Here is a 57,671-nt window from a genome sequence, read left to right on the forward strand (position 1 = left end):
GCCCGCGTCAATTGCGCTTTTGGCCATGAGCTTTGTATCTCCACAGCTTTTGATGCCCTTCGCGGAATCCGTTTTCTTTCATGCGCTCAGCGAGAACACATCAAGCCTGATCGACCGGTCCAGTCAGACGTGGGTGTTGTACCCTGAAGTTGTGACCCATGTTCAAACAGGACTGCAAGTTCTTCTGGCCGCATACACAGCTGTTGTCGGCTTGAGCCTGCTTTCCACGGGGTTGCAACCCCCTTGGCGCAGGCGCGTTCTTTTGGGGCTGGAATGCCTTACAGGTGCGGTTTTGTTCTATCTGATGTTCATGGCCCACTGGCAGTTCGCGACGGGTGTTGCCATTACGTTTCGCGCAGCCATCTTCGCCTATATCTTCTCGGCCATTCTGGGCTTGATCTGGGTGGGGCTGCAATCGTTCAAACCACGGGCGCGCACCACGATTCTGTATGGTTCCATCAGCCTGTCATTGCTTGGGATATCAGCCTTTTTCTTCATGCAGCCGCAGGTCAGTTACGTTCTGGTTGGAAGCACCGAAGGGCGCATCGCCATTGTGCGCGGCACGCCACAGGCGCAGGCTGACATCATCCGGTTTGGAGAGTTCGACGGTGCCGGCGAACAACAATACCGCATACGCAGCGCCACTGATGCAGCGGCCGCCCTGGAGCAGATTGAAACCGTAGACAGCGTTTCCGGAGCGTTTGTTCCCGTGGACGTTCATTCACAAGGCTATCCGGTTCTGTGGCAGACCAGTTTCTTGCCTGATAAATATCGAAATCCCGCACTGGCTTTTGCTGTATTCGGCTTTCTGCTGCTGACGCTGACCATTGGTGGCGCACAGCACAAGCTGCATCCCTTGGCGGTCGGGGCCGAATTTTTCGTGGACACGATACGCGGCATTCCGATGTTGGTGATCATTCTTTACATCGGCCTGCCCTTGGCGGGCGCGGTCAAGGATGCCACGGGGGGCGGCATTGATATGACCAACATGACACGCGGGATCATCGCGATTTCGGTCGGGTATTCGGCCTATATGGCCGAAATATTCCGCTCTGGGATCGAGGCCATCCCGAAAGGGCAGCTGGAAGCGGGCAGTTCGCTGGGCTTGTCGCGCTGGCAGACGGCGCGGCTGATCGTTCTGCCACAAGCCCTGAGGATCGTCACCCCGCCATTGGGCAACGAATTTATCGCGATGATCAAGGATACCTCGTTGCTGTCCATCCTGTCCGTCCGCGACATGACCCAAAGGATGCGAGAGTTTCAGGCAGCTAGCTTTCTGCCCTTTGCGCCGTTCAATACGGCAGCAATTCTGTATGTGGTACTCACCCTCTGTTGCGCAAGCTTCCTGAAATGGATCGAACGGCGCACGGCAAAGGACAACCGATGAGCAAACTGGAGCTTGGGGTTTGCTACTACCCCGAACAATGGGACCCGTCCCAGTGGCGCAGTGACGTCGCACGGATGGCCGGGATGGGTTTGGATTGGGTTCGGATCGCCGAGTTCACCTGGGGTCTGATTGAACCGGAACGCGGCCGGTTTCACTGGGACTGGTTGGATGACGTCATCGAGATTCTGGGGCGGGCCGGCCTGCGGGTCATGATGTCGACTCCAACGGCTGCGCCACCCAAATGGCTGATTGATGAGCACCCCGAAATTCTGCCGGTTGGCCCGGACGGTCGGGTCAGGGGTTATGGTTCCCGCAGACATTATTGTTTTTCCAGTGACGTGTACCTGGCCGAGGCGCAAAGGATCGCCACGGAATATGCCGCCAGGTATGGCCAGAACCCTCATGTCCATGCCTGGCAGATCGATAATGAGTACAATGACCACGACACCGTTCTCAGCTATTCCGATGCCGCACGGGCGGGATTTCGGCGCTGGCTGGCACAACGATACGGCACAATTAACGCATTGAACGAGGCCTGGGGGACTGTGTTCTGGGGGAGCCTCTATTCCGGCTTTGACCAGATTGAACTGCCCAATGGTTTGGTTGCCACACCCAACCCCACCCATGCCCTTGATTTCAGGCGCTATTCTTCGGACCGGGTGCGGTTGTTCAACAAGACACAGGTGGACGTGCTGCGCGAACTTGCGCCGGGTCGAGATATCACGCACAACTTCATGGCCGGTAGTTTCGAATTCGATCACCACGCAGTGGCCGCCGATCTGGATATCGTCGGCTTTGACAGCTACCCGCTGGGTAATCTGATGGGCTCAACCCTGTCAGAGAAGGAAAAGCGCCGTTATCTGCGAACCGGCGCGCCAGATTATCAGGGATTTCATTGCGACTTGTATCGCAGTCAGGGGCGGGGGCGGGTATGGGTGTTGGAACAACAGCCGGGGCCGGTGGACTGGGCGGCACAGAACCCTTCCCCAGCCGAAGGGATGGTTCGGCTTTGGACCTGGGCCGCATATGCACACGGCGCGCAAGCTGTGATGTTTTTTCGATGGCGCCAGGCAAAGTTCGCGCAGGAACAATACCATACAGCTTTGCTGCGCTCGGATGACAGTCTGGATCAAGCCGCGCTCGAACTGGCTCAGATTGTGAAGGATCGCGAAAACCTGCCGTCAACGACGCGCGTTAAAGCCTCGGTGGCGATGATGCTGGATTACGCTTCGATCTGGGCGGCCGATATTCTGCCGCATGATGATGACTTCCCCAATTCCCATATCTTCCGCGAATGGTACACCGCCTTGCGCTGTCTGGGGGTGGACATTGATTTTGTGGGTCCCGAGGATGGTTTGGAAGGTTACGCCCTGATCGTGCTGCCGCAAAGCATGATAGTGACCCCGGATCTGGCCACAAGACTTGAGGTTTCGGGGGCAAAGCTTTTGATTGGTGCCCGATCCGGCAGCAAGACAACTCAAATGCAGACCCCTTCGAATCTGGCGCCGGGTGCGTTGGCGGATCTGACCGGCGTCCGTGTCGCCCGTGTCGAATCGCTGCCGGATATTGCAAGGGAATCCGTGCAGTTGCAGAACGGTCAGCTTTTTGACTTTGCTGGTTGGCGCGAAATCGTCGAGACCGAGGCAAATGTCCTGGCGCGCTTCAAAAGTGCCTATTGCGACGCCAGCCCAGCGGTCGTCCGGTCGGATCGTGCGACATATCTGGCCATGGTACCCGGCGGTGCGCTCGTGCACGAGATTATGCGCGATGTCTTGGAATGGGCAGGGCTGAAGCCTCTGGACTGCGATCCAGACCTACGCGTAACCCGACTCGGTACGTTGCATTTTGCTTTCAATTTTGGTGACATGTCCAAACCCCTGCCTGGTGGTGGATCACGACGAATTTTGATCGGCTCGGATCCGGTTGGCGCGCGCGATTTTACCGTATGGCAGGTAAACTAACGCTCTGAAATTCAACCGAAACGTGTCAAGAACAAAAACTGGACATAAGAATTCCGTAAACTGTCACTTTTGGACTGACGAACGGGCACAGAAAGTCCTATGAATAAAAATACAAAAACAAACTCATCCAACAATGGGAGATCACCTATGGCTAAACATTCTTCATTTTCGAGACGCTCTGTGTTGAAAGGCGCAGGTGCCGCGGCACTTGCGGCACCCCTTTACAGCAAGAGCGCTCTGGCTTCGTCGGGCGAAATCAACATTCTGATGTGGTCGGACTACCTGCCGCCCAGCTTCATCGAAGAGTTTGAGACGCTTACTGGAATCAAGGTGAACTATACCGGTATCGGCTCGAACGAAGAGATCATCAACAAGATGAAGGCCACCAAGGGCCAGGGTTTTGATATCGTTTCACCGACCAACAACCGGTCGTTGCAGTGGGAACCGCTGGAGCTGCTCCAGCCCTTCGACATGAACAAGGTTCCGATCGATCTGGTGAACCCTGCCATGGCCAAGATTGGTACTGATGCGTGGAACTTTGGCGATTCAGGTGCGCACTGGCTGCCGCATATCTGGGGTACAGAAGGAATCGCTTACCGTACTGACCTGTGGCTACCGGATGGTGATGCGCCGTCCTATGGCGACGTGTGGTCGGAAGCGAACGCCGGGAAAACCATGGGCCGCGCGCATTCCATGATGCTGGGCGCCGGCCTTTATATGGAACGCGCTGGCGAGATGGAGCCGGGTTCGGTCTGGGCGGCATATGGTGATGAAGACACCATGCGTAAGGTTTGGGGCCAGATCACCGATTGGTGCGTTGCACGCAAGGACCGCATCAAACTGATCTGGAACGACGCCGACACACAGAAGAACGGTCTTCTGAACGAAGGCGTTATTGTTGGCCAAACCTGGGACGGCCCACCCCTTGCACTGAAATCCGCAGGCGAGCCGGTGCACTATCAGGCGCCTGTCGAAGGTGCGATGGCTTGGGTGGATGGTATGTCCATGCCAACTGGTGCCGCGAATATCGATCAGGTTTACGCTTTCATCGACTTTGCCTATCAGGCCAAGCCGGCCGGTGTTGCCATTGACAGTCACGGCTACAACTCGCCGGTATTGGGCGCCGACCAGTATTCCGGCGACACTTACAAGAAGAACTTTGCCGAGGCCTATCCGGGCGACTCGCTGGCCAATCTCAATCCGTGGCCTGCAGAAGCGCCGTGGTATGCTGAAACCCGGACCGAGTTCGTCAACAAGTTCAAGAGCGCTTAAGCGTTCCGAACCTTCGCCCTCCGCATCCTGCGGGGGGCACCCATCTGCGCGCCGTCCCGGCGTGGCGGACACTAATACTGTGTGGTGACAACACGCACCTCAGGGAGAAACCAAAAATGAGTGCAGGGGTCGGAGTCGATCTGGAAAACCTGTGGATCCGTTTCGGCGACTTTGTCGCCGTGCGCGATGCAAACGTCAACATCAACGGGGGCGATTTCTTTTCTTTCCTCGGGCCATCGGGCTGCGGAAAAACAACCATTCTGAGGGCAGTGTCCGGCTTTCTTGAACCAAGCGAAGGCAACGTCCTCATTGGTGGCAACAATATGCGTGGCATCGGGCCCAACAAGCGTCCGACGGCGCTGATCTTTCAGAACCTCGCATTGTTCCCGCTGATGAAGGTCTGGGAAAACATCACGTTTTCCATGGAAATCAAAGGGGCCAGTGCTGCCGAACGCCGCAGGCGCGCCGATGAGCTTCTGGACATGATTGCGTTACCGGGGCAGGGGGACAAGCTGCCAAGCGAATTGTCAGGCGGTCAACGTCAGCGTGTTGCGATTGCCCGGGCACTCTGCGCCGAACCGGACGTGCTGTTGCTGGACGAGCCCCTTTCGGCACTTGACCTGAAACTGCGCCAGCACATGCGGACCGAGTTGCGTGAAATTCAGCAGCGCGTGGGCATTACCTTCATCTACATCACGCACGACCAGGGCGAAGCGCTGACCATGTCGGACAATATCGCTGTCATGCGTGCCGGTGTGATTGATCAAATCGCCGACGGGAAGACGATTTACAACGATCCCAACACGGCTTTCGCGGCTTCATTCGTCGGCGAAAACAATGTTTTCCGCGGTAAAATCAAGCAAGTGATGGGCAAGGAAGCTTTGATCGCGACCAACCGTTCGGGTGATCTGGTGGCAAGGATTTCGACGGCCAATCAGGGCAAAATGAAAGAAGGTGATGACGCGATGATGTTCATCCGTCCCGAGGCCTTTGCGATTGCCCCAGATGGCGCAACGGGCGATCACTTCGTCACCGCCCGGGTCAATCATGAAGAGTTCGAGGGCAACGTCTTTAACATCTTCACAGAAGGTGAAGGCGGAAAAGAAATCAAGGTCTCGATCCCCAACCATGGGCAATCTTTTGAGGACCACACCGGACAGAACATCACGCTGGAATACGAGACGCATAACGCGGTCATCGTTCCTGCCGGTGAACTGGCAGCGGAATAGGGGGACGATCTCATGCCCCGATTCCTGAAAGAATTCTTCAATCGCAACGGCACCGGTATGGGCTTGGCGATCCTGGGTCTGGTTCTGTTCTGGACCATCGGCCTTATCATCCTGCCGCAGCTGTCGATGCTGGATTTCTCGTTCCGTCCAAATCTCCCGCCTCCAGAGATTGGCGGGCCGAAGGACGTCTATACGCTGGAGAACTACAAGTACCTGATATACGGCCCTGAAGGCGGCAGTCAGGATTACAACACGGTTGACCTGCGGGTGTTCTTCCGCACCCTCGTTGCGGCCGTTTGCGTCACGATTTTCAACCTGATCATCTGCTATCCGATCGCCTACTATCTGGGGCAGTCCGAAGGCAGCCATATCCGCATCTTCGCGATCATGCTGATCATCCCTTACTGGATCAACGAAATCCTGCGCGCCTTTGCTTTGCGCATTATCTTCGGTGAAACCGGTGTTCTGAACACGTTGTTCGTGGGACTGGGGGTTTGGGATACGCCGTTCGACTTCATCCGGAACGATATCGCGCTCTATGCCGGGCTGGGTTATGCCTATATCCTGCTGATGATCTTCCCAATGTATAACGTCATAGAAAGCCTGGATAAAAATCAGATCGAAGCCGCGCGCGACCTTGGTGCGCCGTGGTGGCGGATACATTGGCGTGTGGTCATTCCTTATGCCAAACCAGGGATCAGTTCGGGCTGTACGATGGTGTTCATGCTGTCTGCGGGCGCACTAGCGGCACCGCAAATCCTGGGCGGGCCTTCGTCGCTGTGGTTCACACAGCTGATCTATCAGCAGTTCAACGATAACAACGACTGGCCGCAAGGGGCTGCTTACGCGATCGTCCTGCTGGTGACCTGTATCCTGTTTGTGCTGGCCATGATGCGCCTGTTCAAAGTGAACATGGGGGATATCGGGAAATGAACAATTCCTTTCTCCGCATAAGCATCTGGGTCTATCTGGCGATCTTCTTCCTTTATCTGCTGGGACCGCTTGTGATCATGTCGATCACCGCGTTCAACTCGTCCGGCTTCCCACGGATGAGCCCGTGGGAATGTCTGACCTTCCAGTGGTTTGGCGAGCTGTTTCAGGATCAGCGCATCCTGAACGGTATCAAGAACTCACTGATCATCGGGATCGGCACGGTCATCCTGTCAGTGGCCATGGGTCTGGCGGGTGCACTGATGCTGACCCAGATCTGGCCAAAACTTCGGGCGACTTACTATACGATCATTATCGCTCCGATCCTGATCCCGGGTGTTGTTCTGGGTATCTCGACGCTGGTGTTCTGGGATCGTATCAACCGGATGCTGGGACTGGGGGCGGACAGCTTCCTGTCAAATGGCATTTTTCTGACGGTGATCGGCCAATCAACCTTTATCGCCAGCTACTGCATGCTGGTGTTGGTGGCACGCTTGCAGCGATACGACGTGGCCTTGACCGAGGCTGCGCTGGACCTTGGTGCCAGCCACGCACAGGCCTTCCGCAAGATCCTGTTGCCGTTCATGCGCCCGGCGATTGCATCGGCAGCGGTGTTGGCGTTCCTCGCATCGTTCGAAAACTACAACACCACCACCTTTACCTTCGGTGAATACCCGACGTTGACGATCGAACTGGCCCAAAAGGTCCGTTATGGCATCACACCCGCGATCTCGGCGCTGGCCTTCATCATCGTGGCGCTGACAGTGTTCTTCGCTCTGCTGAACGAAGCCAAGCTGAAACGTCAGGAACTGGTGGCAGCGGCGCGCAAGAACGCGACGGTTGAAGAGCTGGCCGGCAAGATCAAACTGCCCAGCTTCTTTTCCGGCAACATGGCAGCGGTTCTGTTGGTTGTATTTGCCGTCGCAACGATCACAGTTGTCGGCACTGCGGCCACCTACAATCCGGCGCAGTGTATCGCCGATGTCCGCGAGCAGAAGAAGCTGGAAGCGGAACAGCGTATTCAGGAGTTGCGCAAACAGCGTGAAGAACGCCTCAAGCAACGCGAAGCTGAAGAAGCGGAACAGGGCGGTGCGCAATCCACCCCGAAACCGTCGAACAACAGCGGCTTTGGCAATGTTTTTGCACCGAACTCTTTAGGGGGTGACGAAAACGAAGGCGCAGATGGTGGGTCTGACTCCGAAAGCGCTCCGTCCAACAACAGTGGTTTCGGCAGGGTGTTTGACCCCAATAGCCTGCAAAGCGACGAATAGCAGCGCAGCTTCGTAACCTCGGCACCCGCCCGGACTGACCTCAGGTCAGTTCGGGCGGATTGCGTTTCAGGATTTTGACGTCACAACCTTCGACGGTGAGCCCGTTCCAATTCACCGGCCCTGCGTTGTAGTTGATCAGGAAGTCATGATTGGCCGTCTCGCGCAGTCGCAGGCCTTGCGGCATCCTGCGCAATGTCAATTCGGCTTCTTCCGCCGCCATGGCTATCACGCGGTCCCAAAGGTCTGCATCGGGAAAGCCTGCCAAGTACCATATTCCGTCCCCTGCCTTGAGAGCAGGTGTTCCGTCTTCGAAACTCAGCAGGTCTTTGGCCGTTCCTGACAATCGGTCGATCCAATGCCGCGCCGCGCCGCCACCCTTGACCGTGCGTTCAACCGTGGGCGGCAGAGTTTCGACCAGATCGACATCGCAATCGATCCTGCTCAGACCGGGTCTGCCCTTTTCAGGAATTTGAAAATCGCGGGTGATCGCGCCGCTGCGCGGTCCCAGAATGGCAAGATCGCATCTTTCTGCCAGGCGTTGTTCCAAATCAGGATCCATTGTGGCCAAACCGGGGGCAAAGATCACCGAGTAATCGGCAGGAATGTCCTTTGCCGAAACAAAGTCTACCGACAAACCGGCCCGTCGCAGCGCGCGATAAGCCGAAAAAACCAATCGGAAATAGTCAAATCCCGCGCATTGTGGTTGTGTGGTCCACGCCCAGTCCGAGGCGTAATCAAACAGAATGGCCACTTTGGCCTGTATCTGTTGCACCGCACCCAACGAGTTCAGGTCATCTGCGGTCTGACGGGCTTCTGCCAGTGCAGCAGCAGGGTGATTGTTCGACGTCAGCAAGCCGGCATGCATTTGCTCTTGCGCAAACGGGGCTTGCCGCCATCGGAAATAACTCACCACCTCGGCGCCATGAGCAACCGCCTCCAATGACCAAAGCCGCACCATTCCGGGCAGCGGCGCCGGATTATACGGTGCCCAATTCACCGGGCCGGGTTGTTGTTCCATCACCCACCAACGGCCACGCCCGACCGCCCGGTAGAGATCATGATGAAACGCCTGCATGTCCGGATCGCCCTGTTGCAAAAAGGCGGTCTTGTGCGCGTCGTCGGCTTCCAGCCGGTCCGACAGAAAACCGATCGGATAACTGTCCCAGGTAGCGATATCCAGATCCGCGCCAACTTTGAAATGGTCGAAGTCCAGAATACGGCCCATGTAATTGTGCAAGAGCGGCGCATCAGTCAACGGCCGCAGCGTATCCACCTGTGCTTTGTTGAAAGCCGCGACCTGATCCGAACTGAAGCGCCGGAATGCCAGTACATGAGCCGGGTTCGGCTCGGTCACGGTTTGATTGGGCAGGTCGATTTCGCTGAAGTTGCGATATTCCATCGACCAGAACACATTGCCCCACGCCCGGTTCAGCGTTTCAATTGTTCCGTACCGTTCGGCCAGCCAATGGCGAAACGCCTGTTGGGCAGCAGCGCTGTAGCTGAGAGTGGTGTCGTGACACCCATATTCATTGTCAATCTGCCACGCGACCGCATGCGGGTTCTTACCGTACCGTTCACCCAATATCCGGGCGATGCGGGTAGATTCGTCGATATAGCCTTGATGGCTAAAGCAGTAATGCCGCCGGGATCCGAACTTGCGCGGGTTGCCATTTTCATCGGCAGCCAGCATGTCCGGGTGTTTGTCCAACATCCAGCGCGGCGGCGTTGCGGTTGGCGTGCCCAGCACGACCTTCAATCCGGCTGCTCCGAGTGTCTCAATCGCGCGATCCAGCCATTCGAATTGCAATACGCCGGATTGCGGCTCGATGCGGCTCCACGCGAACTCGCCAATGCGCACCCATGTCAGGCCTGTTTTGACCATTTGCGCGGCATCGTCGGCCCACATCGCCTCTGGCCAATGTTCAGGATAATAACAGACGCCCAGTTCCGGCTTCATAAGATGACCTTGTGTTCTGCCTGACCCTGACCTGCATTTCGCGCGGCAAAGGTCATGCCGTTGGTCGGTTGGCTGTCTATTGTTTCTGCGCTCAATCCCTGACGGGCCGTTGTGCAGAAAAGCGTATTCAGTTCATCGCCCCCGAAAGCGGGACATGACGTATGGGATGCGTCAAATGCAACGGCTTTCAGAAACATGCCGTCGGCCGTGTATGCCGCAATCCGGCTGGCACCCCATTGTGCAATCCAGATATTCCCCTGGGCATCGATGACCGCACCATCCGGGTTCAGACCTTCTTTGCGCAAATCCAGAAAAACTGCGCTGTCGCCTTCCGGCCAACCGGTTTCGGCGTTCAGACGCCAGCGCCTGATTTGTTTCGTTGCGGTGTCGCAGAAATAGGCCACCGAACGATCGGGGGCAAAACAGATCGCGTTGGAGATTGTTACATCTGGAACCAATCGCCTCAACTCACCTTTCCAGAAGCGATAGATTGATCCGGCGCCGGGTTCCGCCTGCTGGCCCATTGTGCCGATCCAAAACCCACCCCAAGGATCAGCGCGGCCATCGTTTGAACGGGTGACGGGGTTGTCGGCTTCCAGAGGCGTGATCAAGTTCCGCTTTCCGGATTGCAAATCAAAACGCCACAGCCCCGTTTCCGACGCCATAAGAAGCGTATCGCGATCCACCCACCCCGCGGCCGAAACATGTTCATCGAAGCTCCAGCTTTTGGGCATTCCCCGCTCGCGGGTCATCAGGCGCTTGCCGATGATATCGAACCAGAAAAGCTGACGTCTTTCAGGATGCCACAACGGGCCTTCACCCAACTCGCAGGGGCGGTCGTCAAAGATGGTGCTCATCCGGCGGCCTCGTCATAGGCCGAAACGATATGCCGGGCGCGCTCGGCGATTTCGGCGACATCCATTCCGGGTTTGTAAAGTGCAGAGCCTATCCCAAAGCCATCTGCGCCCGCTTTGATCCACTGTCCGAAATTGTCGGGTCCGGCACCGCCAACAGCAAAAACAAGCGAGCCTATGGGCAAAACCGGACGCAAGGAGGCCAAACCCGCCGGACCAGCCATCACCCCCGGGAACAGCTTCAAACCGGTGGCCCCGGCCTTGAGGGCCGCAAAGGCTTCGGTTGGGGTGTAAACCCCCGGCCAGCTTTGCAGGCCCAACGCGACGGAACGCTTGATGACCTCGGCGTCATAGTTGGGCGATACGATCAACTTGCCTCCGGCGGCCGACACAGCGTCCACCTGATCGACTGTCAAAACAGTGCCCGCGCCGATCAGGGCCTGATTTCCAAACGCATCAACCAAAGTGCTGATACTGTCGAGCGGATCCGGAGAATTGAGCGGCACTTCGATCCGGTCGATGCCGGCATCGATAATGGCGCGGCCAACGGCTTTGGCTTCGTGTGGTTGCAAGCCACGCAATATGGCGATGATGGGACGGCTCATGCGGTTTGCCTTGTCATGTTTCGGGCCAGCGCAAGCCCGGCCAGAGTTGCCTCGGTGGCGTTTGCGGTTTCCACGAACGCGCCTTGCCGTTGCAGGGCTGTTGCATATGTCTGCGCCACGCCTTCCGCCCCGATAATGGCCAGTTGCTGCCCCAGCCAATAAGGCCGCGTCGCGGCCAGTTCGGCACCGATCAACATTCCGGAAAGGCGCGCACGCGCGGTGGCTTTGGCCTGACCTTGCAGCAAGTCCGCCGCTCGCAAGTTAAAGAGACGCGCAGCCAATTGTTCGGGCTTTGACAACGTATCCGCAACCGCCTCGGCGAAGGCGTCTTCGTCCCAGCCCGGGCCTACAGAGTGCCGCAGCACGGACTGACCACATAGCAGGTCGAACAACTCACCCGTCATGAAGGTACGAAAGCTTACAACCTCGCCAGCGCTTACCTGAACCCATTTCGTGTGGGTTCCGGGCAGGCAGATGACGCCGTCCCAATTCTGGCGCGTGCCCAGAAATCCGGCAATCTGGGTTTCCTCACCCCGCATCACATCCGGCGGAGTTGTCTGTTTCAGACCGGGTATGACAAAGGCCCGAATGCGCGGGTCTGATCCAGGTACGCGGATCGGGACATCCGGCAAGGGTTCCGACGGCACGGTCGAATAAGGGGCTTCCACCCAGCCCTGGCGTGCGCCGACCATTCCGCAAGCGACCACATCCACCGGCGCGCCGGGCAACCAGTTTTCGATCAAATCCAGCAGGGCGGCTTGAAACCCGTCAGGCCCGACATGCGCCATGCCCTTGCCGGATTGCGCATGGTCCAGCGCAGTCGAACCCTGCATGGCCCAGGCCCGTAAATGAGATGTTCCCCAGTCGACGGCGATCCATTCAGTATTCATAACATCACCCCGAAACCACAACGCCGCCATCAACAGCTATACATTGCCCGGTCATCGCATGGCTGGCCCTGGACGCCAGAAAAAGTGTTGGTGCTATCATATCCTCGGGCTTCAGGTGCTCTTTCAGACATTGCCGGTCCAAATGGGCCGCCAGATCCTCCGGCGTGGCCCATTTATCCAACTGTTTTTGCGTCAGAACCCAGCCGGGGGCCAGAGCGTTTACGCGGATTTTCCTCGGCCCAAGTTCTCGTGCCAATGACCGTGTCATCCCCGTGATCCCGGCATTCGAGGTCGTATAGATCGGATAGCCAGCATTGCCCATCATGTAACTGATCGAGCTGAAATTGATGATCGACCCGCCATCTTTCATTTGCCGGGCGGCTTCCTGACACGCGAAATAATAGGCTTTCAGGTTCACCTCGATCATCCAGTCCCAGAATTCCGTCGTGGTTTCCTCAAGCGTATGACGTTGGTCGTTGGCTGCATTGTTCACCAAGACATTCAAAGGGCCATGAGCCTCGGCAGCTTTGGCCATCGTCGCGTGCAGCAGTTCGGTATCCGTCATGTCGCCTTGCAGGAACAGCGGCGCGCGGCCGTGCTTGTTGCGCATCTCTTCGACAAACCCGCTGGCATCCGACCGGCCAATGAAGGCCACATTGGCCCCCTGTGCCATGAACCCATCTGTCAGCGCCGCACCAACGCCCGAGCCGCCGCCGGTGATATAGACGGAGGTCCCGTTGAGATCGTGGTATGTAGCTGGCTGGGTCATCAGTGGCTCTCTCTGGTCACGAGGCGGGTGTCTTTGCCAACAAGGAAATCCAGATCCGCCCCCTGATCCGCTTGCAGCACATGGTCGATGTAAAGTTTTGCGTAACCGCGAGTGTAGTGCGGATCATCCGGTTGCCACGCGGCGCGGCGGGCGTTCAGTTCGTTTTCGTCCACAAGCAGTTCCAGTTCGCCACTGCTGGCTGAAACACGGATGCGGTCTCCGGTTTTGACCAGCGCCAGCGTGCCACCCGCCTGTGCTTCGGGGCTGACATGCAAAATGACGGTGCCATAAGCTGTTCCCGACATGCGGGCATCCGAGATCCGGATCATGTCTCGTACACCCTCTTTCACCAATTTCGCCGGAATTGGCATGTTGCCGACCTCGGGCATGCCCGGATACCCTTTGGGGCCACACCCTTTGAGCACTAGGATGCTCTTGGTCGTGACCGGCAGGTCTTCACGGTCGATATTGGCCTTTAGGTCTTCGATGTTGTCGAACACGAAAGCCTCGCCCTCGGTTTCAAGAAGCGCGTCAGTGGCCGCCGAAGGCTTGACGATGGCCCCATTCGGCGCAAGGTTGCCGCGCAGAACACGCAGGCCGGCAGCGGGCTTTACAGGATCATCGAAGGGACGGATGACGTCGGTATCGAAACACTCGGCTCCTTCGAAGTGAGCCGAGATATCCTTGTTCAGAACCGTCTTTGCCGGGCGCAGGAACGATTTGAGTTCATTCAGTACCACCGGCATGCCGCCTGCGTAGCAGAAGTCTTCCATCAGGTATTTGCCCGACGGCATGCAGTTGACCAGCAGTGGTATTTCGGATCCGATTTCAAAGTCCTTCAAGGTCAGGTCAACCCCAACACGTCCCGCCAGCGCCAGCAGGTGAACCACCGCATTGGTCGAGCCTCCTAAGGCCGCGTTGGCGAGGATGGCGTTCTCAAACGCCTCTTTGGTCAGGATGTCCGAGGGCTTGAGGTCTTCGTCGATCATCTCGACGATGCGCCGGCCTGTCATGTGCGCCAGCGCCATGCGGCGGGCGTCGACCGCCGGAAGCGCGGCATTGGTGGGCAGGCTCATGCCCATCGCCTCGACCAGCGACGCCATGGTGGACGCGGTGCCCATGGTCATGCAGACGCCAGCGCTGCGCGACATGCCGGACTCGGCGTTCATGAAGTCCTGCAACGTCATTTCGCCGGCCCTAACCGCTTCGGAAAATTTCCAGACATCGGTGCCGGATCCGATATCCTGCCCGCGGTATTTACCGTTCAGCATCGGGCCTGAACTGACGACGATCGAAGGCAGATCGACTGACGCCGCCCCCATCAACTGCCCCGGCGTGGTCTTGTCGCAGCCGCCCAACAGAACGACCCCGTCAATACCATAGGCGCGGATCGATTCCTCGACATCCATGGCCAGCAGGTTGCGGAACAGCATCGCAGTGGGTTTCATCTGGGTTTCGCCCAGCGACATGACGGGGAATTCTACCGGAACGCCGCCCGCCTCCCACACGCCGCGTTTTACGCCCTCGGCCAGATCGCGCAGGCCCGAGTTGCAGGGGGTCAGTTCCGACCAGGTGTTGCAGATGCCAATTATGGGTCGTCCATCAAAAGCGTGGTCGGGAAAGCCCTGGTTTTTCATCCACGACCGGTGGATGAAGCCATCCTTGTCGAGTTTTCCATACCAATGTTGTGAGCGGCGTTTTGTCATTTCTGGCTTTGTTTTTCTTGGCGGAAGTTGGATCTGAGTATTTGTGAAAAGATGAAGATCAGGCGGCGCGGGCCGGGCGGCACCAGTCGGGCAGCCAATCGTTGTGGGCCGTCAGCAGATCCGTGACAAGGTTGCGGATCTGGCGCAGGTCCAGTTCGGCGGCGGTGTGCGGATCCATCATCGCGGCGTGATAGATGTATTCGGGGTTCTGTTCTGTCAGGGCCCGAACAGTCAGTTCCTGTACGTTGATCTGGGTGCGCATCAGGGCAATCAACTGCGGCGGGATGTCGGTCACGACAGAAGGCTGTACGCCGTTGCTGTCCACCAGGCAGGGGGTTTCGACCGCCGCGCCCATGGGCAGTTGCGGGATCTGGCCGGTGTTGGGCAGGTTGCCATAGGCCATGTAGGGCGTGTTCGTAACGATCGCGTTCATCAGGTCGGCCGCGAATTCGTGGCTGCGCGTGACATCGATATTGCGCCCGTCGGTCAGGGTCTTGGCCTGTTCCTTCCACATCTCGACCTGCTCGACGCAGCGGGTGGGGTATTCGTCCAGCGGGATGGAGAATTCCTCGATCAGGTCCTGTCGCCCGTCCTTGATGAACCACGGCACGTATTCGGCCAGGTGTTCCGAGCTTTCTGTGCAGAAATAGCCCAGGTGATCCATCACCTCGTACCGCACCTTGTTGGGGCAGCGCGGCATCAGCAGCGGTGCCTTCGGGAATTTCCCCGTCTGATAGCCCTGGCGCAGTGCCGGATACAGGTCGCGGCCTTGATGTTCCAGTTTCAGAAAGAATGCGACGTGATTGACGCCCGCGACTTTGTAGCGGAACTCATCCTTTGGCAGATCCAGATCGTGTGCCAGTTCCTCGACTGTATTTTGAACCGAGTGACAAAGACCCACATGTTTCAGGGTCGGGAAGCGTTCGGCCAGTGCCCAGGTGTTGATGGCCATCGGATTTACATATTGCAGCAACGTCGCGTGCGGACAGAGTTGCATCATGTCCCCTGCGACATCCCAAAGCACCGGAACCGTGCGCAGGCCTCGCATGATCCCTCCGACGCCCAGCGTATCAGCGATGGTTTGACGCAAGCCATACTGCTTGGGGATCTCGAAATCGGTGATCGTGCAGGGCTTGTATCCCCCCACCTGAAACGCGGTGATGACGAAATCGGCCCCGTCCAGCGCCGCGCGGCGGTCGGTATGGGTCGAGACTGTCGCCCCGGCCCCGACCGAGCGGATCATGGAGCGCGCAACTGCTTCGCTTTCCGCAAGGCGCTGGGGGTCGATATCCATAAGCGCAAAGTGACTGTCGGCTAGTGCAGGGGTTAACAGAGCATCCCCAACGATGTTCTGCATGAAAATTGTGGACCCGGCACCGATAAAGGTAATTTTGGTCATTTCACAGCTCCGAGGGTCAAACCCGCAATGAAGTGTTTCTGCATCAGGAAGAACATGGCCACCGGTGGCAGAGCCGCCACGATGGAGCCCGCGCTCATCAATTGATAAGCGGCGCGGAATTGTGCGTTGAAACTGGTGATTCCGGCAGTTACAGGCTGGCTTTCTGCGCCTTGCGTCAGGACGACGGCCCAGAAATAGTCGTTCCAGATGAAGGTGAAGATCAGCACGCTGAGCGCGGCGATCGCGGGCTTCATCAGCGGCAGGACCACGTACCAGAAGATGCGCCATTCGCTGATACCCTCGACCCGTGCGGCCTCGATCAGTTCAAAGGGCAGGGCGCGGATGAAGTTGCGCATGAACAGGGTGCAGAACCCGGTCTGAAATGCGATGTGGAACAGGACCAGCCCGGTCTTGGTGTTGTAGAGCCCAAGTTGCAGGGTCAGGTCGCGAACCGGCACCATCAGGATCTGGAAGGGCACGAAGTTCCCGGCCACGAACATGAAAAATATCCAGAGGTTCGACTTGAACTTGTAGATGCCAAGCGCGAAGCCGGTCATGCAACTGAGGGCCACCGCTCCGATCACGGTAGGGACGGTGATCATAAATGAATTCAGCAGGTATCGCGGCATGTCCGAATTGAAGAACACCTGACCATAGTTGAAGGCGCCCTCAAAGCTGGACGGCATCCCCCAGTAATTCGCGTTGGTGAAGTCAGCAGCAGGTTTTACCGAGAAAAGAGCAACCGCCAGCAGGGGACCCAGCCACAACAGAAGGGCCAATGGAAGCATGGCTTGATACGTGATCTGCGCCGCGCGGGGTTGTTTTTCGATGGGTTTGGGAAACATCTCAGCGCCCCTTCTCTTCACGGTACATCGACCACAGGAAGTAGGCGATGAAGCACAACATGATCAGGAATAGGATCACGGCGATGGCCGCGCCATAACCCATGCGGAAGCCATATTCGGACAGCGCGACCTCGAACATGTAATAGGCCAGCACGCGGGAGGATCCGAAAGGTCCGCCTTGTGTCATGATTGAGATCAGGTCGAAAGACCGTAATGCGCCGATGATGGTCACGACAAACGCGATAAAGGTTGCAGGTCGCAGTTGCGGGATAATGATGTGCCAGAGCATCTTCCAGCCCTTGGCCCCGTCCAGGCGTCCTGCTTCGATTTGTTCCGGGTCTACAGCGTTCAGGCCGGTAAGGTACAGGATCATGCAATAGGCGGTTTGTGGCCAGAGGCCGGCGAAGATGATGCCATAGGTCACGAAACGCTCATCGCCCAACACGTTTACCGGGCCGAGGCCGAAGAAGCCGAGGAATTCGTTCAGCAACCCGAAGGTCGGATCGTAGAACCAGGTGAACACCAGCCCCACCACGACCTGAGAAATCACGAAAGGAAAGAAAAACAGGGACTTATACAGGCGGATGCCCCAAACGGTCTGATTCAGGAACAGGGCGATGAACAAACCTGCCGGAATCGCAGCCAGGTAAAGGATCAGCCAGATCAGGTTGTTTTTCATCGAGATGTAGAAAGCATCCCGATCCACCCACTCCCAATAAAGGTCTTCGTAGTTACGAAAGCCAACGTATTCGGCAGCGCCCAGGCCGTCCCACTCGTAAAGAGACAGGTTGAAGGACTGGAATACCGGGATAATCACATAGACCAAAAAGAACAGCATCCCGGGGGCCAGAAACAGCCAGGGTGCGATGCGTTGTTGGTTGCGATGGAACCAGCTTTCCTGTTCTGAGGCGTCGGCAGCAACTGTCATGGGAAACTCGGGTCTGTTGGAGCAAGGCGGGTCGGAACCCGCCCTACGATTCAAAGGAGCGTGGGCCGGGCTTTGGCCCGACCCTTGCCTGGTCAGTTATCGTAAATACGCGCGCGCGCGCGTTCGAGTTTGGCCAGTATCCGGTCCAAGTTGTCGGGTTTGACCATGAATTCCTGGAAACCTTCCATGGACACTTTGGCCATTTCCGCAGGCGCGTCGCGGTCCCAGAACTGGGCTACCCCACCGGGGCTGTTGGACGAAAGCATTTCAAAGCCCTGTTGCAGGAACTTGTCGTCATCCACAGCGGATTGCGCGTTGACCGGCAATTGGCCGAGATTCGCGCCGTTGTTGATTTCGGTCTGTTCGTCAGCAGAGACCACGAAACGCAGGAATTCGCGCGCGGCTTCCTTGTTCGAAGCATTGGCCGGGATGTGGAACGTGTCGGTCGGGGCGTCTTCGGCCAGCTCAACATCGGGATTGATCGCGACGAACTGGTAGAAATCCAGCTGGTCATCTGTCAGGCCCGCGTCGCGCAACGGCGCCACTGCGAAGTTGCCCATCAGATAGGCTGCTGCCTCACCATTGACCATGAAGGGCAGGGCTTCCTGCCAGCTATACGTCTGGTGATTGTCGATGAAGGCGCCCATGTCGATCAACTGTTTCCAGTTGGCGAAAGTCTGTTTTACCCGGTCATCTTCCCAGCTGACTTCGCCGTTGGCGAGTTGCTGGTGGAAGTCGAAACCATTGGTCCGCATGTTCAGATAATCAAACCAGCCACCGGCGGTCCAAAGGAACTTGGTGCCAATAGTATAGCAGGCCCGTCCGGAATCGACGATTTTCTGGCAGTTGGACAGTTCTTCTTCCCAAGTGGTCGGCTCGCTCAAACCCAGTTCATCAAAGATATCTTTGCGATAGTAGACACCCCACTGATAGTAGGTATAGGGCACGCCCCATTGCTTGCCGTCGATTGTCAACGCGCCCTTGGTCGAAGCGAGGTTGTCGGCGATCTCAGGCTCTGCCCACAAGTCCGACACATCCTCGAACAGACCCGCCTCGACATATGGTTTCATGCGGTTGGCCGCGTACCATGTGGCCACGTCCGGGGTGTCAGCTGTCAGGAAATTTCGAATCTGCGTCTTGTACGCCTCGCGGTCGATAACGGTTGTTTCGATTTCCAACCCCGGATGCTGTGCCCCAAAACGCTCGATCATCGCCTCCATCGTCGCGCGTGGCGCCGGGTTCGATGTGTCCAGAAAAATCCGCAGATCTCCGGTGAGTTCCGCAGCAGCTGGCGCCGCCATCGCGACACCAAGCGCCAGCGCAGCCGTCGTGCGCTTGAAAGTTGAATACATGGTTTCCTCCCTGTTGGTCTCCTGCAAAGTTCCAAATAATGAAACCTTGTTTTATATATTGAAAACTACACATCGACTCGGTTACTGTTGTCAAGACCCTCGTGAGGATGGCGAGGGATAATCGGAGGAGAATGATGGCCCGTGTCAGGTGACGGAACTATAGGCAAAGCATGTAATGTGCTGGATCATGTAGCGTCGTTCGAGCGCCCAGTTCGATTCGCTGAACTTTTGGAAAACAGCGATTTTCCAAAGGCGACCCTGTACCGATTTCTGCAATCCCTGACCAACCAGGGAATGCTGTCTTATGACCGCGACAGGCAGACCTATGCGCCCGGGATGCGGTTGGTTCGGTTGGCCCATGCGGCATGGACGCAAAGCTCATTGGCCCCGATAGCGCGGCCTTTTCTGGATGCCCTCAGCCAAGAAACCGGTGAAACCGTGCATCTGGCGCAGCTTGATTCCAGTCAGGTTCTTTACGTCGACAAACGCAACGCCGCACAACCGATCGAGATGTACTCTCAGGCTGGAAAAGTTGGCCCGGCCTACTGCACGGGGGTCGGCAAGGCGATGCTGGCCTTCTTGGACGAAGATGCGCTGAACAGGGCGGTGTCGCAGCAAAGCTATCACCGCTTCACCGACAAAACTCTGACATCCGAAAAGACGTTGCGGGCTGATCTTGACAGAATTCGCAGCCGGGGATTTGCCGTCGATGATGAAGAGCACGAGCCTGGCATCATATGCATCGCCTGCCCAGTTCTGACGTCGAACGGTCGGATGCTTGGGGCGATTTCGATAACCGGGTCCACCGAACGAATGGATTTCGATCAACTCGAAGCCTGGGTGCCGCGCCTGCGGCGTGTGGCTGAACAAATCGGAACCGAGGCACAAGCCTGGCGGTTTCCCGAAACAGGCCCAGGTTCGAAAAACGACAGGATGCTAATGACATGACAGGTGTAACTCTGAATCGGGCAATCAAACGGTACGGTCAGACTCAGGTCATTCATGGGATCGACCTGCAAATCGAAGATGGAGAGTTCTGCGTTTTTGTTGGGCCTTCAGGGTGCGGAAAATCCACGTTGTTGCGGATGATCGCAGGGCTGGAAGAAACCTCGGAAGGTGAGATTCACATTGGATCGCGCGAGGTGACACATATGGATCCAGCCAAGCGCGGCGTGGCGATGGTGTTTCAGACTTATGCGCTTTACCCGCACATGTCAGTGGCCGAAAACATGGGATTTGGCCTGCGCATGAACGGTGTCCCAAAAGCCGAGATCGACCAGAAGGTGCAGGAGGCTTCGAGCATTCTGAAGCTTGATCCCTATCTCAAGCGCAAACCCAAGGCCCTGTCCGGGGGGCAACGGCAAAGGGTTGCGATCGGGCGGGCGATTGTACGCGGGCCCGAGGTTTTTCTGTTTGACGAACCCCTGTCCAACCTGGACGCTGAATTGCGTGTCGAGATGCGCGTCGAAATCGCGCGTCTGCATCAGGAAATCGGTGCAACCATGATCTATGTGACCCATGATCAGGTCGAAGCCATGACGATGGCCGACAAGATTGTGGTGCTGCGCGATGGCCGGATCGAACAGGTCGGCGCCCCGATGGATCTGTACCGTGATCCTGACAACCGGTTTGTTGCAGGTTTCATCGGTTCGCCCGCGATGAACTTTCTCGATTGCGATTATGCCGACGGCCATGTCACTCATCCCGCTTTGGGCCAGCCATTGCCGGTCTCGGCAACCGTTCCTGCCGGAACGGACAAGGTGACGTTGGGGATGCGCCCTGAACATATTCATATCGACCGGTCTGCGGACACCTGCACCGTGGATCTGACCGAAGCGCTTGGGGGTGTATCCTACTCATATTTGCTGACGCCAAATCGTGACAAACTGATTGTCGAAGAGAGGGATGACCAGCGCAGCAAAACCGGCGACCGGATTGGCATATCCATTCAACCTGACCGTGCCATGGTATTTGATCCCGAGACAGGGCAGAGATTTCGGTAATCCTTGGCCGCAACCCGAAAAATTCGTGGGACCAGCCGTGCAGCTTTATGGAAAACATGTGGCGTGACCAGAAGGGAAACGCCAAAGACAGGCGGGCGAAACGTTGAGCTGATGACATCAAAGGCCATCCACGCCCAGCCCGTGGCAAAATGCGCGGGCACAGATGATTGATTCCCAGCGCAACGTGATTTAAGGGAGGCCCTGTCAAAACAGAGTCACCCAGGGGCGGTATCGTGATCGCGCCCCTCCCGCGCCACGCTGAAGTGGCTTCAACTCTTGGATCGCACGCCCCGAAAGGCTTAAAAAGGTAAAAGAATATGGCAGATAAATCGAACTTCGACATATTGTATACCATTGTAGACGAAGCGCCCGAACTGGCCAGCGCCTCGTTCCTGCCCATCATTCGCAAGTTCGCTTCGGCTGCTGGCGTCAGCGTGGGCACCAAGGACATTTCACTGGCCGGGCGCATTCTGGCAGCCTTCCCCGAGAACCTGACGGATGAGCAGCGCGTCTCGGACGATCTGGCGGCATTGGGTGAGCTGGTAAAGACCCCGGACGCCAATGTGATCAAGCTGCCGAACATCTCGGCATCGGTTCCGCAACTGGTGGCCGCCATAGAAGAGTTGCAGTCGCAAGGCTATGATATCCCGGCCTATCCCGAAGAACCTTCTACCGACGAAGAAAAGGCGATCCGTGCGCGTTATGATGCCATCAAAGGCTCGGCCGTGAACCCGGTTCTGCGTGAAGGTAACAGTGACCGCCGTGCGGCGCGGGCTGTCAAAAACTATGCCCGCAACAACCCGCATTCCATGGGCGAATGGACCTCGGACAGCAAAACCAAAGTCTCGTCCATGTCGGGCAACGATTTTTACGCCAATGAGAAATCGGCCACCATCACCGCTGCCCAGGCAGGCGATGCAAGGATCGAGTTTGTCGGCAAAGACGGCAGTGTGACTGTCCTGAAGGACGCGTGGCCGCTGGAAGAAGGCACCGTGGCTGATGCGACCTTCATGTCGGTCAAAGCACTGTCATCCTTCCTTGCAGAGGCCATCGAGGACACCAAGAAAGATGGCACAATGTTCTCGTTGCACCTGAAAGCCACGATGATGAAGGTCTCGGACCCGATCATCTTTGGCTATGCGGTCAAGGCCTGGTTGGCGCCGGTTTTCGAAAAATTCGGTGCGGAACTGGATGCGCTGGGTGTGAATCCGAATTCGGGTCTTGGCGACTTGCTTGAGCGGGTTCAAAACAATGCCGAGATCGTCGCCGCAATAAACGCGATCAAGGCTGATCGTCCATCCATGTATATGGTGGATAGCGACAAGGGCATTACCAACCTGCATGTTCCTTCCGATGTGATCATTGATGCTTCGATGCCAGCGGTGATCCGCGCGGGCGGCAAGGGTTGGGATGAGACCGGCGCCAAGGGTGATACAAATTGCGTCATCCCCGACCGGTGCTATGCGACTGTTTATGATGAAAGCATCAAGTTCTTCAAAGCCAACGGTGCATTGAATCCGGCCACTGCCGGTGCGGTCGCAAACGTTGGTCTTATGGCGCAGAAAGCCGAGGAATACGGCAGCCACCCGACCACCTTCGAGGCACCCGCCGACGGTACAATGCGCATCGTTCTGGCCAACGGCGAGACCCTGCATTCGCACGAGGTCGAAAAGGGTGACATCTGGCGGGCCTGCACCGTCAAGAAGGCGCCGATCGAGAACTGGATCCAACTGGCGATGGACCGTCAGCGCCTGACCGGATCCGAGGCGATCTTCTGGCTGGATGCGAACCGCGCCCATGACGCAGAGTTGATCAAATACGTGGAACCGGCGCTCGAGGCCGCGGGCGTGGCTGACAAGTTCCAGATCATGGCCCCGCGCGAGGCAACGCGCCAGACGCTGGAAACCATCACCGCCGGAAAGGACAGCATCGCCATCACGGGCAACGTGCTGCGTGACTATCTGACCGACCTGTTCCCGATCCTTGAACTGGGCACCTCGGCCAAGATGCTGTCGATCGTCAAGCTTATGAATGGCGGCGGCCTGTTCGAAACCGGGGCAGGGGGCTCGGCACCGAAACACGTGCAGCAATTGGTCGAGGAAAACCACCTGCGCTGGGATTCGATGGGTGAATTCTGCGCGCTTGGGGAATCCCTGAACTTCCTGGCCGACGCCAAAGGAAACGTGAAGGCAGGTGTTCTTGGCGCTGCGGCAGAGGCCGCAACTCAGGGCATTCTGGACAACAACCGGTCGCCAAGTCGAAAAGTCGGCGAACCGGACAACCGCGACAGCCACTACTGGTTCGCGCGCTACTGGGCCGAAGCCTTGGCTGCCCAATCTGACGATGCCGATCTGGCAGCTGAAATGGCACCACTTGCAAAAGCGCTGGCAGACAAAGAAGAGCAGATCTTGTCGGAACTGGCCGCAGTCCAAGGACCGTCGGTGGATTTGGGCGGATACTATCACACTGACCCGGTCAAAACCGCCGCTGTGATGCGCCCCAGCGCTACGCTGAACGCAATCATCGGCTGATTGCCGTCGAACAGGCGGGCGAGTTTCGTCCGACATCAAAACACGAAGGGACCGCCTTTGCGCGGTCCTTTTCATGGAACGCGGGATTGCCAAAAGACCCGCGCCGAAGCTTGCGCCTGACGATCTGTAGCTTGCTGTGGCTGCGCCGTTAAAACCAGTCTTGTCAGGTTCTATGAACGACTTGCGCAATGTGTGCCCGGTAAACATCTGGGCATCACTTTGGATTTCAGCGCTTGGCCGTCCGCTCGCCAGGCGCAAGTTTCGATCGCTTTCCTGAAACTGCCAACAGGGCGGTCAGCAAGGATCGAAAGAACCTAATTTTTGGAAAAATTTAAGATTTACGGGATTCCCCCAATAGCGCTGGTTTTCAGTCCGCGTTAGGTATTTGGGGACAAAGAATTTCACTGGTGAGGCCTTAGGGCTATATCACTCACTCAGAAAAATGGCCAGCATTTGGGGTGCTGGCCATTTGCGTATCTGGTTCACCAAATCCTTGAACAAACCAGCGTGTTCAGACGCTTACGCGCGAACAGGCCGTTCATTTGCCTAGCATTGAACTGGAGATTGAATTTAATCAGCCAAATCGACGGGTTTGAGCCTCGACAAGCGATGGCTTGATTTGGTCAACGCCTGACGCAGCTACACCTTTGTGCTGCAAATATGACAGACGACGTGCTTCCCTCCGGGCAAGAGCCAAAGATTCCAGAATCAAAGCGCAGACGATGGACAGCATTGTCGCAACAAAACCGGATACTGCGACGACGACAGACGGAATTCTATCGACAAGCCCTGTTTCCAAAAATTCCCGGAATACGGATACAAACACAAAGAGCGAAGGCAAAAACATCAACACGGCCAATGACAGGAAAAACGCAACGGGCTTTTCATCCTTGATCAACAAGCCGATCATTTTGAGAATCCGCCACCCGTCAGAAAACGTCGCCAGCTTGGAGTTCGAATCTGGCAGGCGTGACGAGTATCTTGTTTGAACCTCACCGATTGGCATGCGCATCTGCATAGCATGAACTGTGAGCTCTGTTTCAATCTCGAACCCGTTTGATACTGCGGGGAAGCTTTTGACAAAGCGTCTGCTGAAAACGCGGTAACCCGAAAGCAGGTCGTTGATTTTGCTGTTGAAGAATAATTTCACAAGCCAACTGAACAACGCGTTGCCGAATTTGTGGCCCCGCCGATAGGCTTCGGTTTCTTCATTCACCCGGGCGCCGTTGACCATATCCAGATTCTGCGAAACGAGCAGGTCGATCAATTCCGGCGCCGCCGCACTGTCATAGGTCGCATCCCCGTCAGCCATAACGTAGACATCCGCATCAACGTCGGCAAACATTCGACGGACCACGTTGCCTTTGCCCTGGTATGTTTCGGAATAGACTAGGGCGCCTGCCTCAAGCGCGACCTTGACGGAGTCGTCGGTGGAATTGTTGTCATATACGTAAATCGTTGCGTCGGGCAGGGCCGCACGGAATTGCCGAACGGTTTCACCTATGGCAACGGCCTCGTTGTAGCAGGGCAAGATTACTGCAACGTCCAAATCCGATCTGGTCGCGGACGACGGTGAGTTATTCTGAATATTGAAGGCGCCCTGTATCATATGAAAATCACGCTCTTTCATTGGCATCAATTGAATGATGATCGTGCTTGGGGTTAGAAGGTGCTGCGTATTTGAGGCTGTTATGAAGCAGTTAAGAGGCCAAAACTTGTCATTCTGAAAAACCTCGTGTTTAACGCTGACAAAAAAGGGGCCGATTGAAGAACCGGCCCCAAAGTTTCAGCTGAACCGAGGGATCAGTTCGACGCTGCCATCAGTTTTTCGTTGTGCTCGCGCAGCGTGTCGGAGACGATCGCATACCATTCCCCGGTTTCGCGCATCTCGTTCAGGCCTTTGTTCAACATCGCCAGGTATTGCTTGCCGAACGGATTGCTGCGGTGGCTGATAAAGCGCAGCGAGGACAGCGAGGTCACGTACGGGTTCTCAACCAGGTCGTTCTGGTTCAGTCCCATTTCAACCATTGTGTCCGAGAACAGCTGAACTTCAAAAGTTGCAACATCTGCGGTGCCGGTAAGGACCGCGTCCAGGCATTCACGTGCGGTGATCGGCTGCATCAGCGTAATGGTTTCACCATTGTGCAGACCTTCCTGTTCCAGATCATGGATGAACCAGCCATCCATACGGCAGATGGTGGCGCCCTTCAGTTCTTCAAAGGTTGTCGCATTCGCATATTGGCTTTCCGGAATGGTGTAGAACCCGACGACAATGTCGTAGACCGGAACAGATGAATCGAACTGTGTGCAGCGCACCTCGGTTTCCCAGGACCATTCGTAAGTGCGGTTGGTGCAATCCGGCATGTTCCACGCCATGGACACGTCAAAGGCGCCAAGAGGCAGAAGAGTTTCCAGGTGCGAGTTCCAATCATCCACGAAGCTTACGGAATAGTCGCGCGCGTTGCCGCCACGCTGCAAAGCCGTGGTGCCCAGACGGGTGATTGCTCCGCCACCGTTCAGCGATTCATCTGCGAAAGGTGCCCAGCCATTGCCGGTCACCAGCTTGATCGGCGGCTGGTAGACGCTCGAACGTTTGACGCTGGCTGCACGTTGTTCTTCAGCTGCGATGATTTCCTGCGCGCTCTGACCATTGGGCAGGCTGCCGTCTTCACAGGGAAGGGCCAGAACCAGACCTGGCTCCAGAGCGTTGGGGTTGGTGATTTCGTTCCGGTTCGCGTTGAAGATCGGCTGATAGTTCGACGTACCGTAGGCTGCGATTGCAATGGTCGCCATGGTGTCGCCGTCTTGGACGGTATAGTTGGTACAAGCTTCCTGCGCCGCAGCAGCGCCCGCACTCAGCGCGGTGATTGCGGTTGCTGAAAGCGCTACCTTCTTTATCTTCTCGTTAAACATGTCCACTTCCTCCAGACTTTAGTTTGTCAGGCCAGATCGGGGCCTTATCCATTTTCCATTTGATGACGCAGGGCGGTTGACACGATGTCGCGCCATTCGCCTGATTGCTGCATGATTGCCAGACCCTGATTCAGCGTCTCAAGGATCGCTTCCCCATCAGGATTATCTTTGTGGGTCATGACGTTAAGCGACTTGATGGCCGCAAGGTTGGGGTTTTCGATAATCCGGTGCTTGTACCCAAGCCGTTCAATTGCCTCGGCTGCCAGATGTGCTTCGATGGCGACGATATCTGCGGTGCCTTCCATCAGAGCGTGAAAGCAATCATCCGGTGACGTTGGGCGCAGAAGTTTGATGACCGGTTCGTACAGGCTTACCGCGTCCATGTGAGACAGGGACCAACCCTCCGGCCGGCAGATCGTTGCACCGGCAAAGTCGGCATAGGTCAATGTCTCCTCATAGCCGGAACCTTCCCGGGCGAAGAACGTATCCACAACCTCGTAGAACGGGTTTGAGAAATTGTAGGTCTCGCACCGGTTGCGATCATCTTCCGACAGCGCAACGGCCTCTTCGCAATTGGGGCGCGACCAGGGGAAGGTGGCGTCAAATGCAAGCGTCGGCATCAAGAGGTCCAGATGGGATGACCAGTCATTGACGAACTGAATCTTGTAGGCCTGTTCGGGAGCGGCACGAAACATCGCTGTCTCAACCAGATGGGTATAGAGCCCCCGATTGGGCAGAGATTCATCGGTAAACGGAGCGTAGTTCCCACCGGTGATCAACAGCAATTGACGATCCCGAATCTCGGGCCGTTCACCCGTTCCCGCATTCCGGATCAAAGCGGCAGCTTCGGCGCGGGCGGCTTCGATCTCTTCCTTGGCAGCAGCCCGTGCTGCAACGACCGCGTCTTCACTCGCTTTCTTTGCCTCGGCTTCCGCTGCGGCAACACGTGCTTCTGCTTCGGCCACAGCTTTTTCAGCGCGTTCTTCTGCGGCTTTTACCAATTCAGCCGCCATTTCCGCAGCCAGCCGCTCTGCCTCGGTATCAGCCAGCACCGGAGCGCGCCCGACATCTTCCAGACAGGGCAGCTCCAGAACGTCGCCGACGCGGATAATATTGGGGTTGGAACCGATAACATCCCGGTTCGCGTCGAAAATGATGCGAAAGTCTTCCGTCGCATACACTTCGATTGCCAATTCCCGTAAGCTATCGCCGCGTTGAATTTCATAACTTGAACACGCCTCTTGCGCGGATGCTGCACCCGTGGCGGCAGCAAGGGCAAGGCTTGATATAAGTAAGTGCTTTTTCATGGGTCCTGTTGCTTTGCCTGTTTAGGTTCTTGTAAGTTTCGCCACTGCGATAGAAAGATTGTCCTGATCCGGGTCACCCTTGGCCTGCACGGCCCTCAGCAATGCTTCGGCAATGTCTTGTGCCAGCCCCTGTTGATGATCCCGCAGAATGGCCTGAATTTCGGCGTCGCTGATGTACTGCAACCCATCACTTCCAAGGATCAGGACATCGGCGGGCGACACGATCAATGGATCTTCCGGGCAATCCACTTTGGGAATGGCCCCGCCCGTAACCACGGACGTCAATTGATTGCGGTCCATTTCCCGGGCCACCGCTTCGGTGATCTCGCCAGAAGCCACTTTCGACGCAATCACGGGTGCCATCGAGTGGTCTTCGTTGACCTGCGTCAACGCTCCATCTCGAAACAGGTAAAGAGGGCTGTCGCCGATCGAAATCCAGAACACACGCCGCCCCAGAAGAAGGACACCCAACATGGTCGATCCCATGTTGAACCCTTGGCCCCGGGCCTCGGTGTAGTTGGCGATCGCGGCATTGGCTTGCATGGCGGCCAACGGAAGCGCATCTATCGCGGATCCTTCGTTCAGTGTTTCTGCCTCAAGTTCTGGGTCCAGCGCGTCGCGCCATGCGGCCACAATCATTTCTGAAGCTATTTCACCCGCCTCATGGCCACCCATACCGTCCGCAATCACAACATAACCCGCGTCCGACGCGTCAAACATGCGGGCCGCAATCGCGTCTTCCTGCGTTTCCCGCTGACCCTGGTTCAGGATCAGCGCAACATCATATGCCGGAGTTGCCAGCATCAATCAGGAATCCCGCCAATCAAAGCCGTCGTCACAGAAGGCCATGAACCGGATCGAGGTTTCGCTGATGCGGATCAGGTCTCCGCTGGAGAGGGCCACGGTACTGAGAACAGGTTTGCCATTTAGACGTACAAGATTGGCCTTGCCGCCATGGCCCAAGTAACACTTCCGGTCTTCGGGGTCATAGGCGATGACTGCATGGTTCGAGCGCGAAATGCCGGTATCGCCAAAATCCAACTGAATGGCCTGGTCATCGTTGCGTCCGATTTGCATCAGGCCTTCGGTGAGCGTAATGCTTGAACCTCGTCCCGGACCGGCTGTTACTACCAGCCAGCCCACCGGGAATGTCTCTTGCGCCGCTTCTGCTTTCGCTACGGGTTCGGAGGATTCGATCAAGTCCTGAACATGCGTATCGGCGCGCTCAAATCCCAGAAATGTCGTCTTGACCCGTGAACGGCGATCCTCGACCGGGGCGGGGGCTGGTGCAACCTGCTCAATCACCGGCTCAGGGGTCTCTTCGACCTGCTTCGTTTCTAGGGCCGGAGCTTCGGCAACCTCAACCTCGCCGACTTCTGGCTCGGTAGGTTCGGACACGACCTCGGCCGTTGCTTCCTCTGGCGAAGTCTCGGCGGGTGTTTCCGTCACATGCAGGGTGACAACCTGCTCGACCTCAACCAGTTCTTCGACATGCTCTTCCACCAGAACGTTTTTCGGAGCGTCGTCCTCTTCCAAGTTGTCTTCTTCCGAACTGTCTTCGGCGAAGATCGACTCCTCGGCTTCGGTCACTGCCTCCGGCTCGGCCTCGTCGAACTCGGGCATCTTTTCTTCGGGGATCAGTTCATCCGTTTCCTCATAGGATTCGGATGTCATGTTTCCACCGGCCAGGGCGGCGCGCAAAGCGTTGAAATCCGCAATGGGTTCCTGCTTTTCTTCTTCGCTTGCGGCGCCGTCTACTGCGGCCGGTTTCTCGGCAACGTCTTCTTCTTTGGATTTGCCGGCACCTTCGAGAAGCCGGCTCAGAGGGCTTTTGTATTTGAACATGGTGTCGACACCTTCAAGTTAGTGACGCAGATAAGCCGCGTCGTAAGCTGCTACTGTTCCCTGCACGTCAGCGCAGAGCCACTCAATGGATACCCATGGGAACTGGTACATTCTGCGGCGGGCCGGTTCCCGCCAGGGTGGCAAACCTTGATACCACCCTCAGCAAACACACACTGGCAGATCACTTTTGAACCGGTCAGATTACTCCTGTGCAAGCTGCATGATTGCGGCCGTCTCGGCCCCATTGCGCAACACTGTCAGATTTGCCTCAGGCTGCTCGCTTGAAACGAGTGCGGCCAGCATCTCATCAAGGCTTTCCGAGCCGTCAAATGTGATGCCGGAATGGCTTTCATTCAGCAGGACATCGTCTTTTTGCAGGCTTCCTGCCGCGTCAGCCGGAACTGCGTTCACCGTGGTTTGCCATCCGCTATTGCCTTCGGCGCTAACGGTAAAGGTGTAACCATTTTCCAAACCAACGGATCGTATGGCGGGAAGGGCCAACAGACCATTTTGCGCCCGGGTCTGACCCAGCGGGCGATAGCGGGCAGCAACCCTTGTGTACCCATCGGCGTCAACCTTCAGGTTATCCAGAACCTGCGCCGCAAAAGGAACATCCTGACGGACTGGGCTGCCATTCAGGGTATAGATGACAGCGCCACGCTGTACCCAATCGCCGATCACGCTCATGTCCTGATTGGCGTCCACCCCCGTAACTGCAATGGTGGCTCCGGTCGAGCCGCGGCGGCGGGATGTCTGGAAGGGGATATCGACATCCCAATGCGCAAACGCCACCTGCTGTTCCGCCGGAACACCGGCGTTGGCAATTGCATCAGTTGCAGGTGTCTCGATCTCAGACACTGCTGCAATATCAGTCGCTTCTTCCGACTGTGCCGGAACTTCGGAACGTTCAGTGTCTGCGGAGGCTGTTTCTGTGGCAGCTGGCTCCGCAGGTACTGGTTGTGCCTGCTCGACAGGCTCTTCCGGCTTGGGTTCGGGTGCGATGGCCACTTCGGGTTCTGGATCGGTGGCCTCTGTGACAGAAGGATCTGTGACGGGCGCCTCTGTCTCGGCGGATTGTATGTCTGCCGCGGGCTGCGCGACCGGTGTTTCTGCCTGGTCTTCCGTCTTGTCGCCGGACATCACAAAGAAACCACCCGCGGCCAACGCAACTGCAACAACAGCCGCGCCTGCAATCAGCTTGCCGCTGCCGCCGGACCCGCTCTGAACCACTGTATCGACAGCGACCGGGGTTTCCTCTTTCTTTGAGATTTTGGTCAGATCGACATCTTTTTTGTCTTCGTTGCCAAGAACGATGTCCGGGTTTCCGGCCAGCAGGGCCGTAACTACGGCTTCGGCGTTCTCGCTTTCGGCCTTGATCCGGGCCTTTTCTTCCTCTTTGTCTTTGCGATCCATGCCGACAATCACGGACACGGGCCGATAGGCGAATGTGTCGAACATGACGCCGGGGCCGCGGAACATGCGCAACCAATCCAATGCAGATTGAAGACGATCCGTGGCGTGAACTTCCATCGCCTTGTCAATCGCCTCGAGGAACCCGTCTGGGTATCCTTCGAAACGACCGGTCAATGGCGTGTAGGGGTCATCCTGCCCGTTGTTGAACGCGTTCAGGCGGCTCTGGCCGTCGATGGGGCGTTCACCGCTGATCGCGTGATAAAGCGTGGCGGCCAGAACATAAAGGTCGCTGCTGGGCCCTTGATCCGCGCCCCGGACATAGAATTCGTGCGGAGAGTATCCATCCTTGATGACGCGCAGGGTCAGCAATGCTGCCGATTTGTTCGCCGCTTGCTCACGTGCGGCGCCAAAATCGATCAGGACGGGGTCTCCGTTTTCATCAATCAGAATGTTGTCCGGCGAAATGTCCCGATGCAACATGCCGCTCTGGTGAATGAAAGACACCGCGGACAGCATTTTTTCGGTGACCTGAACGATGAAATCAGGGCCGCCGTCATTCTCCGGGTTTTCCACGTAATCCAGCAGGTCGCACCCACGGATGAGGTCCATTGCGATATATGCGGTGTCATTGTCTTCGAACACCTGATGCACATCTACGATATTGGGATGTACCAGACGCGCATGATTGCGTGCCTCCTGAATAAAGAGGTCAATGATCGAGCGCAGGTCGTCCTTGAAGGACGGGTCGTTTGGTTCGACCAGATCACCGTTGCGGCGGCACAGCGCTCCGGGGAAGCACTCTTTGATCACGACGTCGCGCTCCAGGCTGTCGCGCGCCAGGTAAGTGATCCCAAATCCGCCGTTGCTGAGATAGCGGAGGATTTCATACTGCCCGCGCAACAGCTTTGCGCCTGGCTGCAATCCTTCAATTTTCGGTTCGTCGTGCGTCGCGCCGACAGCCTGGTTGTGGCTCATTTCAATCCGCCCGTTCTATTCATTTTGCGGCTTAGAAAAACCGGGCCGACAGCCCACGAACTCACAACCAAAAACAACCGCAGGACACTTGAGAACGGTTAGACGTTTCAAATTTGACTTTATTGGGGCCGCCTGATGGCTTCACTATGGATCGTTTTTCGCATGATGGCATATGTTGTGCCCAATGGTATATGCGGATCTATATATAGACAATGAGTATGGGCTGATTGAAAACTTAAACCCGAAATCAAGCGTGTTGGTCCACGAATTCGAAACAATAAAAGGCCGATTCCTCGGCCCTTCGAATCGCTGCAATGCAGCTCAATCTTGACGGGAAAGCGTCAGGTTCCGGTTTTCGGTTGCGCCGCTGCGACCGTGCTGCCAGCCCAGGCAAGGTTGTCGCCCAGCTGCGCCAGAATGCTGATTGCGTCCTTCAATGGTGCGTCCCCGCTTTCGAATTGCAGCAACAAAAGCAAATCTGTCGCCTTTTCAAATTCTGCGGGAATCCAATCAGCTTCGGGGTCGATTTCGCCACCTTGTTCCAGCCGTTCCGCAAAATCTTCGACGATCTCCTGACAGCTGCTCAGAAACGCGGCCGGTTCGATGTCAGAGGTTTCACGTAGATCTTCATAGATGCTTGCTATTGCGGCCAGCCAGTCCTCGAGAATGGGGTTGTTCAACGGGGGCAGGGCAGACCCAAGCGTTGACTGCATCGATGTGGTGTCATTCGAAACAGGCTCTGGCTCTGCGCCCTTCAGCGCCTCAAGATAGGGCAGGAAGTCCTGCTGCAAATCTTTCCGCCCAGCCTCGAGATCGCCACGGCGCCGGTCGGATGCCGCTTCCAGCACGTGTTCCGCAAGGTTCTGCCCGCCGCAGGTTTCCCAAAGCGCAAAGTCGGGCTCGGGCTCTTGCGCCATGGCACGCACGGCGACCGGCGTACCAATTGGGACAACGGCGCGGAACATTCCTTCTTTTTCTTTGTTCAGGCGCGCAAGGACGCGGTCCAGGGCACCCTGCACAGGTGGCAGATCGGCATGTGTTACGGCAAGCAGGCTGTTGGCCCTCAGTTCGGGGGGTACCTGAGACCACAAGTGGCGCTCGGTCTCGCGCCAGGCATTGGTTCCATTTGTGCACCAGATGGCACAATCGACGAATTTCAGCAGATCCAAAGTCGGCTTGTAGGTATCATCCAGAGCACCCGAGCCCGGAAGATCAAACAGTGATATTTCCTTGAGAGCCGGTGTATTGATGCCGACCGATATGAAATCGGGCTGTTCCTCGGCCGCTTTTTCCAGCACTATGCCGGAATAGGTCTTTGGTTCTCTTTTCCACCAACCGACAGTCGTTTCGGGCGCATCCGCGTAGGCGACGATCACCAGCGGCAATTTCAGATGCTGCGGGCCGGTTGGCAGAATGTCCGCGCCGGCCAGCATGTTCGCCAGACTTGACTTGCCTGCGCCGAATTCCCCGGCGAAACCGATATTGACCGCGTTTGACAGACGTTCAGCGTGGGACAGAGCCCGCGCACGCATATCCTCCAACGCCTCGTCAGGCGTCAGGTTTTCAGTTGCGGTCAGGAAGCGCTCCAGTTGGCGTACTTCCTTTTCAGTTCCGGGAAATTCAATCATTCCGCAGCCTCTGCTTGTCTTTCATCCGCATCGGGTGTTCCAAAAACCGTCTCCAACTCGGCTGCAATGCGACGCGCTTTGTCGAATGCACCTTGCGCTTCCGCCTGGGCGTTCAGCTCTCCTGAGTTGGACCGGTGTTCAAGATGACCGGCCAGAAGGGCCATATAGTGGTCCAGAACCGTATTCAGCCGTTCCAACAGATCGTCGCGGGTCGTGTCGATCAAGTCATCCCCGATCAGCTCGAATTCCTGCACGATCAGCCGTTCTGCACGCGCCACAACGCTGTTGCGCGAGATCAGACGCGACAGCCAGTTTACACGCAATTCAACGGTAATGCCACGGGTCAGGGCGGTGGTGTCAGGCCGGAACCAACGTACAGCACTGGTGTTCATGCGATTGTCGACCGGTTCTTGCCATCCCGGCAATGCCCGCAAGGCGGCATTGCAATGCATGTCGATCGCGTAAAGCTCGCTGAGCATGCGCTGCCGAACAACTTGCGACGCCCCCTGTACCAGTTCACGCATACGCTCGCGCAATGGCGTAAAATTGAGCTCGGTCTCTCCGCCTTTTGCCAGCAGAGGCGACTGGCCGTCCGGTCCGCGCACAACGATAGCCACCGATTCCGAGACAGTGTCATCCATGACCCCGCGCAGATTCGACAGGACATCATCCATGTCACGCGTGATCTCCTGCGTTTTTTCAGCAATCAACTTGCGTAGGTCGCCAAGTGTCTTGTCGCTTTCATCGGCATTTCGAACATCCGAGCCGTCTTCATCTTGCAGCGCCCGCAAACGAACCTGAGAGCGCTCAAGCTCCCCGCGTGCGAAGCTGTCGAGATGTTGCCAGGCCATCCGCAACTGTTCGTTGATCGGTCCGTCCGTCAAAGCCTGAGTGACATGACGACGCAGATCGGGCAGGCCCGACGCGATCATTGCGGCAAAGCGCAGAACCGCTTCGCGGCTGATCGGTCCCGGGCCTTGTTTGATCTCGGCCACACCGTTGAGATATTGCTGCATCTGTTCCGGGTGGGCGCGCAGCCATGCCAGAACGTGGTCGTGGTTTACTCCGGTTTCATCACCGGTCAGAGCATAATGCGCCCATTGCGCGCTGCCCATCAGGACATCGATGTTCGAGTTGCCGAGCGCCTTTTCCAACCCGTCCAATACATCCAGACGAACCTTGGCCGCGTCTTCGGCGCCGCCGCCCAATTCGTCCACGCGGTTGATGAAGACGACGATCTGCCCAAGTTCCAGCGCTTGCATCAACCGGAACAGTTTCAGATCCGCGCGCGACAATGCCTGATGCGCGGACAGAACCACCACAAAGAAATCGGATTCCTTCAGATACTGTCGTGAAATTTCTTCGCGGATCAGCAGGGGATCATTCACGCCGGGCGTGTCGGTGACCGTCAGCGGAAACGGAAAATGGCCCAGGTCAAAAAAGACCTCGGCCTTGCGGGTGATGTCGCTGTAAAGCCCGCGATCACTGCCCGGATCCAAAGCCCCGTCTTCGGACGGATCATCCCCGGCACAGACATATCTGGCCAGGTCATCTGACGTCAGTTCGTCCAGATCGTGCTGTTGCCCCAGCAGTTGTTCATAGCTGTCACCCAGACGTCGACGCGCCCGGACCTTCATGGCCTCGACCTGTTCTTCGATCATCTCGCGCTTATAGCTGTCCTCGTCATCGGGAAACATGTTGCGCAGTTCTTCACCTTCGGCGATCAGCGATTGCCATTGGTAATTGTCGAAGAAATGGAATTCGGCACCTTGGGTCCTGCCGGACGGGTGCCCGAAATGCATATCGGTGATAACAGTTGTCCAGGGGTTTACATCCGAAGGCAAATACTCGGCCTGACCGGTGAAGCCGTTGATCAGACGCGATTTTCCAGCCTTGATTTGCCCGACAAACGCAATTGACGGTTTCAGATTGCCAAGATCACCAATGATGCGCGAAATGAACTGGCGCGTTTCATCATTGGTTGCCCCGTTCATTTCTTCTGCTATGCGAATAAGTTCGCGGCGATGTGTTTCACTCATTACTCATTACCCTGGTTACAATAAAAAACAGATTGAAGTAGTCGAAAATTTGAATTCAACGGAGGCAATCATTTTTCGGCCTCCTGCAAAGAGGTCCACAGGTTGACGACCGCCCCCAGTTTGCGGGCTTCGTGGATGGCGACCGCGATCTGACCACCGTCACTCAAAACGGCCAGACCGGCCCCTTTCCCGCCCGATGGCCGCATGACAATCAACTGCGGGTCTTCACTCTCTTGCTGAGAGTCGCCATCCCAGCCGGCAAGATCAGCCACAAAACGGGCCAGCGTGTCCTGGTCGGGATGCATCGGCTCAGATGGCTTGCAAACGCCTTCCAAGAGAGGTGCGGCTTCGTCCGAACTGTCCACAAACACACGACCCGAGGCGAAGCGGCTCGACGCTTCAAAAAAACGTTGGGCAAGTGTTTCCGCTGCATCGGGTGTTGCCTCGGCGGGCAGAGAGTCATCAACAGGTTTCTCAGCACTCGGGACGACGGAAACAATTGGCTCGGACGGAAGCTCGATGGCGGCGCAGGCTTTCTCGATTTCGCTGAAGGTGATACCTACCTCATCCACTTCAAGCGCTGTGTCCGGTCTGCCCGACGTCAACTCAAGCGGAGCAGGCGATGCGGAGATCTCCGACACCAATCCAGCCAGCTTCTTAATCAATTCGGCGCGTGATTCCGTTTCAAAGTCCGGAATCTCACCTGCCGGTACCTTGAAAACATCGGTGATCCGGGAGCTGTTCACCTCGATTGCCAGACAATCCCCGTTTGTGGCAGTAAATTCCAACCGGCGCGGCAATACTGTGCCACGGATTGCCCGCAATACCGCTGAACGGCGCGCGGCCGCTGTTTCTCCTGCGATCCTCACGGTCGGAGACAGCCGTGCGACCGAGGTCCGCCCGATATCTTCAAGCAGGTCGAGAATGTCCGTGTCCATCATGCCGTGACCCCCTCTGGTCCCGTTCAAACCGCAGCCGCAACCGGCCCCAGACTGAGATGTGATTTGGTAAGCGCCAGTCCGACATTCGCACTGTTGCGACAGATATAGCAGACCACATGATCAGGATATTCTTTGGTCCGCAAAAAGATGTTTAGCCTGTCCTTGGAAAAAACGGCGACTTCTCCAAAGCCAGCGTTTTCTTCGTCTGCACTGCCAGCCTGACGCAAGAGCGCTTCAAAGGCTGCAACCCCGCGCCCCTGAAACAGATTGGCCACAGCCACCGCCAAAACATCCAACGAATCCGCGCAGTCGGGATCTGAAACAGAGCTACCCAAAAGCATCCCTGTCTCCATGTCGATATACCCGGCTGCTATGCAGTCGGGTATCGTTTCTATGGCGGAGTTCAGTGCGGTTTGAATAGACATCTAATCCATTGTTTTCATTTATGAGTTTCTCACTACTTCGATTCGGACACCCTTACAACACATGCCATTCAGCGCCGCTATTTTCTTTGGCTTTCGGAATGGATCGAAGTGCCTCTTTGGTTTGCCTTTCGTTGTGTTCAATGGCGATCTGATCAAACTCGGCCAGAAAGGCCTTGAATACATTCTTCAGCCCTTCTGCATCTTGCGGCAGGTCTTCATTTCTCGAAACCTCCTGCCACATATCCGACGCGCTGAGAGGCGATCCGACCGCAACTTCGGGCAGGCCACTCAGCGTGGCAACGCTTCTTTCAACTGCGTCAACCTGTTCGGTGGTGGCCGCTTCGATCAAACCGCTGGTTTCGGGTTCCGGCTCATACTCATCCGCAGTGTTGCCGGTTTGCGCGGCCATCAATGCCGTAATCGAGGATACAGAAACTTCTATGCCGCGATCTTCAGCCAAATCGGCCTGCTCGGATTCCTCTTCTTCGCCATCCGGCACGATCGGGGTCTCTTGCATCGAAGTGTTCAGCGAGGCAAGCACATCATCGGAATTGTCAACAGCCGCAAGAGGCGCGGGGCTGATTTCAGCATCATCCAGAGCGCCCGTGTCGTCATCCAATGCATCCTCCAGATCGGCGTCAACGGACAGTTCGAATTCGTCTTCGTCATCCTCAAGGCCCGCGACATTCGTCAATTCCAGCGGGTCATTCGAGGTGTCCTTGAAAAAGGAACGCAGATCATCGCTTGTGTCGGGTTCAACGGGCAGCGGAACCGGCTCTGCCGTCATCTCTGCGCGCAGCCGTTCAGCCTCTTCCGCATCGATCCGAACCCGCTCGGCCTCATCCGAGCGCCGCTCGACCCGGGCAGGCCGTACCGGAAAGCTGGTTACAACTGTAGCGCCTTCAGCGTTCGATTGCCCGGCGGCCTCCAAGGGGTTCACCAACCTCAAGGGTGTGGCTTCGTCTTTGGCTGTCGGCTCGCTTGATGAACGGGCAGGGCGCAATGGTTTGACTTTGGGTGCGTCGGCCTGGCTTTTGTCGATCTGGTATCGAGCCAGCTGATCGGCACGGTTGTCCATAATCTGTTCTGTGATCTCCAGGAAACTGTCGATCATCTTGCCTCCGCCGCTGCGCGACCACATCTCGGCATCGCCTGTCTTGTCCCGGGCCGTGATCGCGTCGCGGGCCGAAAACAAAATGGACCGATTGAACAGGTGACCAGCTTCGCGGTTAACGCGGCGCAGTACTTTTTGACGGTCTTTGAGGCTCAGGGCATCTGCCCGCGTCACCAAAAGCAAAGAGTTGTGTTGCAACCTCTCGGGTAGGGAAACCCATGTCGCGCGTTCGGTTTCGCGCCAGGCTTGTGTCGCGTGGGTACACCACAAAACGCCGTTTGCCTGACCCACCGCGCGTTGCCACACATCCGTCGAGATCTTGGGGTCCGAAATGCCGGGTGTGTCGATCAGGTCGACAGCTTCCAGAATATCGGCCTCAAGGAAGATGCGGATGAACTGTGCGTCATTGACGCCAACGGTTTCAAGCTGATCCAGTTCGATCAGTTCAGTACTTCCGTCATGGCGTTTGATATAGGGCGCTTGACTGCCCCAGCTAAACCAGACCGGTGGCAACTGGGTTGCCGTCACCTGCGTCGGCAAGGTCTGCGTTCGCAGCAAAAAGTTCATCAACGTGGATTTACCGGCGCTGAACTCGCCCATCAGGGCGAAAACCGGTTTGCGACGGGACCACTGCTCGATGCGTTCCCATGCCTTCGGAGAAACAAAGCGTGTTTGTGTATCTTTTGCCATTTTTCTACTTATGCCGCTTCGTTGCTTAGATCTTTCAGTATGTCACCCAGAATCTCGTCCTTGGATTTCTGTGGCTGCAAGCCCGCCATCGCCGCCGCAGTCTGACCCGGGTTCTTGTCGGCAGAAGACGAGATGCTCAGCAGTGTTTCCTTCTGCTCGCGCAGGAAATCCGTCAGGATCGCACGGACGTTTTCCAGAACCGCCGCGATCTGGTTTTCCTCGATATCCTTGGTGATCGAGTTTGCCTCGGACGCGATCAACCGCGTGTAATCCGCCGCATATGCCTCAAACCCCTTTCGGCGTTGCCACCAACGTCGCCACCAGGTGCTTTGCAAGTCCAGTGCGATCGTCCGGCCGATGCCGAGAGGCGGCGGAACACGGGGAACAATGGGCGCTTCGATGCTGAATTCGCCCAGATGGTTGCCGAGTATCTTATGATAAAGCGCTTCGACGTCCGCAGCAGCGGTTGCGTACAACGCCCCTGCATCCTTTCGCATGGCGCGGGCGAAACTGAAATAGGCAGCCTTTTGCAACGTCCGCAAACCCGCGGGATCGTATTGCCACGTGCCTTGTTCGCCATTTTTTTCAAGATGCGCGATCAGAGAGTCCGTTGCGCGTTTGACGAAATTGTCCTCGGCTGACTTCAGACGCTCCAACACTTTGTCGCGCAGCGCATTTGTCAACTCGGCGGCTTTCTTTTCGTATTCGGCTGAAACCGTGTTTATCGCCTCTTCGGGCGATACGCCGTCGAGATCCCGTGCAACGCCTTCGCAATCGGACAGATTCTTGGCAACCGCGGTCGCGCGGATCTGACTGGCAATGTTACGCGCCCGATGGCGGACGCGGTCCATCAGGCGCGCTCCGGCACCTTCTGCAATGCGCTCATTCATGGCCAGCAGCAGATCGGGCAGACCGGACAGCGCCCAGATTTTGTCGAGCGAGGCCGCCTGATCACCGAAGCCGGCGGCCAGGTAGAACGTGTTCAAAGCCTGGCGCGACTCTTCTGTCAGAATATCCGGGTTCCCGGTCAACGCCGCTTCGGCCCATAATGCGCTGCCAAACACGACGCTGGTATTCGTGTCGATATTGTTTTGTTTCAGCGTGTCCTGAATGCGGTCACGGATCTCTGGAACCTGGTTCACGGGATCGGACAGCTCGTCGATCCGGTTGACGAACAGGATGATCTGCCGGTTCTCGAACTGCGCGATAATGCGCATCAGAGCCATGTCCATGGTCGTCAGGGCTTGGCTTGCCGCCAACACCACAACGCAGACTTCGGATCCGCGCAGGCTGCGCAGAGTGATTTGTTCACGCACCATGAACGTATCGTTCACACCGGGTGTGTCGCACACTTTCAGCGCGATGGGGTATTGCGGAATGTCCATATACAGCTCGGCTGATTTGGTAACATCAGCAAACCGGCCCGTTTTTGGATCAATATCGGGATCATCTTCATCGCCCAGGCAGACATAGCGCTGAATCAGTTCCTCATCGAAATGATCATACTGATGACTTTGGCCCAGGATCAGGTCGAAATGTTTGCCAAGACGTTCCTCTGACTTGGCCTTCATCTCGGCGATCTGGCGGCGGATGTCTTCCATCTCGTCATCTGCGCCGGCGCGATTGGCCAATTCACCGAGACGACCGCCGCCGACCATCAGGTTGTCCCATTCTTCCTGCTCGAAAAACGTGAACTTGGCCTTTGTATCACCGGGCGGGCGCGTGTTGATGTTCAGGGTCGTAACCACCGACGTCCACGGGTTGACGTCTGACGGAAGCAGGCCAGGGCGCCCGGCAAGAATATTGACGATCGAGGATTTTCCGGCCTTGACCTGGCCCACCATCGTAACGCTGGCGGTAAAATTTTCCATCCGGGTCTTGAGGGTCGCCAGCCGTGCCGAGGAGCGCGCATCAGCCACCTCAGTCAGTTGATCAATCTGAGCCGTCAGTGAAGCCATGGTCGCCGTCATCGGTGCCAGTGCTTCGTTGCCTACAGACAAAAGGTGATCGTTGCGCGCCATACTTAACCTCCGGTTCCCGTTGCAGCAATTTGGGGCGCATGCGCAACACGCCCTGCCGGAACGCTTGTCAGAGTGTCGATCCGCGCGATCAGGTCCAATGCATTGCCCAGTATTTCGGCCTCGGCCCGAGGTGAAATGGTCTCGTACGATTTGGAATCGGCCAGAACTTCGATCGAGCTGAAGCGGTCGCCGTTCTCGAGGCATGCAACGCGGCGCCCGGTCGGGAAACCTTCGGATTTTGCGGCGGGTAACGGCATGCGGGCGTTCGCAAGCAGATAATGTTCACCCGAATGCGTTCGAAGGGAAATGCCAAAGCCTGTGGTCGGGTGGTCGCGATTCAGAGTCTTGAGCTCACCAAGGAAACTCTCACGAGCGAAGAAGACAGCTTCTTGCTCGGCGGCAGCGGAGGGATTCAAATCGGTCACAGCAGAAAGCCTTGTATTGGAGTTGAGCAAAAAAACTCGTACCGGCGCCAAAGTGGCAAAAAGACTCATTAACTCCTGATAAACAACAAGTACCTTCAAGGCGGTGTTATTTTGGCGCGAATAAGATTTTTTAGCGGTTGAATTGTGGCGGCAATGTGGTCGATCTCTCATAAGAATGCCTCAACCGATGCGAGTATTTCGATGCGGCAGATCAGACCGAGAAACGTCCGGCAAGCTTGTATGCATGCATAGTCGGCGCAGTCAATTGGGGCAGAGGTGACGTCTTTTCCGGTGCATTCGAATGATTTGAGGGTCGAAAACCTTTTGGCTTCATACTTCTGAATAAAAACAATTATTTATGTTTCGCTGCTTTTCTGAAAACACCGGATCTGGAGGATGGAACCAAATGCCCAGGCAGTTCCAGCAGCACAGTCTGAGGCAGTTTTGCGGGTCAGACTGCATCAACTCTGGCCCGTTGTGCCTTGATTCTCCACCAAGTCTGGCGCCACAAGTTCCGACCTGAAGTGCTGGCGTCTATTCAACGTTAGCGCGTTTTTTGACGACTTGATTGTACCAGGCGTCAACATGTGAACCAAAAGCCGTAAAGCAGCTTCATATAGGTACTCTCAAACCGATTGCAGGTAGGGTTTCAGACGCCTCCGGTTTCGCGACCGTTGCGTTGCTTGCGGTATCAACCAGGCCGAATACAGGTTGCAGTTTTCAACCAGGCAGCCCGGCAAGTCACAAACTTTGTATTCCTCGAATTTTCCCTCTCGCACTCCGATGCAAGCTTTGTTATTGACCGCTTCATTCCAGCGCTAACGCGCTTGGTTGCGGGTGTGGCGAAATTGGTAGACGCACCAGATTTAGGTTCTGGCGCCGCAAGGCGTGGGGGTTCAAGTCCCTCCACCCGCACCAAATGAATTTACCATAATCATCATTATACGTACTGTGAATGCGCCCGTGGTGGATTCACAAACGAAGTGCAAATTCTGTACGAATACAGAGAGTTGCATGGAGTATGAAGAATGGAAAGCTGTTACCCTCACCTGAGTTTGGAAGAACGTCGTAAGATTGCCAAGTGGCGAGACGCCAGAATGCCGGTGCCAGAGGTTGCGGATCGGCTGGGTCGCGCACCGTCGACCATCTATCGCGAGTTGAAGCGTAATTTCTTCACGGACACGGAAATGCCGGAGCTGAATGGGTATCACGCGATAGCGGCTCAAAACATGTATGATCGCCGCCGTGCCATCCATCGGAAGATGGTTGTACACCCTGAACTCAAGGACGCCATCGAGGATCGGCTCAAGGCCGGCTGGTCTCCTGAACAGATCGCGGGTCGGATGCGCCTGGAGCGCCATCCGATCCGCGTGAGCCACGAGACGATCTACCGTTTTGCCTATTCCAAGGATGGTCGTGACGAGCAGTTCTATCGGCACCTGCCTGAGCATCGCAAACGCCGCCGCCCGCGCGGATACCGGCGACACCACCGCACGCAGATCTTCGACAGCCAGAGCTTGTCACGCAGGCCGGAACGTATCGCCCAGCGGACTGAGTTCGGCCATTGGGAGTGCGATCTGATGATGTTCCGCAAGGAGTATGGAAAGATCAACGTGACTTCGCTCGTCGAGCGCGTCAGCCGCTATGCTGTCGTCGTGCGCAATGAAGATCGTCAATCGAAGCCGATCATGGAAGCATTGATCGAGGGGCTTGCTCCCCTGCCCGCCGATGCCCGCCGGTCGATTACCTTCGACCGCGGCACCGAGTTCTCGGCCTGGCAAAGATTGAAGGATGGTATGGGAGCTGACAGTTGGTTCTGCGATCCGCAGGCCCCCTGGCAGAAAGGTACGGTCGAAAACACCAACAACAGGCTTCGGCGTTACCTTCCAAGATCAACCGAACCGACGGCGCTGACAAATCGATATTTGAGGTCGATTTGCCACCGCCTCAATTCCACACCGCGCAAATGCCTTGGATACAGGACGCCAGCCGAAGTCTTCGAAAGCAACCTGATGGAAATTCAGAACCGACTGACGTAAAAGGACAAATCAGAAATTGCGCTTCAACGTGAGTTCACACGTCTTCAGAGATTGTGGGCACCTTCAAGCCCTTCGTTTTCCAAACATATCGGTGGACCCAATTGACTGGGGTACTGCAATGCCCAATGGAGCATATCTGCTTTGGCAGATCCCGGGTTCGTCAGATTGCAATGTTCCGCAATCGCGATTGGCTTGTTTCGGGCTCGATTGAGTGGTCGGGATTATTGATGTTCTCGACCCCCGTGCCCCTGCCCTTCGCTGGTCACCGTCCCACATGTCAGTGCCGTCAGAAAGCAAAGCTTCATACGCTTTGCGCGACCTTGTTCATGGCGAGTTAGCACCACGGTCAACCATTCAGGCAACCGGCCGCAATAATGCGGCCGGCCTTTTGATCTTGCTGATGTCTGCGCAGAATCTCAGATTGGCGCCGATCGAACCGGTGCGGGACATTCAGTCGGTCTCGCCAAAACCTTTCGGTACCGGCAGATCAGGCAGAGTTGCCGCACGCTTTTGCAAGGCTCGCCCGATGACCACACGGCTGATTTCCGTCGTCCCGTCCACGATCCGCAACATTTGCGCGAGGCGGGACAAGCGATCCAGGCCGTAGGGTTGCAACAGCCCCGCACCACCCAGGACCTGCGTACAGGTGTTCGCGGCTTTCACGGCGGCATCGGGCACGAACCTTTTCGCATGGGCCGCCATCAAGGGGCCTTCGGGCGTGCCAAGGGATTCTGCCGCCTTTCGGTAGAGAAGTTTCGAGGCTTCAAGGTCGGTTGCAACCTCGCCCAGCATCCACTGAATCCCGTCCAGATCAAGGTTCCTGCCGCCAAACATCTTGCGGTTCTTGGAATAGGACAACGCCGTATCCAGCGCGGATTGCATCAATCCACAACATCCTGAGGCAATCGAAATACGGGCAATGTCGATGGCCATGAGCGCGCCCTGTAAACCCTGACCAATGGGCAGGATGATGTTGGTTTCATCGACCACGACCTTGTCCATGTACATTTCGGCCAAGGGCAGGAAGTTGTAGGACGGGGTATCATAAAGCCGCCCAAAACTGAGGCCCGGTGCGTCGGCGGGAATGGCGATCATCGCCATGTCCTTGTGGCCGGGTGCGTCGCTGGTCTTGACCACGGTGAAATAGATATCCGCCTCGGTCGCCAGGCTGACCCATGCCTTCGCGCCGCTGATCGTCCATGTGCCGTCGTCATTGACCACGGCGCGCGAACACATGTTTGTTGCGTCCGATCCGGATTGTGGTTCGGTCAGTGCAAAGTTCGCCAGCTTGCGACCAGATGTCAGGTCCCGCGCCCACTTTTCCTTGAAGGCATCCGCGCCATAGCCGCAGCCCGCGAAGGTACAGATGTTGTGCATCGACAGCGCAAAGGCATATGCGCCATCGCCCCGTCCCAGTTGTTCATAAACCTGTATGCCTTCTGCCAGCGGCAAGGCCTGCCCGCCAAACTCTTCGGGGGCGTAGAGCCCCGTCAGACCAGCGGCCCCGGCCTTGTCCGAAGCATCGCGCGGCCACTTCTTCGCGGCGTTCCAGGCATCCACATTGGGCAGGATCACCTGCTCGGCGTGGTCGCGTGCGGCTTGGAGTATGGTGTCGAGTTTGTCTGACATTGGTGGATCCTTTCACGACGGTCATTCTCAGATGGCGCCACAACCGGGAAGCCATGGATGAGCGGGAAGATGAGTTTTTGAGGACAAAACTTCCGATAAGAACGTTTTTCTACAGAAAGATATAGCGAGCCTGCCCGCTGGGGACCATCTCGTGCAATGACAGATCATTGTCCAAAAGTGACAAATCGGGCACCCTACATTTGCACCCTGCGGTATGAGTTCGGCGTGCTTCCGGTCCAGCGCTGAAAGGCCCGGTGGAAATTGGCCGCCGACGAAAATCCGACTTCATGTGCGATGGCTTCAACGCTTTTGCGCCCCGCCTGAAGATCACGGATAGCGATGTCGCGCCGCAGGGCATCCTTGATGGCCTGAAACGATGTACCATCCGCATGCAGCCTGCGGATCAGGGTGCGGGGGGTCATGTGCATCGCGGATGCCGTCTGGGTCAGGGTTGCCGCGTCCCATCCTGATTGGACCAGATAGGTGCGCACCCGCAGCGATTGGGTGTGCTCTCGCGAACTGGTGAAGATCCAGTCTCGGGGCGCGTTGTGCAAAAACCTGTCAAGGTCATTTGTGCTGCGCGCCTGCACTGGACCCAGCGCATTCGGATCGAACGAAATCGCGGTGGCACCTTGGCCGAACCGCAGCGGTGCCGGAAAGATGACCGCGTAATCCTGATCAAAGTCGGGGCGCTCAAACACGAAATCGACAGCCTTGACCGGAACTTCGTGCCCCGCCAGCCAAGACATGAGCCCGTGGGCAAGTTTGAGTATCAGCATCTGCCCGAACCGCTGAACTTGAGCCGCGCCCCGTGGCTTCAGCGTAAGCACCAACATGTTATCGGCGTCATCCAGATCAAACTGGTAGTCATCCAGCAACAAGTTCCAGAAGGTCGAAAAGCGGTAAAGTGCCGATGAAAGAGACGTGGCTTCCCGGACTGTCGTCAAAAGATGTTGCAGGGCTCTCGGCCGGATCGGGCGGCTCCAAAGCCCCATCATCTCATCACCGGTCTCAACTGCGGCAAGTTGATAGAGACATACGATTTGATCCAGCGTGACGCGGCCATGAGGGAGACGCGTATCCGCGACCAAACCCGACCGGGCGAGAAGCGATGCCATCTGCGCCTCGGGGCATAGCGTGCGCAATGCCGTCAGCCAGTCATCGATAAACTGGCTCGAAACCGTGGAGAGGATCGTTGGTGCGACATTGGTCATGACGTGCAAGGAGGTATCACCAATTCCGGTCGAGATGAAACACGGCGCGTGCAGATGGCGGATTGTCAATGTCTTCACCACACAACGCTCTGGTTGAGCTTATTTCAGTGGGCTGGCGCCCCTGTTCGCCGCACCGGTCATCGAATATCGCTGTGCGCCGGCGGGCCAGAGCTTTTGTTTGCGTCAGCAAGCAATCTTGCGGATGAACTGGGCACTCTTTTGGCTCGGGCCGCCAGTGCCCCAAATCCCGGGCAGTAGACGGCCAAAATTTAATCAGTCGGGCTTTGATAATGAGCAGCTGAGAGGCTGAAACAGGCACCAATTCCAGAACACCGTAAAAATAAATAGCAATTTTTTTGAATACTTTTACCATGTGGTCAAATTAGGGGACGGATGAATGTTTGACATCATCATCAGAAAGGCCAGCTTGCCGGATGGCCGCGAACCGTTGGATATTGCGATCAAGGGCGACCGTGTTGCGGAAATTGCCGCTGACATCATGGGTGAGGCGCGCGAAGAAATCGATGCAACGGGCCGCCTGGTTTCACCTCCGTTCGTCGACCCGCACTTCCATATGGACGCCACGCTGAGCCTCGGGTCGCCACGTATGAATGTTTCGGGCACGCTTTTGGAGGGCATCGCGCTTTGGGGAGAACTGAAGCCCCTTCTGACGCCCGAAGCGGTGATCGAGCGGGCCATGCGATATTGCGATCTGGCAGTGTCGCAGGGATTGCTGGCCATCCGTTCGCATGTGGATGTTTCGTCAACTCCGTTGGTGGGTGTCGAAGCTTTGCTGGAAGTGCGCAAGCAGGTTGCCCCCTATATTGACCTGCAATTGGTGGCATTCCCGCAAGATGGACTGTACCGCGCGGAAAATGCAGAGAAAAATCTGATCCGGGCGCTCGATATGGGGGTCGATGTGGTGGGCGGCATCCCGCATTTTGAACGCACGATGTCGGAAGGCGCCCGATCGGTCACGAGGCTGGCCGAGATTGCCGCAGATCGCGACCTGATGCTGGACCTGCACTGTGATGAAAGCGACGATCCGATGTCGCGCCATGTGGAAACCCTCGCCTATGAGACCACGCGCCTTGGGCTCGGGGGTCGTGTGACTGCAAGCCACGTCACCGCGATGCATTCATACGATAATTACTATGCCTCGAAGCTTGTTCCGCTGATCGCGGAAAGCGGCATGAACGTCGTACCGAACCCGCTTATCAATATCACGCTGCAAGGCCGCTCGGACACTTATCCGCGCCGCCGTGGCCTGACACGCGTACCAGAATTGCGTGCAGCAGGTGTGAACGTTTCCTTCGGGCAGGATTGCACCATGGATCCATGGTATTCTCTTGGGTCCGCCGACATGCTGGAAGTGGCCCATATGGGCGTGCATGCAGTGCCGATGACATCCCGCGAAGCGATGGAATGGGCTTTCACATCCGTTACCCAGAACGGTGCCAAGACCATGGGTCTGCCTGACCCGACAATTCGCAAAGGTGGCCCAGCCAACATGGTTGTGCTGCAAGCGCGTGACCAGATTGAAGCTGTTCGCATGAAAGCCACACGTCTTGCCGTCATCAAAAACGGCAAGGTGCTGGCGCGCACCGAACCAAGACTGGCCGCGCTTTCCCTGCCCGGCCGCCCCTCGACCCTGGATCCCGCGGATTACGCGCCCAGGCCCAATATTCAGGAAGACCAAGAACAAAAATAATTGCCACCAACAGAAGAGGATACTCCGATGAAACTCACCACTACACGTCGTCAACTGATGGTCGGCGCCGCGGCCACGCTGGCCCTGCCGGCTTATATCCGCCGCGCCAATGCACAATCTGCGATCCGCGTCGCTGGCGTGCATATGTCTCCGGTCGAAAATGCATGGAACAGCCGGATCCACGTGGCGATGCAGGAAGCCGCCGAGGCTGGTCTGATCGAATATGAGTTTTCAGAGGGTGTGGCTCCGACCGACTATCCCCGTGCGATGCGCGAATATGCCGAAGGCGGCGCTCAAATCATTTGGGGCGAGTCCTACGCGGTGGAACGCGAAGCACGCGAAGTGGCTGGTGATTACCCCGATACCGCGTTTTTGATGGGGTCCTCCGGCGGACCGGAGGGCGACAATTTCGGTGTCTTCGGCACCCGCAACCACGAGGCGGCCTATCTGGCCGGAATGCTTGCCGGCCAAATGTCGGAAAGCAACGTTTTTGGTTCGGTCGGCGGTTATCCGATCCCCGAGGTGAACCTGCTGATCAATGCTTTCCGGATGGGCGTTAGTGAAGTGAACCCTGACGCCACTTTCCTTAACGGTTTCATCGGAGCATGGTTTGATCCGGCTCGCGCGCAGGAAGCCGCGATTGCCCAGATCGACGCGGGCGCGGACATCCTGTTTGGTGAACGCATTGGCACCGCAGATGCCGCTCAGGCGCGCGGCGTGAAGGCCATCGGTTCACTGATAGATTATACGCCGCGCTATCCCGGCACGGTCTTTGCCAACGCGATATGGAACTATGGGCCAACCATCGAAGCCATCGTGGCGGATGTTCAGGCCGGCAAACCCACCGGGCGCAATTATACCGAATATTCCTTCATGGCTCATGGCGGCAATGAGCTGATCTATGTCGCCGACGAAGTGCCTGCCGACGCCATCCCTGCGATGGAGGCCAAACAGGCCGCGATCCAATCCGGCGAATGGGACGTTCCGATCGACGAAAGCGAGCCCTCCTGATCCCGGCGGCTTTGACGTGACCGATGCCACGGCTCTTGCTGCTGCCGTTTCTGCGGGGCAGATCACTGCCACCGATGCGATGGAAGCAAGCCTTTCCGCCTGCCACGGGCAGGCGGATCTGGGCGCCGTGGTGTTTCTGGACGAAGACATGGCCCGCGCCGGCGCGAGGGCGGCAGATGCAGCGCCATCTGATCGACGCGGGCCCTTTCACGGGGTTCCGTTCCTGGTCAAAGACCTCGGCGGTTCCGCCAAGGGGCTGGCCGCTGCTGCCGGGTCTGCGGCAATCCGCGCGCAAGGGCGAAAATCCGAAACTGACAGCTGCCTGTTGCAGGATTTGCGCCAGACCGGTCTGATCCCTTTTGGCGTGTCGGCAACACCGCCATTCGGCCTTTCCCTGACATGCGAACCAGATGGCATGGCTGCGGCCCGCAATCCGTGGAATCCCGCGTTGACGCCCGGTGGCTCATCTGGCGGCGCCGCGGCTGCGGTTGCAGGCGGCATCGTCGCCATTGCTCATGCCACGGATGCGGCCGGATCTATCAGAGTCCCAGCCGCGTGCTGCGGCTTGACCGGGCTCAAGCCGTCTCGTGGTGCGGTGCCCGGAGGCCCTGATTTTACCAATCACCTGATGGGGATAGCGTCAGAACTGGTTCTGGCGCGGTCCGTTCGCGATGTGGAAACCGCCTTTCAAGCCGTAGCCCAGCCCATGGCCCCGGTACATCCGGCGGACCGCCCCCGCATTGCATTGGCACTGCCCGAGCGTTGCGGAACTGACCAGTGCAAAGCCGCCAAGGATGCGGCTGACGCTCTGCGCGATGCAGGGTGCGAGGTGCATGACATTTGTACCCCGGACGAGATGGGGGCCGAGGCTCATGCAATTGCCCGCACGATACTGGCTGTTTCGCTGGCCGAGTGGCTCATTGCACTCAGGCTTTGTGATGACCAGGTTCCACCGCTTGCCGCCGCCATGGCTGCCGAGGGCCGTGCCACATCTGTCACCGCGCTTGTTGCGACCTCAAGACAGCTTGCGCGCCTGACATATCGTGCTCGCAAGCTTTTCAGTTCTGTCGATGCTGTCCTGATGCCGGTCCTATCGTCTGCGCCGCCCGTTATCGGCACTTTGGATCTGTCTGGCGGCTCCGCAGATGAACACATGGCGCGGCTGGAGGCCTTTGCCCCAAACGCTGCACTTGCCAATGTTGCAGGCTTGCCGGCTTTGGCATTGCCTTTTGGCATGGCAAATGGCCTGCCAATCGGTGTGCAACTGATGGGACCACCCGGCTCGGATGTTGCGCTGCTGAAACTTGGCGCTCTGATCGAGGCGCGTGCGCCCGAACTTACCTTTCCGTCTCCAATCGCAGGCCTGCCCACATGAACAAGGTTCTGGAACTTCACGGCATAACAAAGCGTTTTGGAACGCTTACCGCCAATGATGATGTGACCCTGTCATTGGCCCAGGGTGAAATCCTTGCATTGTTGGGTGAAAATGGCGCAGGTAAAACGACGCTGATGAACATCCTGTTCGGCCACTACGCAGCAGACGAAGGCTCTGTCAGGGTGTTTGGCAAAGCGTTGCCTCCGGGTCTGCCCCGCGCAGCGATCGAGGTAGGTGTGGGCATGGTACACCAGCACTTTACGCTTGCGGGCAACCTCACGGTTCTTGAAAACGTCATGCTTGGTTCAGAACCCCTGACACGCGCACGGTCCGCACGTGGCGAGGCGCGCGCAAAGTTGTTGCAGATCGCGGATCGGTTTGGTCTGCCCGTGAACCCCGACGACAAGATCAAGTCCCTTTCCGTGGGTGAACGTCAACGCGTCGAAATTCTGAAAGCGCTGTACCGAGACGCGCGCATACTGATCCTGGATGAACCCACGGCCGTTCTGGCCCGGCCCGAGGCAATGCGCCTGTTTGAGACGCTGCGCGACATGACGAAAGAGGGTCTGTCGCTTATCTTCATCAGTCACAAACTGCATGAGGTCATGGCGGCCTCTGACCGTGTTGCCGTTCTTCGTGGCGGTAGGTTGGTCGCGGAACGCAGGACCCCTGAAACCACCCCCGGAGAGTTGGCGGAACTGATGGTTGGCCGCAAGGTGGAACGACCCGTTCGTCAAGACCACGAGATTGGCGCGCCGGTTCTGGTCGCAAACGATGTGCGCGTGGAAGAAGACGGTGAATTGCGGCTGGATGACGTGTCATTCACCGTCCATGCAGGCGAGATCCTTGGTATCGTCGGCGTATCAGGCAATGGTCAGGCCTCGCTTGGCGGGCTGCTGTCTGGATTGATCCACCCAAGCGCCGGTCAGTTGACACTGCTGAACAAGGATATCGGCCATCTGGGCCCGCGCGGCATGATTCAGGCTGGCGCTGGCAGGGTACCGGAAGACCGCCATGCAGAAGGTGTCGTAGGTGAATTGAGCCTGTGGGAAAATGCAGTTCTTGAACGTCTGCGCACACCAGAGTTTTCGCGCCGAGGCTTTGTCCGACAACGCGCCGCCCGAGAATACACCGCAGGGCTTATCGAACGATTTGATATCCGAGGGGCCAGTCCCGACACGCGCACACGGCTGCTGTCTGGCGGCAACATGCAAAAGCTGATCCTGGGGCGAGTCCTGACCAACGGACCGCGTTTCGTGCTCGCCAACCAGCCGACGCGGGGCCTTGATGAAGGGGCAATTGCCGCAGTTCATGCCGAGCTTCTGGCCACACGGGCCGAGGGTGCTGCGATCCTGCTTATTTCAGAAGAACTTGAAGAAGCCGTAGCTCTTTCAGACCGAATACAGGCGATCGTTAAGGGTCGATTGTCGAAACCGATATCCGCTGATGAGGCTGACCCGCAACGCCTTGGCCTGATGATGGCAGGTGTCTGGAAGGAAGATGATGATGCGGCTTGAACGACGCACATATGTACCGCTGTACCTTGTGGTCATTGCGCCGCTGGCCGCGATCTTTACCGCGTTGTTATTGGCTGCGGGTTTAATCGCAGCGGCAGGTGTGAACCCGTTGACTGCCTATGGTGAAATGCTGACCGGCGCCCTTGGGTCACGCCTTTCGATCACCGAGATGCTGACCCGCGCCACGCCGCTGATATTTACCGGGCTGGCCGCGGCCGTCGCCTTTCGGGCGCGTCTTTGGAACATCGGCGGCGAGGGGCAGTTCTTTGTCGGCGCACTGATTACCGCCTGGATCGGGCATTCTCTCGGGGTTCCCGGGTGGATCGGTATACCGATTTTGATGCTGGCGGGCATGGCGGCGGGTGCGGCCCTGTTGGCGGGCCCCGCTTATTTGCGCCTGCGTTTCGGGGTGGATGAGGTGGTGACGACCCTGCTGCTCAACTTCATTGTGATCCTTTTCGTCGGCCTCATGATCGAGGGTCCGATGCGCGATCCGATGGCCTTTGGCTGGCCTTCCTCCGTGCCAGTGAGCGGAGAGTACCGCCTGCCGGATCTTATCCCCCGCACGCGCCTTCATATCGGGCTGCTTTTTGCCATCGCGGCAGCAGGTGTTGTTTGGCTGATCTTGGCCCGCACGGTTTTTGGCGCTGAAACACGCGCCGCAGGCTTGAACGCCAGTGCCGCTGCCTTTGCCGGAGTTTCTCTGCCCCGAACGATCATGGCTGTGGCTCTGCTCTCCGGTGCTTTGGCGGGTCTGGCAGGTTCCGTCGAAGTCATGGGTGTTACAGCCGGGGTCACCACGACCATGAGCCCCGGATTCGGCTATGCCGGCATCGTCGTCGCAATGCTTGCCGCATTGCATCCGGCCGGTGTGGTCGCCGCCGCCGTATTCGTTGCCACAGTTTTTGTCGGGGCCGACGCCATGAGCCGCGCAACCGGCGTTCCCAGCTTCATTGCCGATGTGATCGTGGCGCTCTGCCTGCTCACCATGATCGTGGCCCTTCTTTTCACAACTTACCGGGTGCGCCGATGAGTGATGCAATTGATCTGCTGCTGAATACCAGCCTCTGGGCGTCCGTGCTGCGCATTGCAACGCCGCTTATTTTCGGAGTCCTCGGCGCGTTGCTCTGTGAACGTTCGGGTGTTCTCAATCTGGGGATCGAGGGGATCATGACCATGGGCGCGATGAGCGGTTGGCTTGCCGTCTACATGGGCGCACCTTTGCTGGTGGGCCTGATGATTGCCGCGCTTTGCGGCGCGGTGATGGGATTGCTGCACGCCATGCTGACGGTCCCGCTTGGTTTGTCGCAACATGTATCGGGGCTTGGCATTACGCTGTTTGCGTCCGCGTTGGCTTACTACCTTTACCGGTTGCTTGTTGAAGTGGGCGATCTGCCCCCGACGATAGAACCTTTCCAGCCTCTCGATGTTCCGGGTGTTTCCGACATCCCCATTCTGGGTCCGATCCTGTTTTCCCAGGCCCTGCCGACCTATCTGGCGCTGTTTGCGGTGGCTGTGATGGCTTACGTCCTTGCCCGGACACCGTTGGGGCTGGCCATTCGCATGACAGGTGAAAACCCGCACGCGGTCGAGGCGCAGGGGCTGAACCCCATCCGTATTCGCGTTGGTGCAGTGGTTCTCGGATCGGCGTTGATGGCAGTGGGTGGCGCGTTCCTGACGACAACGGCGTTCAACAGTTTTTTTCCGGGCATGGTTCAAGGACGCGGCTGGATCTGCATCGCGCTGGTTGTGTTCGCAAGCTGGCGGCCCGGCAAGGCGTTGATTGGCGCCGTGTTGTTTGCCTTTTTCGATGCATACCAATTGCGGCTGCAAACGGCGATTGAAGGCGTGCCATATCAACTCTTCCTGATGGCGCCCTATGTGCTTTCCATCGTCGCGCTCGTTCTCGTCGCCCGCAGGGCCGAGGTGCCTGCTGCGCTGATGGCACCCTATCGGCGCGGTGAACGCTAGGATTAGGGTTCACAACCAGTGGATGGGTTGTTGTTGCAAGCGCGAAAGGGGCAGGACATACATGAAACTTCGGGTCATGGCGGGTTGCGACATTTATACCCGTGCCTGTCGTATTAGGCGGGATCTTGCGTCAGCACTTTGGGCAAGAAGCCCTTGATCGCAATGCAGTACGCCAATAACCGGCGGCAATGACGATAGGAAAAGGCGGCCTCTGACGATGAGGAGCCGCCTTTTGTCTTTCGACCTGTTATTGTTGCCTAGTTGGCTGCCGCCTGCAATCTCCGGCGGTCAGCGGCGGTTGCATTTCTCTCGACAACGGTCCGGTTGAACGGGTCCTTCAATTCGTAACGGCCAAACTCGATCTCTTCTTTCCAGCCATTGGCATAGTTCACTTCGATATTGTTGCCCTGACGTTCAACCTTCGTCGGGCGGCTTCCCGCAGAACCTCCTTGGCCGGACGCGCGCACGTTGTCGATGGAGATACCATCTGCCAATGACCGGAGCCTTGAGACATCGGCGCCTGTCGCCAGCCGTTCTTCCACAGTGCGGTTCTGAGCATTCTTTCTTTCATACCGACCGTTTTCGATTTCTTCCTTGGTTCCATCGGCATAGCGCACTTCGATGCCGTTGGCGTTCGTCTCAACCTTCGTTATGCCGGCAGAGCGCGATGATCCGCCGCCTGACCGGGATTGATCCTTTTTGCCGCTGCCTCGATTTGAACGCTTCGAGTCATCGTCATCGTCGTCGCGACCACCTTTGCCGGATCCGGAATTGTCGTCCCGATCGTCGTCCCGATCATCGTCGCGGTCATCGTCCCTGTCGTCGTCGCGATCACCACCGCGACCACTGTTGCCCGACCCCGAGTTGTCGTCCCGTTCGCCGCCGCGATCATCCCCCCGGTCATCATCGCCACCATCTCCATCTTTTCCGCTGCTGCTTTTGGCAAAGGCATAGGCTGGTTCAAGGTGCAGGCGACCTTCCGTGTCAAACTTCGGCACGTAAGGCGTCGCGGCAATCAACGAAGCCAGAGCTGCTGTGCTGAGAAGCTGGCCCAGTTTTCCTTGAAATTTCATTTTTTCGCCTCCAGTTCTGTTCGACCCAATTCATGGTGTCGGTGACAGATTATCCGGGGCTTTGCGTCCCGACATCGGGCTTAGGTCTGATGAATTGCAGGCCGAACGTCCCATCCATGACCACGACTTGCGCCGCATTCAGTTGCACCGATTGGTTTAAGAAACCTGGCTGGGTTTTGCTCCGTTGCCCTTCAACTCATCATCGGGTTCGAGATGAATGAAAAAGACGGAACCCGGATAAAGACGTTCCAATGCGTGTTCGATTTCATTGCAGATGTCATGGGCCGCGCTGACCGACATTGCGCCGTCCACAACGAGGTGAAACTCGACGAAGATGACATTCGCGGATCTACGCCCCTTGAGGTCGTGATATTCCAGCGCAGCACCTAGGTTGCTTTCAATGGTGCTGGAAACAACCTGCAAGTCATGGTCAGAAAGGCTTACATCCATCAGCCCGTCAACGGACGCACGAATGACTTTCCAACCTTCCCACAGGATGTTCAGCGCGACCAGGATTGCTAGGATCGGGTCAAGGATCAGCCAGCCGGTGACAAGTGCAAGTATGAGCCCCGCGATGACACCCGCTGACGTCATGACGTCTGTAAAAATGTGCCGCGAGCTTGCCTCCAATGCAGGTGAACCCTCACGCCTGCCGATTTTGAGTAACAAGTAGGCCCATGCGCCATTCACGCCCGTTGCAATGACATTGACGGCGATTCCAAGAAAAGGCGCATCCTCAAGATGTGGGGTGGGAAGTGCCAGCACGGCCTCTCTGATGATCAAGAACGCCGCCAACACAATCAATGCGCCTTCGACGACAGCGGAAAGATACTCGGCTTTCTTGTGACCAAAGGGGTGGTTTTCATCAGGGGGCTTGTTTGCGACCCGAACCGCAAAATAAGCCAGCAGGGCCGCCAAGACATTGACGGTGGATTCCATCGCGTCCGACAACAACGCCACCGAACCTGTCAGCCACCAGGCCAGCAGCTTCAGGGCCAGTACCGCCAGGGATATCGGAATGGACCAAAGCGCTATCTTTTGTGTCATTTGGCCACGACCCTCAATCAATACTGAACAGAAACGCGGGCGTGTGCTGCGTTCCGGTGCCCAGAACGTAAAACAGGAGTTTGGCGAAAAGGGAATAGGCCTTGCGGCTTCGTGCTGACGGCTGGCAAGGACGTCTGGCATCGGCCGCATGGCGCCAAAAAGGGTTACTCTGACGGCGAGCCTGTCGGTGACGCGGGCACGGCCTTGAGATAGGCCGCAATCGCCAGACGGTCGTCATCCGTAAGGCGGGATGTGTTTTCGATGACTTCCACCATCTCACCACCCGCGCTGTCATAGTCCGGTGTGAAGCCGGATTTCAGATATTCGGCAATATCAGCCTCGGACCAATCCAGTTGGGCAGAAGTCAGCCCGGGGATGCGTCCCTTTCCGCTGGGGTTTGGTGCACCTGTCAGCCAGAGATCGCGTTTCAGGCCCCCTAGCGCGTTGCGCGGCGTGTGACATTCTGCGCAATGTCCCAACGCCTCTACCAAGTATCGGCCTTGAATTTGCTGGTCAGTCAGATCGCCTTGCACAACCCAGCCCGGTTTCAGATACAACAGCTTCCACCCGCCCAGCCCGCGTCGAATATTGAAGGGAAAGCCAACCTCGTGCGCTGCGCTTTGGGTTGGAACCGCCGGCAGAGTGCCGAGGAAGGCATGCAGCGAAACAACGTCCTCGGCTGACATGTTGGCGTAGGATGTATAGGGAAATGCGGGGAAATAATGCTGTCCTTCGGGCCCGGTCCCGTGAAGCAGAGCATTGGCCAGATCCAATGCGGACCACGATCCGATGCCGGTAACCGGATCACTGGATATGTTCGGGGCTATGAACGTGCCGAAATCCGACGCAAACCGACGGCCGCCAGCGAGCACCAGCTTTTCCTCACCCGTTGCGTTCGGAGCAGAATGACAGGACGCGCATCCAGCCGCGTAAAACACTGTCTCACCTCGACTGAGATCCGGAACAACCCCGTTCAGTTGTGTCTGGTCAACTGTTTTCGGACGGGTCAGCACCAAACCGACCAGCCCGACCAGTACAGCGATACCTGCGGCGAAAATGAACAAACGCCGCATGGCCAGCGCTCCTTTAGTCTTTCGGCGCCCTGTAAGCTTTGTGACATGCCGAGCACGATCCGCCCAGATCACCCATCGCCGCTTTCAGGGCATCGACATCCTGGCCTGCCGCCGCCTGCATCGCAACCGCGGCTTCAGCCATGGCCTGACCTTTTGCACTTACATCCGGGAAGTTCTCCCAGATGGCTGGCAAGGCTCGGGTGGACGGGTCGGACGCATTGTCGGATCCGGCAGGCCACATCGCAGCTTGATCGATCTGCGTCAGAACAACCAGGTTATTTGCGGCCCGTGTTGCTGCCTCGGCATCATATTCAACCTCTCCCTTGGCCATGCCGCCCAATGTGCCAAGATTGAAGGAATAGAGCTGCATGATTGAGGTCCGAGCC

At 57.1% G+C, this 57,671-nt stretch carries 46 protein-coding genes and 1 tRNA gene (2 of these 47 cut by a window edge); 17 read left to right on the forward strand and 30 right to left on the reverse strand.

Features of this window, described 5'->3' with window-relative positions; translation table 11 throughout:
• From GOW31_RS09475 to GOW31_RS09500, 6 genes are all read left to right on the forward strand, one after another.
• Positions 1-1,387 carry the 3' portion of an amino acid ABC transporter permease gene (locus GOW31_RS09475; RefSeq protein WP_171169568.1) on the forward strand. It extends 260 nt beyond the left edge of the window, so only the last 1,387 of its 1,647 coding nucleotides appear in the window; the start codon falls outside the window, past its left edge; the stop codon is at positions 1,385-1,387.
• Positions 1,384-3,348: a beta-galactosidase gene (locus GOW31_RS09480; protein ID WP_171169570.1), complete on the forward strand. Its 1,965-nt coding sequence runs from the start codon at positions 1,384-1,386 to the stop codon at positions 3,346-3,348. Before GOW31_RS09475 ends, GOW31_RS09480 begins: the two co-directional genes overlap by 4 nt.
• Positions 3,349-3,495: 147 nt before the next feature.
• Positions 3,496-4,620, forward strand: a complete 1,125-nt coding sequence (locus GOW31_RS09485) for an extracellular solute-binding protein (protein WP_152460253.1) — start codon at positions 3,496-3,498, stop codon at positions 4,618-4,620.
• 116 nt (positions 4,621-4,736) lie between these two features.
• The gene (locus tag GOW31_RS09490; protein WP_152460254.1) at positions 4,737-5,849 is read left to right on the forward strand and encodes an ABC transporter ATP-binding protein; all 1,113 of its coding nucleotides are present in this window, start codon (positions 4,737-4,739) and stop codon (positions 5,847-5,849) included.
• A 12-nt stretch (positions 5,850-5,861) separates the two neighbouring features.
• Entirely contained in the window at positions 5,862-6,782 is a 921-nt protein-coding gene (locus tag GOW31_RS09495; protein WP_171119259.1) for an ABC transporter permease, read from the forward strand.
• Positions 6,779-8,050 carry an ABC transporter permease gene (locus GOW31_RS09500; RefSeq protein ID WP_171169572.1) on the forward strand — a complete coding sequence of 424 codons (1,272 nt, stop codon included), beginning with the start codon at positions 6,779-6,781 and terminating at the stop codon, positions 8,048-8,050. Before GOW31_RS09495 ends, GOW31_RS09500 begins: the two co-directional genes overlap by 4 nt.
• Before the next feature lie 40 nt (positions 8,051-8,090).
• On the opposite strand, the gene GOW31_RS09505 is transcribed toward GOW31_RS09500, so the two are convergent.
• From GOW31_RS09505 to GOW31_RS09550, 10 genes are all read right to left on the reverse strand, one after another.
• Positions 8,091-10,007 carry a beta-galactosidase gene (locus GOW31_RS09505; protein ID WP_171169574.1) on the reverse strand — a complete coding sequence of 639 codons (1,917 nt, stop codon included), beginning with the start codon at positions 10,005-10,007 and terminating at the stop codon, positions 8,091-8,093.
• Positions 10,004-10,864, reverse strand: coding sequence for an SMP-30/gluconolactonase/LRE family protein (locus tag GOW31_RS09510; protein ID WP_171169577.1), 861 nt, complete (start codon positions 10,862-10,864; stop codon positions 10,004-10,006). The genes GOW31_RS09505 and GOW31_RS09510 overlap by 4 nt, the downstream gene beginning before the upstream one ends.
• The gene (locus GOW31_RS09515; RefSeq protein WP_171169579.1) at positions 10,861-11,466 is read right to left on the reverse strand and encodes a 2-dehydro-3-deoxy-6-phosphogalactonate aldolase; all 606 of its coding nucleotides are present in this window, start codon (positions 11,464-11,466) and stop codon (positions 10,861-10,863) included. Before GOW31_RS09515 ends, GOW31_RS09510 begins: the two co-directional genes overlap by 4 nt.
• The gene (locus GOW31_RS09520) at positions 11,463-12,356 is read right to left on the reverse strand and encodes a 2-dehydro-3-deoxygalactonokinase (protein WP_171169581.1); all 894 of its coding nucleotides are present in this window, start codon (positions 12,354-12,356) and stop codon (positions 11,463-11,465) included. The genes GOW31_RS09515 and GOW31_RS09520 overlap by 4 nt, the downstream gene beginning before the upstream one ends.
• A gap of 4 nt (positions 12,357-12,360) precedes the next feature.
• Positions 12,361-13,125: an SDR family NAD(P)-dependent oxidoreductase gene (locus tag GOW31_RS09525; RefSeq protein ID WP_171169583.1), complete on the reverse strand. Its 765-nt coding sequence runs from the start codon at positions 13,123-13,125 to the stop codon at positions 12,361-12,363.
• Positions 13,125-14,831 (reverse strand): IlvD/Edd family dehydratase, encoded by a 1,707-nt coding sequence (locus GOW31_RS09530; protein ID WP_171169586.1) that lies wholly within the window; start codon positions 14,829-14,831, stop codon positions 13,125-13,127. Before GOW31_RS09530 ends, GOW31_RS09525 begins: the two co-directional genes overlap by 1 nt.
• 58 nt (positions 14,832-14,889) lie before the next feature.
• Positions 14,890-16,230: an alpha-glucosidase/alpha-galactosidase gene (locus tag GOW31_RS09535; protein ID WP_171169588.1), complete on the reverse strand. Its 1,341-nt coding sequence runs from the start codon at positions 16,228-16,230 to the stop codon at positions 14,890-14,892.
• On the reverse strand, positions 16,227-17,075 hold the full coding sequence (locus tag GOW31_RS09540; RefSeq protein ID WP_170345350.1) for a carbohydrate ABC transporter permease: 849 nt from the start codon (positions 17,073-17,075) through the stop codon (positions 16,227-16,229). Before GOW31_RS09540 ends, GOW31_RS09535 begins: the two co-directional genes overlap by 4 nt.
• A gap of 1 nt (position 17,076) precedes the next feature.
• Positions 17,077-18,003: a carbohydrate ABC transporter permease gene (locus GOW31_RS09545; RefSeq protein WP_171119269.1), complete on the reverse strand. Its 927-nt coding sequence runs from the start codon at positions 18,001-18,003 to the stop codon at positions 17,077-17,079.
• A gap of 92 nt (positions 18,004-18,095) precedes the next feature.
• Positions 18,096-19,355 carry an ABC transporter substrate-binding protein gene (locus tag GOW31_RS09550; protein WP_171169590.1) on the reverse strand — a complete coding sequence of 420 codons (1,260 nt, stop codon included), beginning with the start codon at positions 19,353-19,355 and terminating at the stop codon, positions 18,096-18,098.
• A 141-nt stretch (positions 19,356-19,496) separates the two neighbouring features.
• On the opposite strand from GOW31_RS09550, the gene GOW31_RS09555 reads away from it, so the two are divergent.
• The 3 genes from GOW31_RS09555 to GOW31_RS09565 all read left to right on the forward strand — a co-directional run bounded on the left by GOW31_RS09555 (position 19,497) and on the right by GOW31_RS09565 (position 23,889).
• On the forward strand, positions 19,497-20,303 hold the full coding sequence (locus tag GOW31_RS09555; protein WP_171169592.1) for an IclR family transcriptional regulator: 807 nt from the start codon (positions 19,497-19,499) through the stop codon (positions 20,301-20,303).
• Positions 20,300-21,358, forward strand: coding sequence for an ABC transporter ATP-binding protein (locus tag GOW31_RS09560; RefSeq protein WP_171119271.1), 1,059 nt, complete (start codon positions 20,300-20,302; stop codon positions 21,356-21,358). Before GOW31_RS09555 ends, GOW31_RS09560 begins: the two co-directional genes overlap by 4 nt.
• Positions 21,359-21,675: 317 nt before the next feature.
• Positions 21,676-23,889: an NADP-dependent isocitrate dehydrogenase gene (locus tag GOW31_RS09565; protein ID WP_171169594.1), complete on the forward strand. Its 2,214-nt coding sequence runs from the start codon at positions 21,676-21,678 to the stop codon at positions 23,887-23,889.
• 574 nt (positions 23,890-24,463) lie between these two features.
• Here GOW31_RS09565 and GOW31_RS09570 read toward each other — a convergent pair.
• From GOW31_RS09570 to GOW31_RS09630, 13 genes are all read right to left on the reverse strand, one after another.
• Complete coding sequence (locus GOW31_RS09570) at positions 24,464-25,420, reverse strand: glycosyltransferase family 2 protein (RefSeq protein ID WP_254441679.1); 957 nt, start codon at positions 25,418-25,420, stop codon at positions 24,464-24,466.
• A gap of 272 nt (positions 25,421-25,692) precedes the next feature.
• A complete protein-coding gene (locus GOW31_RS09575; RefSeq protein WP_152460270.1) occupies positions 25,693-26,802 on the reverse strand; it encodes a LysM peptidoglycan-binding domain-containing protein in 1,110 nt (369 codons plus the stop codon).
• A 44-nt stretch (positions 26,803-26,846) separates the two neighbouring features.
• Entirely contained in the window at positions 26,847-28,109 is a 1,263-nt protein-coding gene (locus GOW31_RS09580; protein ID WP_171169596.1) for a transporter substrate-binding domain-containing protein, read from the reverse strand.
• 21 nt (positions 28,110-28,130) lie between these two features.
• Positions 28,131-28,913: a PP2C family serine/threonine-protein phosphatase gene (locus GOW31_RS09585; RefSeq protein WP_171169598.1), complete on the reverse strand. Its 783-nt coding sequence runs from the start codon at positions 28,911-28,913 to the stop codon at positions 28,131-28,133.
• A gap of 3 nt (positions 28,914-28,916) precedes the next feature.
• Entirely contained in the window at positions 28,917-29,954 is a 1,038-nt protein-coding gene (locus GOW31_RS09590) for an FHA domain-containing protein (RefSeq protein ID WP_171169600.1), read from the reverse strand.
• A gap of 201 nt (positions 29,955-30,155) precedes the next feature.
• Positions 30,156-32,342, reverse strand: a complete 2,187-nt coding sequence (locus tag GOW31_RS09595) for a serine/threonine-protein kinase (RefSeq protein WP_171169602.1) — start codon at positions 32,340-32,342, stop codon at positions 30,156-30,158.
• Positions 32,343-32,683: 341 nt separating this feature from the next.
• Positions 32,684-33,970, reverse strand: a complete 1,287-nt coding sequence (locus GOW31_RS09600) for a dynamin family protein (protein WP_171169605.1) — start codon at positions 33,968-33,970, stop codon at positions 32,684-32,686.
• A complete protein-coding gene (locus GOW31_RS09605) occupies positions 33,967-36,009 on the reverse strand; it encodes a dynamin family protein (protein ID WP_171169607.1) in 2,043 nt (680 codons plus the stop codon). Before GOW31_RS09605 ends, GOW31_RS09600 begins: the two co-directional genes overlap by 4 nt.
• 68 nt (positions 36,010-36,077) lie before the next feature.
• Positions 36,078-36,950 (reverse strand): hypothetical protein, encoded by an 873-nt coding sequence (locus GOW31_RS09610; protein WP_171169610.1) that lies wholly within the window; start codon positions 36,948-36,950, stop codon positions 36,078-36,080.
• A gap of 23 nt (positions 36,951-36,973) precedes the next feature.
• Positions 36,974-37,375: a hypothetical protein gene (locus GOW31_RS09615; protein WP_171169612.1), complete on the reverse strand. Its 402-nt coding sequence runs from the start codon at positions 37,373-37,375 to the stop codon at positions 36,974-36,976.
• A 52-nt stretch (positions 37,376-37,427) separates the two neighbouring features.
• Complete coding sequence (locus GOW31_RS09620; RefSeq protein ID WP_171169614.1) at positions 37,428-39,179, reverse strand: dynamin family protein; 1,752 nt, start codon at positions 39,177-39,179, stop codon at positions 37,428-37,430.
• 8 nt (positions 39,180-39,187) lie between these two features.
• Positions 39,188-41,200, reverse strand: coding sequence for a dynamin family protein (locus GOW31_RS09625; RefSeq protein ID WP_171169617.1), 2,013 nt, complete (start codon positions 41,198-41,200; stop codon positions 39,188-39,190).
• A 2-nt stretch (positions 41,201-41,202) separates the two neighbouring features.
• Positions 41,203-41,796, reverse strand: coding sequence for a hypothetical protein (locus GOW31_RS09630; protein WP_253284262.1), 594 nt, complete (start codon positions 41,794-41,796; stop codon positions 41,203-41,205).
• Positions 41,797-42,458: 662 nt separating this feature from the next.
• Here GOW31_RS09630 and GOW31_RS09635 point away from each other — a divergent pair.
• Together GOW31_RS09635 and GOW31_RS09640 are read left to right on the forward strand one after the other, a co-directional pair.
• Positions 42,459-42,543 (forward strand) — tRNA-Leu (locus GOW31_RS09635).
• Positions 42,544-42,653: 110 nt separating this feature from the next.
• Positions 42,654-43,664: an IS30 family transposase gene (locus GOW31_RS09640; protein WP_171169620.1), complete on the forward strand. Its 1,011-nt coding sequence runs from the start codon at positions 42,654-42,656 to the stop codon at positions 43,662-43,664.
• A gap of 450 nt (positions 43,665-44,114) precedes the next feature.
• On the opposite strand, the gene GOW31_RS09645 is transcribed toward GOW31_RS09640, so the two are convergent.
• The 3 genes from GOW31_RS09645 to GOW31_RS09655 form a co-directional block, all read right to left on the reverse strand.
• Positions 44,115-45,293: an acyl-CoA dehydrogenase family protein gene (locus GOW31_RS09645; protein ID WP_171169622.1), complete on the reverse strand. Its 1,179-nt coding sequence runs from the start codon at positions 45,291-45,293 to the stop codon at positions 44,115-44,117.
• A gap of 194 nt (positions 45,294-45,487) precedes the next feature.
• Positions 45,488-46,507: an AraC family transcriptional regulator gene (locus GOW31_RS09650; protein WP_171169624.1), complete on the reverse strand. Its 1,020-nt coding sequence runs from the start codon at positions 46,505-46,507 to the stop codon at positions 45,488-45,490.
• A 16-nt stretch (positions 46,508-46,523) separates the two neighbouring features.
• Positions 46,524-46,880 (reverse strand): hypothetical protein, encoded by a 357-nt coding sequence (locus tag GOW31_RS09655; RefSeq protein WP_171169626.1) that lies wholly within the window; start codon positions 46,878-46,880, stop codon positions 46,524-46,526.
• Positions 46,881-46,904: 24 nt separating this feature from the next.
• Here GOW31_RS09655 and GOW31_RS09660 point away from each other — a divergent pair, with 24 nt between their 5' ends.
• The 6 genes from GOW31_RS09660 to GOW31_RS09685 are packed head-to-tail and all read left to right on the forward strand — an operon-like array spanning position 46,905 to position 54,092.
• Positions 46,905-48,218 carry an amidohydrolase family protein gene (locus GOW31_RS09660; RefSeq protein ID WP_171169628.1) on the forward strand — a complete coding sequence of 438 codons (1,314 nt, stop codon included), beginning with the start codon at positions 46,905-46,907 and terminating at the stop codon, positions 48,216-48,218.
• A gap of 27 nt (positions 48,219-48,245) precedes the next feature.
• A complete protein-coding gene (locus GOW31_RS09665) occupies positions 48,246-49,229 on the forward strand; it encodes a BMP family protein (RefSeq protein ID WP_171169630.1) in 984 nt (327 codons plus the stop codon).
• Positions 49,230-49,245: 16 nt separating this feature from the next.
• Entirely contained in the window at positions 49,246-50,604 is a 1,359-nt protein-coding gene (locus GOW31_RS09670; RefSeq protein ID WP_171169632.1) for an amidase, read from the forward strand.
• On the forward strand, positions 50,601-52,121 hold the full coding sequence (locus tag GOW31_RS09675) for an ABC transporter ATP-binding protein (protein ID WP_171169634.1): 1,521 nt from the start codon (positions 50,601-50,603) through the stop codon (positions 52,119-52,121). Before GOW31_RS09670 ends, GOW31_RS09675 begins: the two co-directional genes overlap by 4 nt.
• Positions 52,111-53,154 (forward strand): ABC transporter permease, encoded by a 1,044-nt coding sequence (locus GOW31_RS09680; protein ID WP_171169636.1) that lies wholly within the window; start codon positions 52,111-52,113, stop codon positions 53,152-53,154. The genes GOW31_RS09675 and GOW31_RS09680 overlap by 11 nt, the downstream gene beginning before the upstream one ends.
• Positions 53,151-54,092 carry an ABC transporter permease gene (locus GOW31_RS09685; protein WP_171169638.1) on the forward strand — a complete coding sequence of 314 codons (942 nt, stop codon included), beginning with the start codon at positions 53,151-53,153 and terminating at the stop codon, positions 54,090-54,092. Before GOW31_RS09680 ends, GOW31_RS09685 begins: the two co-directional genes overlap by 4 nt.
• Before the next feature lie 257 nt (positions 54,093-54,349).
• Here GOW31_RS09685 and GOW31_RS21865 read toward each other — a convergent pair whose 3' ends face one another.
• The 4 genes from GOW31_RS21865 to GOW31_RS09705 form a co-directional block, all read right to left on the reverse strand.
• Positions 54,350-55,165: a hypothetical protein gene (locus tag GOW31_RS21865; protein ID WP_217356654.1), complete on the reverse strand. Its 816-nt coding sequence runs from the start codon at positions 55,163-55,165 to the stop codon at positions 54,350-54,352.
• Positions 55,166-55,321: 156 nt separating this feature from the next.
• On the reverse strand, positions 55,322-56,212 hold the full coding sequence (locus tag GOW31_RS09695) for a cation diffusion facilitator family transporter (protein WP_217356655.1): 891 nt from the start codon (positions 56,210-56,212) through the stop codon (positions 55,322-55,324).
• Between the two features lie 164 nt (positions 56,213-56,376).
• Entirely contained in the window at positions 56,377-57,285 is a 909-nt protein-coding gene (locus GOW31_RS09700) for a cytochrome c (protein ID WP_171169640.1), read from the reverse strand.
• Positions 57,286-57,298: 13 nt separating this feature from the next.
• On the reverse strand, positions 57,299-57,671 hold the 3' portion of the coding sequence (locus tag GOW31_RS09705; protein ID WP_171169642.1) for a cytochrome c. 95 nt of this gene lie beyond the right edge of the window; the window shows 373 of its 468 coding nt (coding positions 96-468); its start codon lies beyond the right edge, outside the window — the gene reads right to left on this strand; its stop codon occupies positions 57,299-57,301.

Origin of the sequence: Ruegeria sp. HKCCA0370 (genome assembly GCF_013033705.1) — a bacterium.
Classification (GTDB): Bacteria; Pseudomonadota; Alphaproteobacteria; order Rhodobacterales; family Rhodobacteraceae; genus Ruegeria.

Coding starts and splice junctions, on each gene's coding strand:
- GOW31_RS09520 (WP_171169581.1), bottom strand. CDS start 12,356: ATGAATACTGAATGGATCGCCGTCGACTGGGGAACATCTCATTTACGG.
- GOW31_RS09500 (WP_171169572.1), top strand. CDS start 6,779: ATGAACAATTCCTTTCTCCGCATAAGCATCTGGGTCTATCTGGCGATC.
- GOW31_RS09530 (WP_171169586.1), bottom strand. CDS start 14,831: ATGACAAAACGCCGCTCACAACATTGGTATGGAAAACTCGACAAGGAT.
- GOW31_RS09510 (WP_171169577.1), bottom strand. CDS start 10,864: ATGAGCACCATCTTTGACGACCGCCCCTGCGAGTTGGGTGAAGGCCCG.
- GOW31_RS09480 (WP_171169570.1), top strand. CDS start 1,384: ATGAGCAAACTGGAGCTTGGGGTTTGCTACTACCCCGAACAATGGGAC.
- GOW31_RS09620 (WP_171169614.1), bottom strand. CDS start 39,179: ATGGCAAAAGATACACAAACACGCTTTGTTTCTCCGAAGGCATGGGAA.
- GOW31_RS09640 (WP_171169620.1), top strand. CDS start 42,654: ATGGAAAGCTGTTACCCTCACCTGAGTTTGGAAGAACGTCGTAAGATT.
- GOW31_RS09535 (WP_171169588.1), bottom strand. CDS start 16,230: ATGACCAAAATTACCTTTATCGGTGCCGGGTCCACAATTTTCATGCAG.
- GOW31_RS09600 (WP_171169605.1), bottom strand. CDS start 33,970: ATGATTGAATTTCCCGGAACTGAAAAGGAAGTACGCCAACTGGAGCGC.
- GOW31_RS09545 (WP_171119269.1), bottom strand. CDS start 18,003: ATGACAGTTGCTGCCGACGCCTCAGAACAGGAAAGCTGGTTCCATCGC.
- GOW31_RS09585 (WP_171169598.1), bottom strand. CDS start 28,913: ATGCTGGCAACTCCGGCATATGATGTTGCGCTGATCCTGAACCAGGGT.
- GOW31_RS09590 (WP_171169600.1), bottom strand. CDS start 29,954: ATGTTCAAATACAAAAGCCCTCTGAGCCGGCTTCTCGAAGGTGCCGGC.
- GOW31_RS09665 (WP_171169630.1), top strand. CDS start 48,246: ATGAAACTCACCACTACACGTCGTCAACTGATGGTCGGCGCCGCGGCC.
- GOW31_RS09525 (WP_171169583.1), bottom strand. CDS start 13,125: ATGACCCAGCCAGCTACATACCACGATCTCAACGGGACCTCCGTCTAT.
- GOW31_RS09550 (WP_171169590.1), bottom strand. CDS start 19,355: ATGTATTCAACTTTCAAGCGCACGACGGCTGCGCTGGCGCTTGGTGTC.
- GOW31_RS09655 (WP_171169626.1), bottom strand. CDS start 46,880: ATGGTAAAAGTATTCAAAAAAATTGCTATTTATTTTTACGGTGTTCTG.
- GOW31_RS09675 (WP_171169634.1), top strand. CDS start 50,601: ATGAACAAGGTTCTGGAACTTCACGGCATAACAAAGCGTTTTGGAACG.
- GOW31_RS09575 (WP_152460270.1), bottom strand. CDS start 26,802: ATGTTTAACGAGAAGATAAAGAAGGTAGCGCTTTCAGCAACCGCAATC.
- GOW31_RS09490 (WP_152460254.1), top strand. CDS start 4,737: ATGAGTGCAGGGGTCGGAGTCGATCTGGAAAACCTGTGGATCCGTTTC.
- GOW31_RS09615 (WP_171169612.1), bottom strand. CDS start 37,375: ATGTCTATTCAAACCGCACTGAACTCCGCCATAGAAACGATACCCGAC.
- GOW31_RS09685 (WP_171169638.1), top strand. CDS start 53,151: ATGAGTGATGCAATTGATCTGCTGCTGAATACCAGCCTCTGGGCGTCC.
- GOW31_RS09650 (WP_171169624.1), bottom strand. CDS start 46,507: ATGACCAATGTCGCACCAACGATCCTCTCCACGGTTTCGAGCCAGTTT.
- GOW31_RS09630 (WP_253284262.1), bottom strand. CDS start 41,796: ATGAGAGATCGACCACATTGCCGCCACAATTCAACCGCTAAAAAATCT.
- GOW31_RS09610 (WP_171169610.1), bottom strand. CDS start 36,950: ATGATGGACACGGACATTCTCGACCTGCTTGAAGATATCGGGCGGACC.
- GOW31_RS09565 (WP_171169594.1), top strand. CDS start 21,676: ATGGCAGATAAATCGAACTTCGACATATTGTATACCATTGTAGACGAA.
- GOW31_RS09515 (WP_171169579.1), bottom strand. CDS start 11,466: ATGAGCCGTCCCATCATCGCCATATTGCGTGGCTTGCAACCACACGAA.
- GOW31_RS21865 (WP_217356654.1), bottom strand. CDS start 55,165: ATGAAATTTCAAGGAAAACTGGGCCAGCTTCTCAGCACAGCAGCTCTG.
- GOW31_RS09580 (WP_171169596.1), bottom strand. CDS start 28,109: ATGAAAAAGCACTTACTTATATCAAGCCTTGCCCTTGCTGCCGCCACG.
- GOW31_RS09625 (WP_171169617.1), bottom strand. CDS start 41,200: ATGGCGCGCAACGATCACCTTTTGTCTGTAGGCAACGAAGCACTGGCA.
- GOW31_RS09495 (WP_171119259.1), top strand. CDS start 5,862: ATGCCCCGATTCCTGAAAGAATTCTTCAATCGCAACGGCACCGGTATG.
- GOW31_RS09605 (WP_171169607.1), bottom strand. CDS start 36,009: ATGAGTGAAACACATCGCCGCGAACTTATTCGCATAGCAGAAGAAATG.
- GOW31_RS09700 (WP_171169640.1), bottom strand. CDS start 57,285: ATGCGGCGTTTGTTCATTTTCGCCGCAGGTATCGCTGTACTGGTCGGG.
- GOW31_RS09595 (WP_171169602.1), bottom strand. CDS start 32,342: ATGAGCCACAACCAGGCTGTCGGCGCGACGCACGACGAACCGAAAATT.
- GOW31_RS09695 (WP_217356655.1), bottom strand. CDS start 56,212: ATGACACAAAAGATAGCGCTTTGGTCCATTCCGATATCCCTGGCGGTA.
- GOW31_RS09660 (WP_171169628.1), top strand. CDS start 46,905: ATGTTTGACATCATCATCAGAAAGGCCAGCTTGCCGGATGGCCGCGAA.
- GOW31_RS09540 (WP_170345350.1), bottom strand. CDS start 17,075: ATGTTTCCCAAACCCATCGAAAAACAACCCCGCGCGGCGCAGATCACG.
- GOW31_RS09560 (WP_171119271.1), top strand. CDS start 20,300: ATGACAGGTGTAACTCTGAATCGGGCAATCAAACGGTACGGTCAGACT.
- GOW31_RS09485 (WP_152460253.1), top strand. CDS start 3,496: ATGGCTAAACATTCTTCATTTTCGAGACGCTCTGTGTTGAAAGGCGCA.
- GOW31_RS09680 (WP_171169636.1), top strand. CDS start 52,111: ATGCGGCTTGAACGACGCACATATGTACCGCTGTACCTTGTGGTCATT.
- GOW31_RS09505 (WP_171169574.1), bottom strand. CDS start 10,007: ATGAAGCCGGAACTGGGCGTCTGTTATTATCCTGAACATTGGCCAGAG.
- GOW31_RS09645 (WP_171169622.1), bottom strand. CDS start 45,293: ATGTCAGACAAACTCGACACCATACTCCAAGCCGCACGCGACCACGCC.